This is a genomic window from Herbaspirillum frisingense GSF30, assembly GCF_000300975.2.
Taxonomy (GTDB): Bacteria; Pseudomonadota; Gammaproteobacteria; order Burkholderiales; family Burkholderiaceae_D; genus Herbaspirillum; species Herbaspirillum frisingense.
In genome coordinates this window covers 57,672-115,342 of the sequence record NZ_AEEC02000009.1, presented here as the reverse complement: position 1 = coordinate 115,342, position 57,671 = coordinate 57,672, and the positions used below count along the sequence as shown (strand labels likewise).

Genomic DNA, 57,671 nt, shown 5'->3' with positions numbered 1-57,671 from the left:
GGACGGCGAGCGCTATTTCGCCCTGGTCAAGGTCGACAAGGTCAACGGCGAACCGCCGGAAGCCTCCAAGCACCGCATCCTGTTTGAAAACCTCACCCCGCTGCACCCCAACAAGCTGCTGCAGCTTGAGCGCGAGATGCGCGGCGAGGAAAACATCACCGGCCGCATCATCGACCTGATCGCCCCGGTCGGTCGCGGCCAGCGCGGCCTGCTGGTGGCCTCGCCCAAATCGGGCAAGTCGGTGATGCTGCAACACATCGCCCACGCCATCACCACCAATCATCCGGACACCGTGATGATCGTGCTGCTGATCGACGAACGCCCGGAAGAAGTGACCGAAATGCAGCGCTCGGTGCGCGGCGAAGTGGTCGCCTCCACCTTCGACGAACCGGCCACGCGTCACGTGCAGGTCGCCGAAATGGTGCTGGAAAAGGCCAAGCGCCTGGTCGAAATGAAGAAGGACGTGGTCATCCTGCTGGACTCGATCACCCGCCTGGCACGCGCCTACAACACCGTCATCCCGGCCTCCGGCAAGGTGCTCACCGGCGGTGTGGACGCCAACGCCCTGCAGCGCCCGAAGCGTTTCTTTGGCGCGGCGCGCAATGTGGAAGAAGGCGGCTCGCTGACCATCATCGCCACCGCCCTGATCGAAACCGGCTCGCGCATGGATGACGTGATCTTTGAAGAATTCAAGGGTACCGGCAACATGGAAGTCCACCTGGAGCGTCGCCTGGCCGAGAAGCGCGTCTACCCGGCCATCAACCTCTCCAAGTCCGGCACCCGCCGTGAAGAGCTGCTGATCAAGCCCGACCAGTTGCAGAAGATCTGGGTGCTGCGCAAGCTGATGTACGACATGGACGAGATCGAAGCGATGGAATTCATCCTCGACAAGATGAAGTCCACCAAGAACAACGCCGAGTTCTTCGACATGATGCGTCGCGGCAACTAAACGCATCACTGCATCATCCGGTCACCCACCGGCGAAACGGCATGCCTGCTTGCAGACATGCCGTTTTTCATTGCATCAGGAGCAATACAATCGCAATACCATCCGCGTCCATGAACCCGAAAAACCACGTCCGGACCGGCCAGGGCACTGCGCACCTTGCCCCAAGCTCCTGATTTGATTGTATAATTTCGGACTTTTCCAAACCGGCAAGTGATCATCAATCGGGTCAAGAAGCAGGGCGACCGACGAAGTGGCGATTGGCTACCAAACTACTCTTGAGGCAATCATGAAAGAAGGCATCCACCCGGATTACCGCGAAGTCCTGTTCCACGACGTGTCGAACGACTTCAAGTTCATCACCCGCTCCACCATCGGCACCCGCGAAACCGCTGAGTTCGAAGGCAAGCAATATCCCCTGGTGAAGATCGAAGTTTCGGCTGAATCGCACCCGTTCTACACCGGCAAGCACAAGATCGTCGACACCGCTGGCCGCGTCGAGAAGTTCCGCCAGAAGTTCGGTTCCGTCGGTTCGAAGACTGCTGTCTCGAAGGCGTAATCAGTACTTCCCTCAGAAAAGGCAGCTCCGGCTGCCTTTTTTGTTTTGCGTGGTCGTGGTGCCGGCACGATGCAATGGGCGAATACCACGCCACAGCACCACAGCAACAGAGCAACACCGCATGCACCAGGATGTAGCAGTCAGAAACAACTATTTACTGTGATTTCCTGCACAATAGGGCCTGCAAAAAATATCCGCCGCCCCATGCAGCGGCGAGCGCACAGCCAAGGCCTGTGCCCCACCCCAATATCGCAATACAGAACAAGAGCAACAACATCTTGATGAAGCCCGTCCGTCTTCCAGCAGCAGCCACCCATGCGCTTCCGCGCATGGCACTGCTTGCGCTCGCCCTCCTGTATATCCTGCCCGGCCTGATCGGCCGCGACCCCTGGAAGAACGAGGATGCCACCAGCTTCGGCATCATGTGGACCATGGCGCACGGTGTGCTGGCCGACTGGCTCACGCCCAATGTGGCCGGCCTGCCGCTACCGGCGGAAAGTCCACTGGCCTACTGGTTCGGGGCGATCTGCATCAAGCTGTTCGGCTGGCTGCTCGGTGACCCGCTGGCGGCGCGCATTTCCACCATCGGCTGCTTTCTGGTCGGCTCGCTCTCGATCTGGTACACCACCTACCTGCTGGGCCGTCGGCCCGAGGCACAACCGCTGAAGCTGGCCTTCGGTGGCCAGCCCGAACCCAAGGACTTCGGCCGCACGCTGGCCGATGGCGCCTTCCTGATCTATCTGGGTTTCCTCGGCCTGCTGTTGCATAGCCACGAAACCAGCCCCAAGACCCTGCAGATCGCGCTGGTGGCCTACGCCATGTACGGCGCAGCCCGCGTGTTCGATGCCGGCAAGCTGCGCCACGCCTTCTGGCTGGGCCTGGCGCTGGGCATGCTGGTGCTGACCTATGGCTGGCTGCTGCCGGCCGGCGTGCTGGTCGCGCTGCTGGTGCTGGCGCTGGTCCGCAAGGATGGCCGCGCACTGCGCCTGGCAGCACTGGTATCGCTGCCGCTGGCCCTGCTCATGAGCGCTGCCTGGGTATTGGCGCTGCGCCGGCTCATCGGCGACGACGCTGCCGGCCAGTTCGATCTCTGGATGAGCTGGAACATCTACCAGTTGAATCGCCCCACCCTGGCCACCCTCGCCTTCCTGGGCAAGTACGGTGTCTGGTTTGCCTGGCCGGCCTGGCCCTTCGCCGGCTGGGCGCTGTATGCCTGGCGCCGCCAGCCGGGTTCGCTGCACATCGCGCTGCCGCTGGCCTTCCTGATTCCGATCACGCTGCTGGTGCTGATGAACGTGCATCACGAAGAAGGCATGTTGCTGCCGCTGCTGCCAGCGCTGGCCATCCTGGCCGCCTTCGGCCTGCCGACCATGAAGCGTGGCGCCATCAATGCGGTGGACTGGTTCTCAGTGATGACGCTGACCACCTCGGCCGCCTTCATCTGGATCGGCTGGATCGCCAAGGAAACCGGCTGGCCGGCGCAGATCGCGCGCAATGCCTACAAGCTGGCACCTGGCTTCAAACCCGGCTTCGCCTGGATCTCGCTGGCCATCGCCATCGCCGCCACCATCGCCTGGATCGTGGTGGTGCACTGGCGCATCTCGCGCCGCCCCTCGGTACTGTGGCGTGCCGTCGTGCTGTCTTCGGGCGGGGTGATCCTGTGCTGGGTGCTGCTGATGACGCTGTGGCTGCCCTGGGTCAACTATGGCAAGAGCTATGCGGGCGTGGCCGAGCAGATCGAATCCAGGCTGGGCTCGGTCAAGCAATGCGTGCAGACCAATGTCGGCCCGGCGCAGCGCGCCTCCTTCGCCTACTTCGGCAACGTGCGCTTCGCCGACGAACGTGACCAGAGCTGTGATTACCTGCTGCTGCAGGATGACATCAGCAATCAGGATGCCTCACTCATGCTGCGCCAGTACCCCGGGTCCTGGCGCATGGTGTGGGAAGGTCGTCGCCCGTCGGACCGCGATGAACGCTTCCGTCTCTATCGTCGTGCCGGTCGCTGAAGACGGGCCTGCTACTGCTGATATCGCTGATATTGCTGAGACTGCACACCTTGCACATCTGCCCCTAGCCCCCGCGTGACCACCGAACTGCCCGCTCTCTCCTCCCGCCACCACGTCGGCCGCATCGCGCGGCTGGCCTGGCCACTGCTGGTCGGCCAACTGGCACTGATCGCCAATGGCGTGATCGATACCGTGATGGTGTCGCGCTTCTCGGCGCTGGATCTGGGTGCGCTGGCACTGGGGGTATCGATCTATGTGAGCGTGTTCGTGGGTCTGTCGGGCGTGCTGCAGGCCCTGCAACCGACCATCGGCCAACTGTTCGGCGCCGGCCGGCTGGACGAGATCGGCAACGAGGTCAAGCAGGGCATGTGGCTGGCGGTACTGCTGTCCATCGTGGGGTCGCTGGTGCTGATGTTCTCGCCGGTATTCCTGGCCTTCGCCAAGGCCTCGCCGGAACTGGTGGAAAAGGCCACCCTGTACCTGCGCATCGAGGCGCTGGCGCTGCCGGCGGCGCTGTTCTTCCGCGTCTATTCGGCGCTCAACACTGCGCTGGCGCGACCCAAGATGGTCATGGCCATCCAGCTCTGCGGCCTGTTGCTCAAGCTGCCGCTAAACGCCCTGCTGATCTTCGGCGGCCTGGGCCTGCCCGCCTTCGGCGGCCCCGGCTGCGCCATCGCCACTACCCTGATCGCCTGGCTGATGATGATCGCCGCCTGGTTGCTGGTGGCGCGACTGCCCTACTATCGGCCACTCAAGCTGTTCGGCAGCGGCTTCGTCGCCCCCTCCTGGAAGGCCCAGGGCAAGCTGCTGCGCCTGGGTGTTCCGATCGGCATGTCCTACTTCATCGAAGTCACCGCCTTCACGCTGATGGCGGTCTTCATCGCGCGCCTGGGCGCCGTGCCGGTGGCCGGCCACCAGATCGTAGGCAACGTCGGGACCGTGCTCTACATGCTGCCGCTGTCCATCGCCAGCGCCACCAGCACCCTGGTAGCCCAGGCCATCGGCGGCAACAACATGCAGGAGGCGAAGAAAATCGGACGCGCCGGCATCCGCCTGGCGGTCTCGCTGTCGGTGGTGATCGGGATGGTCGTCTGGTTCCTGCGTGAGCACATCATCCACGCCTACACGCCCGATCCGGTGATCATCGGCGCGGCGCTGCCGCTGTTCCTCTACATCGCTTTCTACCAGTTCTTCGATGCGATGCAGGTAACCACCGCCTTCGTACTGCGCGCCTACAAGGTCGCCGTGGTCCCCACCGTGATCTATGCGCTGACCTTGTGGGGCGTAGGCCTGGGCGGAGGCTACCTGCTGGGTCTCGACCCGCTGGGCTGAACCCCGGCCGCGCTGCGCGGACCGGCCGGCTTCTGGGCTGCCAACAGCCTCAGCCTGGGTCTCGTGGCGGTGGGCCTGCTGGCCTACCTGCGCGTGATCCAGCGACGCGCTGCCAGGGGCGAACTCAGGATCTGAACGCGCCGCCGGCAAACAGATCGTCGTTGCTGGCGTTGACCAGCCCTGGCACCGTGGGAGCCTCCGCCGGCCGTCCCAGCAGGAAGCCCTGCACCTGGTCGCAATGCAGCAACTGCAGCTCGCGCAATTGCCCTTCCGTCTCCACCCCTTCGGCAACCACCTCCATCTGCAGTGCATGTGCCAGCGCGATGATGGCAGCGACGATGGCGCGCCCGGAGTGATCTTCCAGGTCCAGGCGCGAAGTAAAGAAGCGATCGATCTTGACCTGGCGACAGTGGAACTGCGCCAGGTAGGCCAGGCTGGAATAACCGGTGCCGAAGTCATCGATGGCGATGTCAAAGCCCAGCGATTGCAGCTCGCGCACCACTTGTGTGGTGCGTTCCACATCCTTCATGGCGGCGGTCTCGGTGATCTCGAACATCAGCCGTTGCGGTGCGATGCCGGCCGCGCCGACCATGGCGATGATGCGCTCCACCAGATCGGCTCGCATCTGCAGCGGCGACAGGTTCAGTGCCACCTTGACCGGCTTCATGCCCGCCCCGTCCCAGCGCGCGATCTGGCAACACACCGCCTGCAGCACCCAGTCGCCGATGGCGATGATCTGGCCCGAGCGCTCGGCGATGGGGATGAATTCCGCGGGCGCCATCTCGCCCAGCCCCGGGTGCTGCCAGCGCAGCAGCGCTTCCAACCCGGTCAACTCCTTGCTGGCACCGCGATACTTGGGCTGGAAGTGCAGGCGGAACTGCTGCTGTTCGATGGCCTGCTGCAAGGCCTGGCGCACCTGCAGGTGACGCATCGCGCTGGCATGCATGGCCGGTTCGAAGAAGCGATAGGTATTGCGCCCGCTCTGCTTGGCCTCGTACATGGCGGCATCGGCATTCTTCATCAGGGCATCGGCCGATTCGCCGCTATTGGGATAGACGGCGATGCCGATGCTGGAGGTCACGCGCAGGGTCGCTTCCTCGATCTGGAAATCCAGGCGCAGCGCGGCCAGGATGTTTTCCGACAGCTGCTCCACCACCTCCGGCGAGGCCAGATTGCTCATCACCACCACAAACTCGTCACCACCGATGCGCGCCACCATGTCCTCGCCGCGGATGCAGGCGCGGATACGCTGGGCCACCGCCACCAACAGACCATCGCCCACCGCATGGCCGAGTGAATCATTGATGGCCTTGAAACCATCCAGGTCCATGAACAGCACCGCAAAGGGCCGGCCATTGCGCCGCGCCACCTCTACCGCGTGCTGGATGCGATCGGCCAGCAGGGCGCGATTGGGCAGGCCGGTCAACACGTCGTGGGTGGCGAAATGCAGCAGCTTGTCATTGGTACGGCCGACGATCTTCTTCAGGACCTGATTGCGCTGCACGCCGCTGACCACCAAGGCCATGGCCATGGCCAGGAAGGCCAGGAACACCAGGCCATTGACCAGGTGCTCGCGGGTAATACCCTCCAGCATCTGGCTCTGTGCCTGCGGGCCGATCATCACCGCGCGCAACCCGGCCGCAGCCGAGGACACCAGTCCGGCCCCGACCAGCAGTGCAGCCAATACCCGCCGCGTCTGCTGCGAATTGAGCGAGCCGGTCATGGGCTTGCGACCATTGCTGGCCGAAAACAGGGTCACGATGAACACCGCCACCACCTCGGTCACCACCAGCGCCACGACCAGCAGGATCGTGTGATACAGCAGCGGCGGCTGCAGCGTCATGGCCTTGAGCGCGATATGGAAGGCCGCATTGAAGGCCGCACCCATGGCGAGACCGCCGATGACCAGGCGGGTCGGGTGCGGACGCCGCAGCCCCGTCAGGTGCATCAGATAGAAGGCGCTACCCATGCACAGCAGCAAGGACAGCGCCACCAGCCGGGCGTCGAAGTTGACCGCGATGCTGATCTGCAGCGACGCCACCGTGAGCAGCATGGCGCCCCAGACGCCCACGCCGAACACGGCCGCCCCGACCGACAGCCACAGCCGCCGGTGCTGCGCCTCCTGCAGCACGATGCGCTCGGAAACCTCCAGCGCGGCATAGGCAGAAAGACTGGCGACCAGCAAGGCAAAGGCCAGCAGCAGGAAATGAAAGGAACCTGACATCGTCGAACCTGGGCTAGGTTGCGCATATTCCATGCGGGCGATCGCTGGGAGCCCGCAAGCATCTGCGCCTGCACGGTATCGCGGCCATTCCGCCCGCCACTGCAGCCGCCGGTGCAAAGCGCACGGCGGGCGGCGGAGCGTCAGTCGATCCACCGTTGCATGCCAACGGGTCGCCGCGGTCCTTTCCGGAGCAGTGCCTGAGCTTGCCTGGAGGCGCCGCAAGGGCGCCGGCAAGGCGGCAGGAACCGATCCGGGAAACCTCAAAAAGTTACGTAACCAGAACGTACCACAGGGATGCTGCTGACTTCTTTGATTTATTCGTCTTGTTTCAACCAGCGTGCTGCTTGTCTGCCCGGCGCTATCGGGTCCATGCCACGCCCCATGGGAAGGAGCGTATTTTCAACCCGTTTCCCCATCCCCACCAGGTGGGAAGTTAATCGGTTATTCACCACCGCATTGAATTTGTTTTTCGGTGAGGCGCTATTCTAGCGCGCTTCTGCGCCGATGTGCCGCGCTGCGGCATGCATGGCGCCTCGGATGTGCTGTCTCGCGGCGGATACATCCCCTGAAAAAATCTGGCTGAGCGGCTCACATGCGATGCATCTGGACTGACAATAAGCGCCGTAGATCACCGACGCGCAGCATGGTTGACCAGGGCGCCATTGCGGTGACATGCACCGCGAGAGCGTCCGGAAGACAGTCCCAGGCACGTACCTGAAGTGGCCTGATGACCTGACATCCACATGCCCGCAGCGCGCCGTGATCGACGAAACGGTTGTCCCACCATCGCATCGGAGACCTGCGCATGGCCCCCTTCCCGTTCGGCGCAAAGCCGCGACCGATCTGCCTTTCCGGCATCCCGCGAGGATCTCGCGCAGGGCGATGGCGAGGCTTTCCTGACCAGTGAGCATAAATCACGTTTGCTGCGTAACTCACCCCAAATGCAAACGTACCCCGGAAAGCGCTACGTCAAAGTACCTTCGAAACCATGGAAACCGCCAATCAAAAATTCGCAAAGCGCTTGCGCACCGCGATGGAAAAAGCAGGATACGAACCCAAGCCCGCCGTTCTGGAACGGGAATTCAATCTGCGGTACTGGGGCAAGCCGATGACCCTGCACGGCGTACGACGCTGGTTGCTGGGCGAGTCGATGCCCAAGCAGGACAAGCTGGAGACGCTGGCCGAATGGCTCATCGTCACTCCCCAGCACCTGCGCTTCGGCGAAGAGATCGGCAAGCGCATCGACAAGCGCCGCGCCCGCTGGGAAGAAGCCATCGGCTACCGCGAGCGCGAAGCCTTCGAGGCCTTCATCAATCTGCCGGCGCCCCAGCGCAAGATCGTCAAGGAAGTGATCTTCGCCTTCGCCCAGATTGCCGCCCACGCACCGGAAAAGCTCGTGGCAGCCGCCAAGACCACCGCCCGCCGCCGTCCGCGCACCTGAGCCCAGCACTCCCAAGTCCCTCCGAATCACGATCCCGACTCCCCAGGGATCTTCATCCGGGTCTTTTCCAGCCTGCCCTCATGGCCGCATTGCCGGCAATTCTTCCCGATTTTTTCCTGACCATTGCTGACCGCCACGCCTTGTTTGCGCCCTGGCGACGGGCTGCCAATTCGTCAGCTTCCCGCCCCACAGGAGCCGCTGTGGCGAAACGCCCACGCCGCAGACGATGTCAGGAAATATTTTTGCGCACCCGTGCGGCCACGTCGACACAGTGATCGACCTGCTCGGCGATGGCCTGCGGTACAGGACGGCGGCCATCAAGCACCTCGTTGATCCAGCGCGCCGTGGCCAGTGCATCGCTACCTTCGGGCAACTCCGGCACATCCTCGGCCACGCTCTGCTTTTCTACCAGCACGGTGCGCGTGCCACGGCTGAACCAGTCGATGCGCTGGGCGCGCCGGGCATTGGCCACGGTCTCGCCCTCGGTACCGCGCATCAGGAAAGCATCGCCGCGATCATGCGGTGCAGCGTTGCCAAAATAGTCGCTCAACATCTCCAGATACTCGGGATGGGTGTACGACGTCAGACGCAAGGCCGGCTGCGCAAACGGTTGCATGATCTTCACCAGGGTATGCGTGGAGTTGCGCACCCCCAGGATACGGCGCATCTCCAGCAGTCGCGCGATGGACGGAGCCAGTGCGGCAATCGGGATGAAGGCCGGTTGTCCGGCGGTCATCAGCGCTTCAGCCTGGGCGCCGGAGGCCGCGTGGGCAATGCCCAGTGCACTGAATATCTCGGCGCTGGTCAGGCGCTGTGGGTCGCGGGTCACGCCGTGCATGAGCACCGGCACGCCCCGGCGCACCAGCAGCATGCACAGCAGCGGCGTAAGGTTGGCCATCTTGCGCGACCCGTTGTAGCTGGGCAGGACCACAGGTGCGTAATCGCCAGCAGGCGCGCGCAATGGCGTGAAGGACGCTTCGGCGGCCGCCAGGAAACCGGCGATCTCCTGGACCGATTCGCCCTTGATGCGCATGGCCAAGAGGATCGCGCCCAGCTCCAGGTCGCTGACGCGGCCCTCGAGCATGGCCTGGTACATGGCCTGGGCATCGTCACGGGAGAGGCTGCGCGCGCCATCCTTGCCGCGGCCGATCTCCTTGATGAAGGGCGCAGCAACGAAGGGGGTGGCGACCACCGGGGCGGCCAGCGCGGCGGCAATACCCGGGGCAGCGCTGGCAGGCTCGACGGCCGCAGCCGGAGCAGGAATGTGGGCATCGTTTTGCATGGCCGAAGGGTACACCAAAAGCGGTGCCTGCCGCAGCCGGCAGGGCCAGCGGCCGGGCTTTCCATTACAATAGCGCCTTTGCCGCGCACCCCACCCGTCGGGGACCGGCCGCTTCATTGAGTCCATCCCCATGCTAGTCCTCGGCGTCGAATCCTCCTGTGATGAAACCGGCCTCGCTCTGTACGACACCGAGCGCGGCCTGCTGGCGCATGCCCTGCATTCGCAGATCGCCATGCACCAGGAGTACGGTGGTGTCGTCCCCGAGCTGGCCTCGCGCGACCACATCCGGCGCGCCATTCCCCTGCTGCGGCAAACCCTGGCGGACGCCCATGTGCAAGCGCAGGAGATCGACGCCATCGCCTACACCCAGGGACCGGGACTGGCCGGCGCGCTGCTGGTCGGCGCGTCCGTGGCGTGCGGACTGGGCCTGGCACTGGACAAGCCGGTACTGGGCATCCATCACCTGGAAGGGCACCTGCTCTCGCCGCTGCTGGCCAGCAAGCCGCCGCGCTTTCCTTTCATCGCCCTGCTAGTCTCGGGCGGCCATACGCAATTGATGCGGGTCGATGGCGTGGGGCGCTATGAACTGCTGGGCGAAACCCTGGACGACGCTGCCGGCGAAGCCTTCGACAAGTCGGCCAAGCTGCTGGGCCTGGGCTATCCGGGTGGACCGGCCATCTCGCGCCTGGCCGAGTTCGGTGACCCGGCCGCATACCAGCTGCCGCGCCCCATGCTGCATTCCAAGAATCTGGACTTCAGCTTCTCCGGCCTGAAGACCGCGGTGCTGACCGTGGTCAAGCAGCACGGCAGCAGCAGCGCCAATATCTGCGAGCAGGACAAGGCCAACATCGCACGCGGCTTCGTGGACGCCATCGTCGACGTGCTGGTGGCCAAGTGCATGACCGCGTTGAAGCAGACCAACCTGAAGCGCCTGGTGATTGCCGGCGGCGTGGGTGCCAATGCCCAGTTGCGTGCTGCCCTCAATGCCGCTGCAGCCAAGCGCCGCTACGAAGTGTTCTATCCAGAACTGCAGTTCTGCACCGACAACGGCGCCATGATCGCCTTTGCCGGCGCCATGCGCCTGCGCGAGCAACCCGATGCGGCGCGCAAGGAATATGGTTTTGGCGTACGGCCGCGCTGGCCGCTGGATGAGCTGCGACCGCCACAAGGCTGAGCCCTGCGCGGCCACATCGGCGGCCATATACCCTGCGATGTGCGTGACGTGATGCCGGTCGCTCAGGCCTCGACAGCGAGCGGCGTGATGGATCTGGCGATGGCCTTCCCCGCCGAAATTTCAGCCATCCGAAGGTCATAGGCAGACTGAAGGTTCAACCAGCCCTGCGCCTCGCTTCCAAAATAGCGCTCCAGACGCAGGGCCGTGTCGGCGCTGACCCCGCGCTGCCCCTTGAGAATTTCACTCAGGCGCGAATAGGGCACATGCAGTGCCATCGCCACCGCGCGCACGCTCACGCCCAAAGGCTTGATGTAGTCTTCAAGCAAGACCTCGCCAGGGTGGACGGGTCGCATGCCATTCTTGAACATGATGCACTCCAATACGTTAGCTCAGAACCCGATGATCGCGCTCAATGCGGATCTTCGATCAGGACGTCATAAGGCCCATGCGGGCCCCATCGGAAGGTAAGGCGCCACTGTTCGTTGATCCGCACATGCCAGGCGCCGCGGTACTCCTTCAAGTCGTTTCCGGGCGGTGCTTTCATGAAGTTCACCGACGGCGCCGCATCCAGTTGCGCCAGCTTGCGTTCGGCCACGGTCTTGATGTTGGCGAAGCGACGACTCTTGCCCGTGATGAACAGGGCCTCCGTATCAGGGCAAGAGAAGGATTGGATCGACATCCGAAAATGTTATCTGTTAACCGGATAACAGTCAAATCCTGCCGGGATTGGCAGGCGTCTTCGAGCACGACCGGCTGGCACCGATGAAGCGCAACAGAGCCTGGCATCGCAAAAACAGGAAGGGCCGCAATCTCCATTGCGGCCCTTCCTGTTTTCGGGGAGTGGCAAGCGGCATTTGCAGCCTGACTTGTCCGCCCTACTTGCCCAACCTATTTGCCGGCCTTCTTCTTGCTCCCGATCTTGCTTTCCTTGCCGGCCAGCAGGTTGCCGATGTTCTTGCGATGGCGATAGATCAGCAGTGCCGCCATCGCGACCACGGCCAGCAGGATGCCGTCGGTGGTGCCGAACAGCAGGCCGTAGTAGAACGGTGCGAACAGGGCCGCTACCAGCGCTGCCAGTGAGGAGTAGCGGAAAGCGAAGGCCACCACCAGCCAGGTCGCCAGCGTGGCCAGGCCCAGCCAGGGGTCCAGCGCCAGCAGGATGCCCAGCGCGGTAGCCACGCCCTTGCCGCCCACGAAGCGGAAGAACACCGGCCACAGGTGACCCAGGAAGACGGCCAGCGTGACCAGGGCAATGCCGGTGTCATCCACGCCATACTGCGGCCCGAACTTCTGCGCCAGCCAGACCGCCAGCCACCCCTTGAAGCCATCGCCCAGCAGGGTCAGTGCCGCCGCCTTCTTGTTGCCGCTGCGCAGCACATTGGTGGCACCGGGATTCTTGGAACCGTAGGTGCGGGGATCGGCCAGTCCGAAGACCTTGGACACCACCACCGCAAAGGACAGCGAGCCGATCAGGTAGGCCGCGATGGCGAAAAGGATGTTGTACATGAATGCGTTCTTTCTCTTGTCTCTGGGTTCTTGTCAGGGCGCATCAGCCAGGGCGCACTGCACCGCCTTGGCCGGCAACACCTTCAGGAGGACGGCGGGGTCGATGCCCACCAGGAAGCCGCGCCGGCCGCCATTGATGTAGATCTTGTCGAGTTCCAGGATGCTGGCTTCCACGTAGACCGGCATGCTCTTGCGGGTGCCGAAGGGCGAGGTCCCACCGATCAGGAAGCCCGAGTGGCGATTGGCCACCTCCGGTTTGCAGGGCTCGACCGACTTGCAGCCGATCTGGCGTGCCAGGTTCTTGGTGGAGACCTTGCAGTCGCCATGCATGAGCACCAGCATCGGCTTGGCCGCCTCATCCTGCATCACCAGGGTCTTGATGACGGCATGCTCGTCCACGCCCAGCTCGCGCGAGGACACCGAGGTGCCGCCATGCTCCTCGTAATCGTAGGGATGCTCGGTGAAGGTCACGCCCTGCTTGCGCAGGAATTGCGTGGCGGGGGTTTCGGAGATGTGTTCTTTCTTGGCGCTCATCGGTGTTCTTCCTGACGGCTGCCTGACCGGCCCAGCAGGCCGGCCGGGCCGTCATGGGCGCACATTATGCCGCAAGATCAGCCGCGGGGGTGATGTGCGGCATGCAGTTGCTTGAGCCTCTCGCGCGCCACGTGGGTGTAGATCTGGGTGGTGGAGATGTCGGCATGGCCCAGCAGCAGCTGTACCACGCGCAGGTCGGCGCCATGGTTGAGCAGGTGAGTGGCAAAGGCGTGGCGCAGCGTGTGCGGTGACAGGCGCACCGTGATGCCGGCCTGCAGCGCATGCTTCTTGATCAGGGTCCAGAACATCTGGCGCGTCATCGGCCCGCCGCGTGCGGTGACGAACAGGGCATCGTCGACCTGGCCCTGCAGGATCTGCGGCCGCCCCTCGGCCAGGTAGCGGGCAATCCAGGCGCCGGCCTCCTCGCCGAATGGCACCAGCCGGGTCTTGTCGCCCTTGCCGGTCACCCGCAGCACGGCCTCGTTCATACCGACTTCGATGCTCTTCAACAGCACCAGCTCCGACACCCGCAAGCCGCTGGCATACATCAGCTCGATCATGGCGCGGTCGCGCAGCCCGAGGGGCGTGGACACATCGGGTGCGGCCAGCAGGGCCTCGACCTGGCCTTCCGACAGGGTCTTGGGAAAACGCTGCGGCTGGCGCGCCGAGCGCATCTTCAGGCAGGGATCGGCGGCCACCCGGTTCTGGCGCAGCGCCAGCTGGAAAAACCGCTTCAACACCGCCAGCCGGCGATTGGAAGAACTGGGCTTGGTCTGGTCGTGACGGGCCGCGAAATAGGCATGCAGGTCATCGGCCTGGGTCTCATAGAGCGACTTGGCGTGCTCATGATGCAGCCAGTGGGCGTACAGGGTCATGTCGCGCCGGTAAGCCTCCAGCGTATTCTTGGACAGGCCGTCTTCCAGCCACAGGCTGTCGCAGAATTCGTCGATGGCCTCGCGGCTGGCGGCGGGCGCTTCTATCTTCGGTGTGGTGCGTCCCATGCGAGTCCGTCAGTATCCGTGCACGCCTTCGTGGCGCAGCAACCAGCGCTTGACCTCCAGGTGGAAGCCGTCGACGTCGTCATGATGCGAAAACCCGCCCAGGCCGCCGGCTGCGGTGACCCGATGACAAGGAATCACCAGCGGATACCAGTTGGCGCCGCAGGCCTGCCCGACCGCACGCGGGGCGGACTGGATGTGCTTGGCAACCTGGCCATAGGTCTGGACCTGGCCGCAGGGAATGGCGGCGATGGCCTGCCAGACGCGTTGCTGGAAGGCGCTGCCCACCGGAGCCAGCGGCAGCTTGAAGCGAAAGCCCGGATCGGCCAGGTAACGCCGGATCTGCTGCACGGCCTTGGCCGCCACCGGATCGGCGGCATCCTTCTCGGCGTAATGCGCCGGCAGGTAGACCATCTCGACCAGCGCCCCGGCCTGGGTACGGATGCCCATGCCGCCAAAGGGCGTATGCACCACGGCGGAAAACAGCGCGGTCAGGGGCGATTCGGTCTGGAGCTGGGTCATGGGCAAATGGGCCAAATGCGATGGAGGCCTATTTTAAGCAATTCAGGCCCCGGCTTGATACCATCGGGCAAAACAGAGGACAACACTTCAGGAGACCGCATGACACAGGCGTCGCCCCACACCGAACCGGACCACCTGGTGGTCACCGCCCCCAGCCTTGAAGCCGGCATGGCCTGGCTACAGCAGCAACTGGGCGTCTCGATGGCGCCGCGCATCGGCGGACAACATGAGCGACTGGGCACGCACAATGCCCTGCTGTCGTTGGGTGCGGGCTTCTACCTGGAGGTGATCGCCATCGATCCCGCCGGCAGCACTCCTGCTCGCCCGCGCTGGTTCGGCATGGACGAGCTTGTCGCGGATGCGCCGCCGCGCCTGGCCCACTGGGTGGCCCGCACCGACGACATCGAAGCGGCGGTGGCCGCCAGTCCCATTGCCGTCGGCGAGATCACGCCCATGAGCCGCGGCACCCTGGCCTGGCTGATCACCATCGCCGCCGACGGCCGCCTGCCCTGCGCAGGGCAGATGCCTTCCCTGATCCAGTGGCACAGCCAGCCGCATCCGGCCAGCGCCCTGCCCGACCTCGGCTGCCGCCTGCAACGACTGGTGCTGAGCCATCCGGCGCCGACCGAACTGGGCGCTGCCCTGGCGGCCGTGGGGATGGAGGATGCACGCATCGTGCTGCAGGAAGGAAGGCAGACCGCCATCGAGGCCGTGATATCCACGCCATACGGGGAACGGGTGCTGCCGGGCTGAGAGAGCCCCTGAAGAGAGCTCCTGGAAGGGATGTGGAAAAAATATAAACCGTATAAACCGTATAAACCGTACAAACCGTATGAACTATCTGCTTACGGTTGGCACAAAGAAAAAAGGCGCATCCTCGGATGCGCCTTCAAAATACTCCTGATGCATTCCCGGCCGTTTGAACGGCTTCAATCGAATGCACGTCTCCTCAGTTTCCCGGTATCGATACCGTTTGTTATGCACCACCCGCTTTGTATTCGGTGCTGCCCGCCTGCGCCCGCGCCGATGTGTCGGTAGGGTCGCCGGTGAGGCGCGTACATCAACAACTCACTAGAAAAACATCACTGCAAAACTCGATTGCCAGGACGGCAAATGCACGGTGCCGATTCAGCAAAGCCCGCACTTTAGCAGCACTCTGCGCGGTTTCAAAGCACTTTTTCAGGGCAAAACCAACATACTTTCGAGCAACTTAACAGACATCCGACAAAATCGGCACCATCGTAGTGCGTGGTGCCGATTATCAGTGACGTCAGTTGTAGATCAGGTTAGGCAGCCACAGCGACAGTGCCGGCCAGTAGGTCACCAGCATCAGGAAGCCGAGCATGGTCAGCAGCCACGGCATTACCGCGATGGTCAGCTCGGTAATGCCCATCTTGGTGATGCCCGAGGCCACGTACAGGTTCAGACCGACCGGCGGATGGCACATGCCCACTTCCATGTTGACCACGATGAGAATGCCGAAGTGCACCGGATCGATGCCCAGCTTCATGGCCACGGGGAACAGGATAGGCGCCAGGATCAGCACGATCGAAGACGGCTCCATCACGTTACCGGCCAGCAGCAGCAGGACATTGACCACCAGCAGGAAGGTGATCGGACCCAGGCCGGAGTCGGTGATCCATGCCGCCATCGCCTGCGGGATGTTTTCGCTGGTCACGAGGAACGAAAACAGCACCGCGTTGGTGATGATGTAGAGCAGCATGGCCGACATCGAGGCCGAGTCCAGCAAGACCTTGGGCACCTGGCTCAGGCGCAGGTCCTTGTAGACGAACACCGAGATGAAGAAGGCATACACCGCGGCCATGGCAGCCGCTTCCGTGGGCGTGAACACGCCGCTGTAGATGCCGCCCATGACGATGACGATCAGGAACAGGCCCCAGCCACTCTTGCGGAAGGCCGCGAACCGCTCGGCCCAGGTGGCCTTCCTCAGGCGCGGGTAATTGTTCTTGCGCGCCAGGTACCAGGTGGTCACCCCCAGCAGGAAGGCCAGCAGCAGACCCGGCACCACACCGGCCATGAACAGCTTGCCCACCGACGTATTGGTCGAGACCGAATACATCACCATCACGATGGAAGGCGGGATCAGGATGCCCAGCGCACCTGAAGTGGTGATCACGCCCGCGCCGAAGCGGTTGGGGAAGCCCTGCTTGACCATCGCCGGCAGGATGATGGAGCCGATCGCCACCACGGTGGCCGGCGAGGAACCGGAGACCGCCGCGAACAGCGCGCAGGCCAGCACGCCGGCCAGCGCCAGGCCACCATGCCAGTGCCCCACCATGGAGGTGGCGAAGTTGATCATGCGCCGCGCCACGCCGCCATGGGTGAGGAAGTTGCCGGCCAGGATGAAGAAGGGGATCGCCATGATCTCGAACTTCTCGATGCCGGTGAACAACTTCAGCGCCACCGACTGGATCGGCACGTCGGTCATGGTGAAGAGGAAGGTCAGTACCGTCAGGCCCAGCGAGATCGAGATCGGCATCCCGGTCAGCATCAGCCCGAACAGCAGGACGAAAATGATCAATGCATTCATGCTTTACCTCCGCTGGTTTCTTCGTCCAGACCTTCCACGTGGGAATGGTCATGCTTGGGCAATTCGCCGGTCCGGTGGAAATTCCACGCGACCTGGAGGAAACGGAAGCACATCAGATAGGAACCCAGCGGCACGGCCAGGTAGACGATCCACATCGGCACTTCCAGCACTTCGGAGGTACTGTCGTGCTGGGCGATGTCATAGACGAACTCGGCGCCGAAGGTGCCGACGATGCCGGTGAAGAGGGCGCCAGCGAACAGGCCGAAGAGCACGAACTTGTTGCGCCACGGGGTGTTGAGGCGATTGATGAGCACATCGACGCCGACGTGGATGCCGGTACGCACGCCATAGGCGGCGCCGAACTTGGCCATCCACACGAACATGAAGATGCACAGCTCCTGCGCCCAGCTCATGTTGATCTGGATGAGCTGGTCCTGTAACCAGGGAATGTCGAGGCCGGAGGCGTAACGATGCACCACGGCCACGAAGATGATGAAGGTGGCCGCGGCCATGAGGAACGCGATCAGCCACTCTTCCAGATGGTCGAGTAACTTCATGGAATCTCCTTGCGCCGGCAGGCCGCTCCCATGCTGGTAGCGGCCGCTGGCTTAGCTTGTTCTGATTGTTTTAGAGGGTGGCGCGGCGCACGCCGGACGGGCGCGCCGCGCACAGGTACCGAGCCCGATTACTTCTGGCCCAGCGCTGCCGATTCCTTGTTGACGGCGTCGATCAGCTCCTTGCCGATACGGCTGGCCATCTGCTGCTGCACCGGCAGCAAGGCCTTGCGCCATTCGGCCTTCTCGGCATCGGTGAGACGGTAGACGGTGGTCTTGCCGGTCTTTTCCACGGCTGCCAGGGCGGCATCGTTTTCCTGCTGGGCGATGGCATTGGCGTACTTGGTCGCGTCCTTCATGGCGCCTTCAAGCTGGGTACGAACGTCGGCCGGCAGGCCATCCCAGAACTTCTTGTTGACGATCACGGCATAGCCCAGATAGCCGTGGTTGGACACGGTCACGTGCTTCTGCACTTCGTGCATCTTCTGGGTATAGAGGTTCGAAGGCGGGTTCTCGGTGCCATCCACCACGCCGGTCTGCAGCGCCTGGTAGACCTCGGAGAAGGCCAGCACCTGCGGGTTGGCGCCCAGTGCGCGCATCTGCGCGTCCAGCACCTTGGAGGACTGGATGCGCATCTTCAGGCCGCGGAAGTCGGCCGGATGATGCAGCGGCTTGTTGGCCGACATCACCTTGAAACCGTTATCCCAGTAGGCCAGGCCGGTAATGCCCTTGGGCTCCAGCTTCTTGAAGAGATCCTTGCCGATGGGGCCTTCGGTCACGCGGTAGAGCACGTCCTTGCTGGGGAAGATGTAAGGCAGGTCGAACACCTCGAACTCCTTCACGCCCAGCGGGCCGAACTTGGCCAGCGACGGGGCCAGCATCTGCACGGCGCCCAGTTGCAGGGCTTCCAGTTCTTCCTTGTCCTTGTACAGGGTGCTGTTGGGATAGACCTCGACCTTGACGCGGCCCTTGGTGGCCTTCTCGGCCAGCTCCTTGAAGCGCTCGGCGGCCTTGCCCTTGGGTGTGTCGTTGGCCACCACGTGGCTGAACTTGATGATGATGGGCTGCTGTGCGAAGGCGCTCGCAGTCAGGCCGGCGTTGACGATGGCAGCGGCCGACATGGCCAGCAGGATGGACTTCAGTTTCATGCGTGTCTCCCCAGTGAGGTATGAATCGTTTTGGTGGTGTACTTGTTTTTGTAGTGGCTCTGCTTGGCGCGGGCCAGATTATGCCCGCGCATTTTGCTCGGTGTCACCAAAATGGGGCAAGTGTGGATAACCACAATGCTCCCCGAACCACACTTCCCTGCATTTTCCCGCCGCCCGGGATGCTGGCGCTCGCCCCGGGCGGCAGCTACACTGGCGGCGACATGAAAACCATCCCGCCTCCGCCGATCTCGCCCCAGCCCAACGCCGCCTCGCAATTGCAGGCCTCGGGGCGCAAGACCACCATGCGCTGGCTGATTCCTTTCCTGCTGCTGTGCCTGTTCCTGGCCACCCTGATCTGGTTGCCGCGCCAGGCCCAGCAGATGGAGGCCAGCGAACGGCTGGAGCAGTTGATCGCCGATTCGCTGTGGGTGGAACAGGCGATCCGTTTCCAGCTGAGCCGCGACGACGAAAGCATGCGCATCATCGGACGCGAGATCATCACCGGCCGCCTGAACCAGGACCACTTCCGCAGCCGCCTCAATGCGCTGCTGCGCAACAACCGCGAGTTCTATCGCGTCACCTGGTTCAATGCCGAAGGGCGGCCGGTGGCCTCCACCGACGACTTCCCCATCAGTCGCAACGATCTCTCGCAGTCCTCGCTGATGACCGGTGACCGCGCGCGCCAGATGCACCGCCCGCTCTACAGCCCGCCTGCCGTGCCACCGGGGATCGCCGAACCGATGCTGATGGACTATCACGTGCCCCTGTTCCGCGACAATCATTACGTCGGCAGCCTGGTGGCCAGCTACGCGGTGGCGCGCATCCTCAATGAAATGGTGCCGTGGTGGTTCGCCCAGGACAACGAGATTTCGCTCACCGACACCGACGACAACGTGGTGGCACGCCGCACCTCGGGCGGCCCCGGCCTGAATGTCTACACCCACCGCCGCGAACTGGAACTGCCGGGCCTGACCCTGGTGCTGCACACCAACAGCACCAAGAGCGCGCCCAAGCTCTTGCCCAACCTGCTGGTGGGGTCCGTGATCGTGCTCTCGCTGGGCCTGCTGTGGAGCCTGTGGGCGCTGTGGCGGGATATCACCCGTCGTACCAAGGCCGAGAAGGCCCTGCTGAACGAGGCGGTGTTTCGCGCCGCGATGGAAAACTCGCTGGTCACCGGCATGCGCGCACGCGACCTGGAGGGACGCATCACCTATGTCAATCCGGCCTTCTGCAAGATGGTCGGCTTCGCCGCCGAAGAACTGGTGGGCAAGATCCCGCCCATGCCCTACTGGGCGCCGGAAGCCATGGACGAATACCAGGAGCGTTTTTCCAACGTCCTGGCCGGACGCGCCACACCGCAGTTCGAGACCATTTTCCAGCGCCGCGACGGGGAGCGCTTCCCGGTGCTGATCTTCGAGTCTCCGCTGGTCGACCAGGACGGCAAGCAGACCGGCTGGATGGGCTCCATCCTCGACATCTCCGAACGCAAGCGCGCCGAAGACCTGAACCGCACCCAGGAAGAGAAACTGCAGGCCAGCGCCCGCCTGGCCAGCATGGGCGAGATTGCCTCCACCCTGGCGCATGAACTGAACCAGCCGCTGGCGGCCATTTCCAGCTTCACCACCGGGGCGCTGAACATGATGCAGCAGGGCCAGGCCGACCCCAAGGCGCTGCAGCCGGCGCTGGAAAAGATCCACGCCCAGGCGCAGCGCGCCGGCCACGTGATCCGCAGCGTGCACCAGTTCGTCAAGAAGCGCGAACCGGCGCGGCAGCGCCTGCAGGTGAGGCAGCTGATCGACAACGTGACACCGCTGATCGAACTGCAGGCCCAGCAGTTCTTCGTGGTGTTGCAGTTGCAGGTGCCCCGTTCCCTGCCGCCTATCCTGGGGGACCAGGTACTGCTGGAACAGGTGATCCTGAACCTGACCCGCAATGGCATCCAGTCCATGGCTGCCGTGCCCTCAGCACGCCGTATCCTGCGCGTGACGGCCGAGCTCACCCGCAACGACGATGGTGTGGAATCGGTCACCGTCTCGGTAATCGACCAGGGCCACGGCATTGCCGAAGACGTGGCTGCGCGCCTGTTCTCGCCCTTCTTCTCGACCAAGGCCGAGGGCATGGGCATGGGCCTGAACATCTGTCGCACCACCATCGAATTCCACGGCGGCACGCTGACTTACACCGATAACCCGGCAGGCGGTACAATCTTCCGGTTTTCGCTGCCCGCCCAGAGCGGCCAGCCACAATAAAGAGACCGCCGCCCCACGGCCCCACTGATCTGGCCCCCCCCGCACACCAATGCTGCACATAGTCGACGACGAAGAAATCATCCGCGATTCGCTGACCTGGCTGGCGCGTTCCCGCAACATCGCCGCCACCGCCTATGAAGGTGGTGCTGCGGTCCTGACCGCCCTGGGAGCGGCCGGCGGTATCGATGCCGAAGGGGAATGCCTGCTGCTGGACGTGCGCATGCCCGGCACCAGCGGTGTGGCGCTGTTCAATGAACTCAAGACCAAGGGCCTGCTGCACCGGCGCCCGGTGATCTTCCTCACCGGCCATGGCGACGTCCCCATGGCGGTGGACATGCTCAAGAACGGTGCCTTCGATTTCTTCGAGAAGCCCTTCAACGACAACCAGTTGATGGACCGCGTGCTGGAAGCGTTGGCCAGCTCGCGTGCCGGCGGCGCCGAGGATGCCGTCCAGGGCCGCCTGGCGGCGCTTTCTGCACGCGAACGCGAGGTGCTGGAGCTGATCCTGGCCGGCAAGATGAACAAGGTCATCGCCGATGAACTGGGCATCAGCATGCGCACCGTCGAGGTCCACCGCGCCCACATCTTCGACAAGATGAATGTCAAGACCGCCGTCGAACTGGCGCGGCTGCTCAAGTAAGGTGGAAATCCTCAATCTCCTGCTGCCGGACTTCAGCCTGATCGTGCTGGGGGTACTGGTCTATCGCATCTCCAACTGGGGTGACGAATTCTGGGCCGGCATGGAAAAGCTGGTGTACTTCCTGCTCTTCCCGGCGCTGCTGTTCTATTCCACCGCGCGCCTGAAGGTCGACCTGGGGGTCACCGGTGGCCTGGTGCAGACCGGGGTGCTGTCGCTATTGGCCGGCATCGTACTGACCTGGCTGGGCAAACCCCTGCTGCGGGCCACGCCGATGACCTACGAATCGGGCATGCAGTGCGCCTATCGCTTCAACTCCTACATCGCACTGGCGCTGGCCACCCGCATGGCCGGCGAGGAAGGGGCCGGCCTGATGGCGATCCTGTTGGGCTTTGGCGTCCCGCTATGCAATATCGCGGCGGTCCATGCGCTGGCCCCGAAGAACAGCAACCTCTTGCGCGAACTGGCCAAGAATCCACTGCTGGTGGCCACTGCCGGCGGACTGACGTTTTCAGCACTGGGGCTGCACCTGCCGGAGGCGGCATCGGTGGTGCTCTCGCGCCTGGGCGCGGCCTCCATCGCGCTGGGCCTGCTGATGGTGGGTGCCGGCCTGCGCCTGTCGGGGCTCAAGGAAAGCAAGCTGGTGGTGGGTTGGTTCATCCTGATCAAGCTCTTCGCCGTGCCGCTGGTGGCCTACCTGATCGGTCGCCATCTGCAACTGCCCCCGCTGCAGTTGCGCATCGTGGTGCTGTTCTGCAGCCTGCCCACCGCCTCCAGCGCCTACATCCTGGCCGCGCGCATGGGCGGCAATGGTCCCTTCACGGCTTTCCTGATTTCCTTCGGCACGCTGCTCTCGGCGCTGACCATTCCGTTCTGGCTGGCGCTGGTGCATTGATCCTGCCGCACCAGGCCAGCCCTGCGGCTTATCGCAGCGGCCGCACGATGATGCGGTGCGCGGTCACTTTCTCGATAGCCCCGCGTGAATACAGCAGCGGGAAGCAGCGCGCCGTGCAGGTGGACTACTGCGCCGGGACCACGATCACGACCCGGCGATTTTCCGCCCGGCCGGCCGCGGTGCGGTTGTCGGCGATCGGCTTGCTCTTGCCCAGGCCACGGGTGGCAATGTGATCCCGGGCGATCCCGATGCTGGCCAGCGCATCGGCGACGGCGTCGGCCCGCTGCTGGGACAGGCGATTGTTGTAGGCATCGGCGCCGGTATTGTCGGTATGACCGTCCACCCGTAACTCGGTAATGTCCACCGAAAGCAGCGCGCGCCCGATCTTCCCCACCGCCGTGCGGCTCTGTTCGGTCAAGGCGTAATCATCGACCGCAAAGAGCAGCTTGTCGGCAAAACTGAGCTCCCAGCCCTCGTCGGTGAGATGGAAACCCTGCTGCTGCAACAGGGCGACCTGGGACTGCGTGAGGCCGGCCTGGGGCGCGGCGGGAGGCGGCGTCTGGCATCCGCTCAGGAGCAGGGTGCTCCCCAGCAGCATGGCCGCCAGCAGGCGTGAGAAGAGAGAAGAGGTAGCGAGCGTCATGATTGGTTTTCCTTGTTCATCTGATCTTGGAGCGCGAGCTGATACGTGCCACGCTGTGTGTTCTTGGCCCGGTACATCGCCTCGTCGGCCACTGCCAACACCGTTTGCGCGGTGCTGCCGTGCTCCGGGAAGATGGCGATGCCGATGCTCAACGACGTGGCGATCACCTCGCCGCCCGGCAGGACGATGGGCAAGCGCATCTCGGCCAGGATCTTGGCGGCGATCTGCAGCGCATCGTCGCGCTGCCGCAATTGTCGCAACAGCACGGCGAATTCATCGCCGCCCAGGCGCGCGACCAGGTCGTCTTCGCGCAACTGGCTCTTGATGCGGGTGGCGATGGTCACCAGCACATGGTCGCCGGCGGCATGGCCGTAGGTATCGTTGATCTGCTTGAAGCGGTCGCTATCGATGAAATACACCGCCGCCAGGTTGCCGGTCAGCCGCGCCAGCTGCACTGCGCGCTCCAGCTGCTCCTCCAGGAAGGCGCGATTGCACAGGCCCGTGAGACTGTCGTGACTGGCCTGGTAGGACAGGCTGGCATGCTCCTGCTGGACGTGGATCTGCCAGGCTTCCAGTTCATCGAGCAGGGCATTGAAGTCTTCATTGAGATCGTGGATCTCGGCGATCGCCGCCGGCCCGGCGCGCAGGGCGAAACTGCGTTCACGCCGCACGCCGTGGGCGATGCGCGCCAGCTCGTGCAACGGTCCGCTGATGCGGTGCTGCATGCGGCGCGCCAGGCGCAGCGCGATCACGGTACTGATGACCAGGCTCAACAGCACGCACAGCAGGCCGGTGCTGATGAACCGCAAGGGACCGCTTCCGCGCGGCACCAGGTGGATCTGGCCTATCCTGGCCTGCTCCCGGATGATGGGGTAATCCAGTGCCGGCGGCAGGATCCAGCCCGCCAGCATCTGCTCCAGCAGTGGCACCGTGCCGCCCGCATGACGCGTCCAGTGCGCCAGCGGCTGGTCGTTGCGACCGGTGAGCAGGACTTCGTCGATGTCCTCGTTGCGGCCGATCAGGGCGATGGCCTCCCCGGCCGCCGCGGCATCCCCGAACACCACGGCCGCCTCCACCGTGTAGCTCATGGAACGGGCGATGAGGCGCAGGTTCTGCTCGGAATAGAAGCGCAGCGCGAACAAGCCGGCCACCGTAATGGTGAGCCCGACCATGAGTGCCGTCACCAGGGCCACGATCAGGTGGGCCTTGCTCAGGACGCTGTCCAGGGCAGGACGTGCCATCGGAATGGGCTCGGAATTCATGGCGACGGTTTGCGGCGGGCGAGTTGGAGAACGCTGGGATGAACACGCAGCCCGCTACGCGCGATGGCATCCAGGTTTGCATCGAAGGCGATCTGCTTGTCCCGTGACTTGAGGCAGAACATGGAACCGGTGTCGCACGACACGTCCGCCTCGGTAAAGCTCAGTACCGGATGATCCACGACCTGCGGCAGCAGCTTGCGATAGTCGGCTTCGGACAACTTGCCGATGTAGACCAGCCGGCAGCCCTCCAGTGCGGCGGCGGTGAGGTCGGTCACCAGGCGCGGCGTGATGCGCTGACCGGGCGTGGACAGACGCTCCTCGGTGAGCTCCTGGGCATACCGCGTGAGACCGACCAGGCATAGTTGCAGCTGCGGCTGTGGCTGCGGCCAGCGCACGTAGCTGATGATGCCGGCCACCACCCGGGCAGTATCGGCCGCACGACCTGCGTCATCGGGATCGCCCTGGGCGTAAGACGGCAAGGCGCCTGCCACCATCAGCCACGACAATACGGCCAGCAAACACCGCCTCACCCGGAGCAGACCCGGCTGCACGGCATCGGCCGTGCGGAGAAAGGGGGCAAGCCTGTTTGCGGGCGCTGTCATCGGCATCATGGTGTGGGTCGGGATGATGAGGGGGCAGAGGCGCATGGATGGACTGATCAGTCACGCAGAATGCTTGATTTCCGATAAAGATAGGTATTGTCAATTCAATAATTAAATTGGACCTCATCAGGACAAGCTCGTCAATGACTAATTAGCGTGACGCCTCGCTGCCGGGGGATTGACTGAAGGAAAGACAGGCAGCAGAAAGCCCTTCCAGCCCGCCACGAAGGCCCGTCATGCATGGATGGGCCTGAACGCAACAGCCTTGCAGACGGGCAGTGGCGGGCAAAATCGGGAATCGACCGGATTCCCTCGGCGTGGAAATCCGGTGACGTTCAGGCCGCTCCATGCCGGGCCAGCGCCCACGCCACATGCTCAACCACTAACGCCGAAGGATGAGACAAGCGCGTCCGCAAGGCCGCCACGATGGCCGCATCGCCCCGGTGCGAGGGCGAATCGGCGGCATTGCCCAGGCCCACGGCCAGGTTGCGCAGCCAGCGTTCATGGCCGATGCGGCGGATCGCGCTGCCCTCGGTGTTCTTCAGGAACTGCTCTTCGCTCCAACCGAACAGGTCGACCAGGCTGGCGCTGTCCAGGCCATGGCGCGGGTCGAAGTCGGGCAGGCTGGCGCGCTGGGCGAACTTGTTCCAGGGGCAGTAGAGCTGGCAGTCGTCGCAGCCGTAGATGCGGTTGCCGATCAGCGGCCGCAGGTCGGACGGGATACTGCCCTTCAATTCGATGGTGAGGTAGGAGATGCAGCGCCGCGCATCCAGCTCATACGGGGCGACGATGGCCCCGGTCGGGCAAGCCGTGATGCAGGCGCTGCACTGGCCGCAGTGCGGGGTGACCGGGTCATCGACCGGCAGCGGCAGATCGGTCAGCATCTCGCCCAGGAAGAACATGGAACCGGCCTCCCGGTGCAGCAACAGGGTGTGCTTGCCGCGCCAGCCCAGCCCGGCCTTTTCGGCCAGGGCCACTTCCATGACCGGTGCCGAATCGGTGAAGACGCGGTAACCGAAGCTACCAATGCGCTCCTCGATGCGGGTGGCCAGTTGCTGCAGACGGGCGCGCAAGACCTTGTGGTAGTCGCGCCCGCGTGCATAGATCGAGACCTGGGCCGCCGACGGGTCGCCGCTGCGGGCCTCTTCCCGGGCGCGCCAGTCGGCCTGGCCGGGGTCGGTAGCGGCCGGCAGATAGGGCATGCGCACGCTGACCACGCGCACCGTCCCCGGCACCAGTTCGGCCGGCCGCGCCCGTTTCAGGCCGTGGCTTGCCATATAATCCATCTCGCCGTGGTAACCCTTGTCCAGCCAGGCCTGGAAGCCCGCCTCCCGGTGCGACAGGTCGACATCGGCGATGCGCACCTCGGCAAAGCCCAGTGCACGGCCCCAGTCCTTGATGGCAGCGGCCAGGGCAGCCAGGCTGGCGGAGTCGGCAAGATCGACAGGGGTGGCGTGAGCAGGCATGAAGCGATTGAACCAGTAAACAAGTCATCTCGGATGACGTAACAAACCAGGATGTATATGCAGCGACTCCACCTCCACCTGCCCGACGAAACCGCCACCGCGCGCCTGGGTGCCGACCTGGCGCAGGTGCTGGCACCGGGCCTGGCGATCTACCTGCACGGCGACCTGGGCGCCGGCAAGACCGCGCTGACGCGTGCCTTGCTGCATGCAGCGGGCTATTCGGGGCGGGTCAAGAGCCCGACCTACACCCTGGCCGAACCCTATGAAGTGACACTCGCAGGGCGCATGGTAACAGTCATCCACTTCGATCTGTACCGCATGGCCAGCCCGGAGGAATTCCTCGATGCCGGTTTCCGTGAACATTTCAACGAAAACTCCGTCTGTATCGTCGAATGGCCCGAAAAAGGCGATCCGGTGTTGCCGCCGCCGGACATCCACGTCAACCTGTCTCTTGCAGGGAACGGTCGTGATGTAGAATTGCGTGCGTTGTCCGACAAGGGTCATCAATGCCTCGCTCGACTGAAATTCGCCCCCAACCTGTGAAGTCCAAAAGCCGCCGCACCATCCTCAAAGCCGGCGGTGCGCTGTTCGTCTCCGTCGTCACTCCCCTGCCCGCCCTGGCCTCCCAGATCCTGGCCGTGCGTGTCTGGCCGTCCGACGACTACACCCGCGTCACGCTGGAAAACGACAGCGACCTGAAGGTCACCCACTTCGTGGTCAAAAACCCGGAGCGCCTGGTAGTGGACATCGAGGGCATCGACCTCAATTCCACCCTGAAGGACCTGGTCGCCAAGATCCAGCCCAACGATCCCTATATCAAGCAGGTACGCGTGGGCCAGAACCGGCCCAGCGTGGTGCGCCTGGTGTTCGACCTGAAGGATGAAATCAAGCCGCAGGTGTTCACCCTGGCCCCGGTGGGCGAATACAAGTATCGCTTCGTGATCGACCTGTATCCGTCCAACCCGCCGGACCCGATCGCCGCCCTGATCCAGAAGGGCGACTGGAACAAGGAAGCCCCGGCCACCCCGCCGCTGGCGCAGGCACCGGCGCCCAAGCCGGACCCGGTACCGCTGGCAGAAATCAAGCCACAACCGGACGACAAGAGCGATCGCAATCCGCGGGTGGTCCCGGAAGAGCCGCGCATGCAGCTCACCCGCATGATCACCATCGCGCTGGACCCCGGCCACGGTGGCGAAGACCCCGGCGCCACCGGCGCGCGGGGCAACCGCGAGAAGGACGTGGTGCTGTCCATCGCCAAGCGCCTGAAGCGCAAGATCGAGCAATACCCCAATATGCGCGTCATGCTGACCCGCGACGCCGACTTCTTCGTGCCGCTGGGCCAGCGCGTGGTCAAGGCGCGCAAGGTGCAGGCCGACCTGTTCGTGTCGATCCACGCCGATGCCTTCGTACAGCCCACCGCACGTGGTTCGTCGGTGTTCGCCCTGTCGGAGAAGGGTGCCAGCTCGACGGCGGCACGCTGGCTGGCCAACAAGGAAAACTCGGCCGACCTGATCGGTGGCGTCAACATCAAGACCCATGACCGCCAGCTGGCCAGCGTGCTGCTGGACCTGTCGACCACCGCCCAGATCAACGACAGCCTGCGCGTGGGCAATGCGGTCTTGAAGGAAATCGGCGGCATCAACAAGTTACACAAGGGCGCGGTGGAACAGGCCGGCTTTGCCGTGCTCAAGGCTCCGGACATCCCCAGCATCCTGATCGAGACCGCCTTCATCTCCAACCCGGAAGAAGAAGCCAAGCTCACCGACGAGCGCTATCAGGACCAGATGGCCGACGCCATCCTGACCGGCATCCGCAACTACTTCGCCAAGAACCCGCCGCTGGCCAAGAACAAGCTGACCTGAACCCGGCGCCCGCCGCTGATGCCGTTCAGTCAGGTACTGAACGGCATTTTTATTTCATATTTGTCATTGGTAGCGGTCAACCGTACCTGCAGCCCCGCTGACCGCAACACACCTGCCTTTCGAGGCAGCGTCGGCGTCCGCCTTGGATCACCACCGGATGGGGGATAATAGCGCCCTCTCCCGTTTCTTGTTTCTCGTTTCAGCCGCTTTTCGGCTCTTTATCGGAATTCCGCCATGGAAATCAAAGTCAACTTCCTCGACAAGCTGCGTCTTGAAGCCAAGTTCGACGACTTTACCGTCATCGCCGACCAGCCCATCCGCTACAAGGGGGATGGCTCGGCGCCGGGTCCCTTCGATTACTTCCTGGCGTCCTCGGCCCTGTGCGCGGCGTACTTCGTGAAGCTGTACTGCAATACGCGCAATATTTCCACCGAGAATATCCGCCTCTCCCAGAACAACATCGTCGATCCGGAAAACCGCTACCAGCAGACCTTCAAGATCCAGGTCGAGCTGCCGGCCGACATCAGCGAGGCCGACCGCCGCGGCATCCTGCGCTCGATCGAGCGCTGTACCGTCAAGAAAGTGGTACAGGAGGGGCCAGAATTCATCATCGAGGAAGTCGAGAACCTGGACGCCGATGCCCAATCCCTGCTGACCCTCCAGCCCGAAGCCGGCGCCAGCACCCGCATCCTGGGCAAGGATTTGCCGCTGGAGCAGACCATCGCCAACATGTCGGGCCTGCTGGCCGAGCTGGGCATCAAGATCGAGATCGCCTCCTGGCGCAACATCATTCCCAATGTGTGGTCGCTGCATATCCGCGACGCGCATTCGCCGATGTGCTTCACCAACGGCAAGGGCGCCACCAAGGAAAGCGCGCTGGCCTCGGCTCTGGGCGAATACCTCGAACGCATCAGCAACAACCACTTCTATGCAGGTTCCTACTGGGGCGAGGACATTGCCAATGCCGAGTTCGTGCACTATCCCGACGAACGCTGGTTCAAGCCCGGACGCGGCAACAAGCTGCCCAAGGACATCCTCGACGCCTACTGCCTGGACATCTACAACCCCGACGGCGAGCTGCGCGCTTCGCATCTGGTCGATACCAATTCCGGCAACGCCGAACGCGGCATCTGCTCGCTGCCGTTTGTACGGCAGTCGGATGGCGAGGTAGTGTATTTCCCTTCCAACCTGGTCGAAAACCTCTTCGTCAGCAATGGCATGAGTGCCGGCAATACCTTGCCCGAAGCCCAGGTGCAGTGCCTGTCGGAGATCTTCGAGCGCGCAGTCAAGCGTGAAATCCTGGAAGGCGAGATCTGCTTGCCCGACGTGCCCCAGGAAGTGCTGGCGAAGTATCCCGGCATCCTGGCGGGCATCCAGGGCCTGGAAGAACAAGGCTTCCCTGTGCTGGTCAAGGATGCCTCGCTGGGCGGCGTCTATCCGGTGATGTGCGTGACCCTGATGAACCCGCGCACGGGCGGGGTCTTTGCCTCCTTCGGTGCTCACCCCAGCTTCGAGGTGGCGCTGGAGCGCAGCCTGACCGAATTGCTGCAGGGACGCAGCTTCGAAGGCCTCAACGACCTGCCCCAGCCGACCTTCGAGAGCAATGCCGTCACCGAGCCCAACAACTTCGTCGAGCACTTCATCGATTCGTCGGGCATCGTCTCGTGGCGCTTCTTCAGTGCCAGGTCGGACTACGAATTTGTGGAATGGGATTTCTCCGGCCAGGGCGAAAACTCCAACGCCGAGGAAGCCGCCGCCCTGTTCGGCATCCTGGAAGAGATGGGCAAGCAAGCCTACGTCGCCGCATACGACCAGTTGGGCGCCACGGCCTGTCGCATCCTGGTGCCGGGCTATTCCGAGGTGTATCCGGTGGAGGACCTGATCTGGGACAACACCAACAAGGCGCTCCTGTTCCGCGCCGACATCCTGAACCTGCATCGCCTGGACGACGATGCGCTGGCCGCCCTGCTCGACCGTCTCGAAAACAACGAGCTGGATGACTACTCGGACATCGCCACCCTGATCGGCATCGACTTCGATGAAAACACCGAGTGGGGCCAGTTGACCGTGCTCGAACTGAAGCTGCTGATCCATCTGGCCCTGCAGCAATTCGAAGAGGCCCATGACCTGGTCGGCGCCTTCCTGCAATACAACGACAACTCGGTCGAACGCGGTCTGTTCTACCAGGCCCTGAACGTCGTGCTGGAAGTGGAACTGGACGATGCGCTGGCGCTGGAGGACTACGAAACCAACTTCCGTCGCATGTTCGGCAATGAGCGCATGGATGCGGCCATCGGATCGGTGAAGGGGGATGTGCGCTTCCACGGCCTGACGCCCACCAGCATGAAGCTCGAAGGCCTGGACCGCCATCAGCGCCTGCTCGACAGCTATCGCAAGCTGCACAAGGCACGCGCCAGGTTCGCGCAGGCTGCCGCTGCGGCCTGAGGCGATTGGCCGGCATCATGAAAAATGCCGTTCAGTCTTCACTGAACGGCATTCACGAGGCTGCCAACGCTTGTTCTTTTCTGCCCTGACGCCGGCGGTCTCAGGCGCTGCGCACCTTGCGCTTGCCACGTACCTTGCGCCACAGCTGCCACAAGGCGCCCAGCACGATGGGAATGATGGCCGCCACGATCCCGATCAGGACCAGGGTATTGAGGTTCTGCTGCACCACCGGGATATTGCCGAACAGGTAGCCCAGCACCACCAGCCCCACCACCCACAGCAAGGCGCCCAGCACATTGAAGAGCTGGAAGCGCGCAAAGCTCATGCCCGACACGCCCGCGATGAACGGTGCGAAGGTGCGCACGATGGGCGTGAAGCGGGCGATGACGATGGTCTTGCCGCCGTGTTTCTCGTAGAAGGAATGGGTCTTTTGCAGGGCTTCGGGATTGAGCCAGCGGTAATTGTGGGTATAGACGCGGTGACCGACCCAGCCGCCTATCCAGTAGTTGAGGGTATTGCCCGCCACCGCTGCGATCACCAGCAGGGTCATCAGCAGCCAGATATCCATGGCGCCCATGGCACAGAAGGTGCCGGCGATGAACAACAGGGAATCTCCCGGCAGGAACGGCAACACCACCAGCCCGGTCTCGCAGAACACGATCAGGAACAACACCGCGTAGATGAGCGTGCCGTACTGCTCGATGAGGACGCCCAGATATTTGTCCACGTGCACCAGCACGTCCAGCAACTGCAGATAATCCATAAAACCCAATCGTTGGTGATTCATCGATGCCGCGGCGCCCCATCGCCAGGCGGCGGGATATTTCCCCTATGCAACATCGGGAGATATCCGGAAGGCGGGGTGATCCCTCCCACCTGCGAAGGCATCATACAACACTCACCCGGGGCGGACTCAAGAACCCCGAACGGATGTCGATAAAAAGAGCCGGGCTTGTACTTGTGCAACAGGACAATCCTCGCAGAACCTCATGACGCTGTTGCGCTCCTCTGGCGCCAGCCGAGAGCGACCGCACAAGGCTGGCGATTTGGCATATGATCAAGACAGATTGCTTCAGTTTTCGACAGAGCGGGGTGTACGGCGAGGCATGGTCGGCACAGACAGGAAAACTGAAAAATCGTAACTCCGGACTGCATGGGGCAAGACGCGCGGCAGGCGTCATTACCGGGCCACAGGGGGGCTGTATGGAGAGCCAGGAGTCGTTCACCGGCGAGTTTGATCATCAACGTGATCCGCCAGGTGAGGTGCCGCAGGATGATCAGAATCTGTGTGGCCAGGAGCGCGATGCGCTGCTGGGTGCGTTGTGGCGTTCGATGGCCATTCTCGAATTCGCTGCCGATGGCACGATACTGCAGGCCAATGACAATTTCCTGGGCATGCTGGGCTACCGTCGCGAAGAGCTGATCGGCCAGCATCACAGCATGCTGTGCGAACCGCTGTACGTCCAGTCTGCGGACTATCAACAATTCTGGCAGCACCTGCGCCAGGGCGAGATCATCACCGGCACCCTGCAGCGCTGCCGCATCGACGGCACCATCGTCTGGCTGGAGGCATTGTGCAGCCCGATTCTGGACGAGCGCGGCGAACTCAGCAAGGTCATCTCGGCGGCCGCCGACATCAGCTCCCACATCGACGACTCGCATCACAGCAACAGTGTGCTGAGCGCGCTCAATCGCTCGCTGGGGGTGGTCGAGCTCTCGCCGGACGGCCTCATCCTTGCCGCCAACCGCAACTACCTCAAGACCATGGAATACCTGGCCGAGGACCTGGTAGGCAAGTCGCACTCCCTGCTATGCGACCCCGAGTATGCCAATGGTGAGGAATATGCCGCCTTCTGGCGCGATGTCTGCAATGGCCGCTTCTTCTCCGGCCGCTTCCCGCGGCGCACCCGCAGCGGCCGCACGATCTGGTGGGAAGCCACCTATTCGCCCCTGCTGGACCCGCACGGCAAGGCCGAGCGCGTGATCTGCATCGGCAACGACGTCACCTACCGCGTGACCCGCGAAAAGAGCGATCGTGAACACCTGCACCTGCTCTCGCTGGGGATCAACGAAACCGACAATGCGGTGCTCATCACCGATGCCCAGAACCGCATCGTCTTCCACAACACCGGCTTTACCCGCATGCTCGGTTTCCAGAGCCAGCAGGTCATCGGCAAGCAGCCACGCGAACTGTTCGCCCATCATCCGACCTTCGTGAAGTCGATCGAACGCTGCCACGGCGAGCTGCTGCAGGGCCACAGCTTCCATACCGAGGAGCTGATCCACGACTTCCACGAACAGCCGGTCTGGATTTCGGCGGTGGTCAACCCGATCCTGGACGCCGATGGCCGTCTCATCAATGCCGTCTGCGTGATGACCGACATCACCAATACCAAGGTGCATGAGGTGCTGCAGTACCGCGTCCTCAATGCCATGGCGCGCGACTCTTCGCTGTCCGAGCAGATGAACCTGCTGTGCGAGGAAGTCGAACGCGTCGCGCCGGAGGTGATCGCCTCCATCCTGCGGGTGGACGAACAGGGACGCCTGCACACCCTGGCCGGCCCCAGCCTGCCCGAGGCCTACAGCCGCGCCATCGATGGCCTGTCCATCGGCCCGCTGGTGGGCTCCTGCGGCAGCGCCGCCTTCACCGGCCAGGCGATCATCTCGGAAGACATCGCCAGCGATCCGCACTGGGCCGACTACAAGGAACTGGCGCTGACCCACGGCTTGCGTGCCTGCTGGTCGACGCCGATCAAATCGGCCGATGGCAAGGTGATCGGCACCTTCGGCTTCTACTTCCGCCAGCCCCGCCAGCCCAGCGGCTTTCATCACCTGCTGGTCGATGCCGGCCTGCACCTGTGCGCATTGGCCATCGAACGTGAAGCCTCGCGCGCGCGCATCCACCAGCTGGCCTTCTATGATTCGCTGACCGGCCTGCCCAACCGCAGCCTGCTGCTGGTCCAGGCCGGCCAGGCCATCGCCGCCGCCGAGCGCAACCACAGCACGGTGGCGGTGATGTTCATCGACCTCGATCGTTTCAAGCAGGTCAACGACTCGCTGGGTCACCAGGCCGGCGACGAGCTGCTGCGCACGGTCGCCACCCGGCTGCAATCGCAGGCACGACGCTCCGATATCGTGGGACGACTCTCCGGGGACGAGTTCGTGGTGGTCCTGACCCAGTACGACACCCTGCACCTGACCGAAGTGGTCAAGCGCATCCAGGAACGGCTGGCCATGCCCTGCCACATCAACGGCACCCCGCTCAATCCCTCGGCCAGCATCGGCGTGGCGATCTTCCCGGACAACGGCAACGACATCGAAACCCTCCTGCACCGGGCCGATATCGCCATGTACCAGGCCAAAGCCGTCAATCGCGGCCGCTTCAGTTTCTTCAGCGAAGAAATGAACAGCATGGCCCAGGAGCGCCTGGCCCTGGAAGGCGCCCTGCGCGACGCCCTGCGGGGTGGCCTTTTCGAATTGCATTACCAGCCGCAGATCAGGCTGCGCGAGCATACCCTGCATGGCGTGGAAGCCCTGGCGCGCTGGCACGACGCACAGCTGGGACAGATCTCGCCGGGCCGCTTCATCCCCATTGCCGAGGAATGCGGCCTGATCGGCGAACTCGGCAAATGGGCGCTGGAAGAAGCCTGTTTCCAGCTGGCCGACTGGCGCCGGCGCGGCATCCAGGTGCCTTGCATCTCGGTGAACCTGTCCGCGACCAACTTCCACGACCTGGACCTGCCGCAGTTCGTCACCGGGCTGCTGCGCCGCTACAGCCTGGTACCCACCGACCTGACGCTGGAAATCACCGAAACCGTGTTGATGGACACCAACCCCAGCACCAACCAGACCATCGCCGCCGTGCATGCGCTGGGCATCCCGCTGGCCATGGACGACTTCGGCACCGGCTATTCCAGCCTGGGCTACCTGCGCAAGCTCCCGGTTTCCGAACTGAAGCTGGACCAGAGTTTCGTACGCGACATGGCCAAGGATGACGCCGTCAGCGCCTTGACCAATGCCGTCATCCGCATCGGCGAAAGCCTGAAACTGACGGTCGTAGCCGAAGGGGTGGAAGATGCCGACCAGTACCAGCTGCTGCTCAGCCAGGGCTGCGACGTGGCGCAGGGCTACTACTTCTCGCGCCCGATGGCGGCCGATGAACTGGAACGCTGGGTCAGGGATTTTCGTGCAAACCTGAACCAAGAAGCCGGCCAGGCGACTTAGCACTACAGTGGCCAGGATGGAGACAATCAGGAACAAGTGAGGCAAATTCGTCATGCCAAAAAAGCACTTTCCGGATAGAAAAACAACAGCACAGTTGCATGTGGGCGCAAACATCCGAAGTATTTTGATCGAGCTCAAATGCTGACGATATACTGACGGCCTCCCCCAGCGAGTACCGTAATGGCAGCGTCAGCAACAACACTGGCGCTGCGCGATGTCAACGTGTTCGAAGCCGCGCACCATTGCCGATTCGGCAATGTCGCCCACGTGCTGCCTGACCGGCACGCAGGCCGTGCCGCGCGAACGCAGCGTTGCAGGCTTTCCGCATGACGGAGAACAAGGAGGGACCAGCGGTCACAGCGTAATGCGCGCCTGCCGGCGCGGCCGACCTCCCGGGCAGTTTTCCGTTCGGTATTTGCATTTCCACACGACGTTTTTTCAAAAACAAGAACAGCCATGGCTAACGATATGTCTGGTGCGCGCCGCGCATCCCTTTTCCACCGCTCGGTAGGTGCAAAACTGACTGCCATGACGGTCGCCCTGGTGGGTGTCGTCTTCGTGATCGCATTGATGCTGATCACCTATTCCGCCTCGCGCATGATGGAGCATCGCTCCATCGAGCAGATGGGCAACGATGCCCGTGGCGTAGCCCACATGGTCGGCATCTTCGACCGCTCGGTGAACAGCCAGGTCGACCGTTTCTCCAAGATGTTCGACAATGAATTCGGCAAGCTCACCCTGGATGAGAGCCGCACCGTACAGATCGCCGACCGCGCCACCCCGGTGCTGCAGAACGACGGACACGACCTGAACCTGGACTTTTCCATCCCGGACCGCTTTACCGGCCGTACCGGCGTGACCGCGACCATCTTCGCCAAGACCGGCGAAGACTTCGTGCGCGTCTCGACCTCGGTGAAGAAGGAAAACGGCGAGCGTGCCGTGGGCACCCTGCTCGACCGCACCCACCCCGGCTATGCTGCCCTGAAATCCGACAAACCCTATAGTGGCCTGGCCACGCTGTTCGGCAAGCAGTACATCACCAAGTACGTACCCATCAAGAACGATGCCGGCCAGATCATCGCCGCCCTGTATGTGGGGATCGACATCTCCGCCGACGTCAAGGCCTTGAAGGAGCAGATCAAGGCACTGAAGATCGGCCAGACCGGCAATTTCTATGCCCTCAACGGTCGTGAAGGCAAGGACCTGGGCGTGATGATCGCCGGCGCACCGCGCGAGGGCAAGGAAGAAGGCGCCAGCCTGCTGGAACTCAAGGATGCCGCCGGCGAGAGCTACATCAGGACCGTGCTGCAGCAAAAGGAAGGCGCGCTGCACTACACCGCCATCGATGGTCGCAAGAAGATCGTGGTCTTCACCCACTACTCCCCCTGGAACTGGGTCATCGCCGGCGAGGCAGCGGTTGACGAAATCACCAGCGAAGTCACTTCCATGCGCAATCTCTACATCGGCCTGGGCCTGCTGTTCCTGGCGGTACTGGGGGCGATCCTGACGGTGATGATCAACCGCATGGTCACCCGCCCGCTGGATGCGGTGTGCAAGGCCGCCGACCAGATCGCTGGCGGCGACCTGACCACCCGCCTGCACGTGCACAGCCGCGACGAGATCGGTCGCCTGATGGGCGCCTTCAATGGCATCAGCGCGGGCCTGTCGGAAGTGGTCTCCAGCGTGCGCGCCGGTACCGAGGAAATCAATACCGCCGCCAGCGAGATCGCTGCCGGCAACCTCCATCTGTCATCCCGCACCGAACAACAGGCCGGCGCCCTCGAAGAAACCGCCTCGGCCATGGAAGAACTGACCTCCACCGTCAAGCAGAACGCTGCCAATGCGGTACAGGCCGACGAACTGTCGAGCTCGGCCTCGGACGTGGCCAGCCATGGTGGTGAAGTGGTGGGCAAGGTGGTGCAGACCATGGACGCCATCAACAGCTCTTCGCAACGCATCGTGGACATCATCAGCGTGATCGACGGCATTGCCTTCCAGACCAACATCCTGGCCCTGAACGCCGCGGTGGAAGCCGCCCGCGCCGGCGAACAGGGACGCGGCTTTGCGGTGGTGGCCACCGAGGTGCGCACCCTGGCCCAGCGCAGCGCCTCGGCCGCCAAGGAAATCAAGGAACTGATCGATGCCTCGGTGCAGACCGTCTCCAGCGGCGGCCAGCTGGTGGCCCAGGCCGGCAACACCATGAACGACGTGGTCTCCAGCGTGCAGCGCGTCTCCACCGTCATCAGCGAAATCACCACCGCCAGCCGCGAACAGAGCGAGGGCATCGACCAGATCAACCGCGCCATCGCGCAGATGGACGAGAGCACCCAGCAGAACGCCGCCTTGGTGGAACAGGCTGCCGCCGCAGCGCAATCGCTGCAGCAACAGGCCGAACGCCTGGCAGCGGCGGTCAGTACCTTCCGCGTGTAAGACGGGTCTCTGGAGTGGGGCGCCGGAGGCCAGCAGCCCCTTTTGTCAGCCATGGGGCGCCGGTTTTTGCCGGATGGAAAACCTGTTTTTCTCCACCGCCAACGAAGCCGCCCACGGGCGGCTTCTTCACATTGCCGCCATTGCGTCGGCGGTATAATCGCCGGATGAACGCACCGCATGCCTCCCCTGTTTCCGATTCCGCCGCCACGCCCCATCGCCCCATCCAGGCCCTGCCCGATCAGTTGATCTCGCAGATCGCCGCAGGCGAGGTGATCGAACGCCCCTCGGCAGTCGTCAAGGAATTGCTGGAAAACGCACTCGACGCCGGCTCCACCCAGATCACCGTGCGGCTGGAGCAAGGCGGCGTCAAGCGCATCGCCATCACCGACAACGGGCGCGGCATCCCGCCCGAGCAATTGCCATTGGCCCTGGCACGGCACGCCACCTCCAAGATCGCCTCGCTGACCGACCTGGAGAATGTCTCCACATTGGGCTTTCGTGGCGAGGCCCTGGCCTCGATCGCCTCGGTAGCGCAACTGACGGTGACCAGCCGCACCGCCGACGCCCCCCACGCCTGGGAAATCACCGGCTCCCAGTTCGGCACGGTCGCCCCCGCCTCAGGCGCACAAGGCACCACCATCGACGTCCAGGACCTGTACTTCAATACCCCGGCGCGCCGCAAGTTCCTCAAGTCCGAACAGACCGAATATGGCCACTGCGCCGAGGTCGTGCGCCGCATCGCGCTGGCGCGGCCGGACGTGAGCTTCTCGTTGTCGCACAACGGCAAGACCGTCGATCACTGGAACGTCGGCGAATTCGCCAAGCGCAGTGCCCATATCCTCGGCGATGAATTCGCCAACGCCCGCCTGCCGCTCGACGAGAGCGCCGGCCCGCTGCGCCTGCATGGCTTCGTCGGCCTGCCCACGGCCTCCAAGGCGCGCGCCGATGGCCAGTATTTCTACGTCAATGGCCGCTTCGTGCGTGACAAGCTGCTCACCCATGCGGTGCGCGCAGCGTATCAGGACGTGCTGCACGGCGACCGTTATCCGGCTTACGCCCTGTCGCTGATGCTGGACCCCGCACTGGTGGATGTGAACGTGCACCCGTCCAAGATCGAAGTGCGCTTCCGCGACAGCCGCGCCGTGCACCAGTTCGTATTCCACGCCGTCTCGCGCGCGCTGGCGCAGACCTCGGCGGTCTCCTTCGGCAATCTGCCGCAACAGGCGGGTGAAGGCGATAACCAGCCCCCCGCGCCGGCCGCGACCGGCAACACCGGCGGCCCCCTGCCCTGGATCCGCGAACAGCAGCAGCAGACCTTCTCGGCCCAGTTCGCGGAACCGCCACGCCCCTACTCCTTCGGCGGCAACAGCGGCTTTGGCGTGCGCCAGAACACCGAGGCCTACGGCAGCATGTTCCGCAGCGATTCTGCCGCGGGTGGAAGTACACCAGGCGCATCAAGTACACCCAGCGGACCTGCTGCCGGCTATCCCGGCAGCGCCGCCGCGCCCACCCCGGCGCCGCTGCCGGAAGGCGACTTCCCGCTCGGCTTCGCGCTGGCGCAGTTGCATGGCATCTACGTGCTGGCACAGAACCAGGCCGGCCTGGTTGTGGTGGACATGCATGCCGCCCACGAACGCATCCTCTACGAACAACTGAAGACGGCGCTGGACGGCAATGAGATCTTCCTGCAGCCCCTGCTGATCCCGGTGACCTTCTACGCCGATCCGGTAGAGGTGGGCACGGTGGAAGAACACCAGGAAACCCTCTCGGCGCTGGGCTTCGACATTGCCGTGATGTCGCCCACCACGCTGGCCGTGCGGGCGGTCCCGGCCCTGCTCAAGAACGCCGATGCCCAGACCCTGGCCCGCGACGTCCTGCGCGATGTGCGCGAATACGGCGGCTCGCGCGTGCTGCTGGAGCGCCGCAACGAACTGCTGGGCACCCTGGCCTGCCACACCGCCGTGCGCGCCAACCGCAGCCTGACCCTGCCCGAGATGAATGCGCTGCTACGCCAGATGGAGGCCACCGAGCGCTCCGACCAATGCAACCATGGCCGCCCGACCTGGACCCAGATGGGGCTCTCGGACCTGGACAAGCTCTTCCTGCGCGGGCAATGACGATGGAGAAGCACCCGCCCCTGGCGGTGGCCATCATGGGCCCCACCGCCTCCGGCAAGACCGCCGCCGCCCTGGAAATCGCACGCCGTATCCCGAGTGAAATCATTTCGGTGGACTCGGCTCTGGTCTATCGCGAGATGGACATCGGCACCGCCAAGCCCACTGCGGCCGAGCTGGCCGAAGTCCCGCACCACCTGATCGACATCATCGATCCCACCGAAGCCTATTCGGCCATGCAGTTCCGCCAGGATGCACTGCGCCTGACCCAGGACATCGCCGCGCGCGGCAAGCTGCCGCTGCTGGTGGGCGGCACCATGCTGTACTTCAAGGTGCTGCGCGATGGCCTGGACGAACTGCCGCAAGCCGACCCGGTCCTGCGCGCACAACTGGACGAAGAAGCGGCGCAGGTCGGCATGCCGGCCATGCACGCCAAACTGGCGACGCTGGACCCGGTCACCGCCGCCCGCCTCAAGCCAAACGACAGCCAGCGCATCCAGCGCGCTCTGGAGATCACTTTGTTGACCGGGCAGCCGATGTCGTCGCTGCTGTCGCAAAAACCCGCCGAACCATTGCCCTTCACCCTGTTGCCGCTGGCGCTGGAGCCGAGCGAGCGCGCCGTGCTGCACGAGCGCATCGCCGTGCGCTTCGACCTGATGTTGCAGGGTGGCGCCCTGGAGCGCGAAGTGGCCGCCCTGCGCGCACGCGGCGACCTGCACCTGGGCCTGCCCTCGATGCGTTGCGTCGGTTACCGCCAGATGTGGGAATACCTGGACGGCAGCATCGATGCCGCCGCCCTGCGCGAAAAAGGCATCGCCGCCACCCGTCAGCTGGCCAAGCGCCAGCTGACCTGGCTGCGCTCCATGCCGGAGCGCATCAGCATCGACTGCAACCGCCCGGACGCCACCGCCGAGGTGCTGGCGAGGGTGCAAGAGGCTGTGGATAAGTAAATTCGAGGAAAATCCGAAAAGCTATTGACAGAAGCCGCGCCGATGCTTATAGTCTCGGGCTTGCCTCCTGGTGATATAGCTCAGCTGGTTAGAGCACAGCACTCATAATGCTGGGGTCGGTGGTTCAAGTCCACCTATCACCACCAGATACCCGTCGCTGCATGTGCAATCATGCGTATGCGGCGCCGTCCGAAAAACCCGCCTCTTCGAAAGAAGGGCGGGTTTTTTGTTTTGGCGCTGGCTTCACCCCTGTCATAAGAACCAAGCCTCGCTGCCCTCCCCCCGGTCCACCATGCGGCTCTTCTTGATATCAGCTTGACACTATCGGCCTCCACACCGAATCCAGCAGATATAACAAAAAATAGATCCATACCCTCTCAATTGGCCCATACCACACCGCTTTGCCCGATGGGCCAGGGAATCACACAACATTACCTGCAGCTCGCCCAAATACTGATTTAATGAGCATAACAGAGCGACTGATATCGTTTTCGCCAGTTGCACCTGGCTTAATCTAGATCGACTATGGGTTTATAGATATATTCATCAAATTTAAGTCTTTATCCAACATAAAATCAACAAATAGTACAAATTCATCGTATTGATACTCGCCACATGGCCATGAACCGATTACAATCTTGTCGCTCTCAAGAGTTAGCCGCCGACTGGATAAGAGCGTCAACAATAAGGGTCAAGACTGGAGGTTCGATTCCAGACCCCATTCCCGACAAATCGCCTTCAGGTAGCGCATCGGATAGCACTCTCTTCAAGGAATTTCTCATGACTATGCAGGCCGGCAGGCAATATCTGAGCGATGGCGCTGCCATGGCAGCATTCGGCGGCCCTGGGGAAGGTCAGCAACAGGGTGCCAGGTCATGCCGCTAAGACTGAACTCCCGTGGCATTCCCACCTGGCGTGGCACGGAGCTGGACTTACCGCCGAAAGAGCGGGCAGTGCTCACGCAGCTGATCCAGAATTCCCCCGACCCCGTCAGCAAGGACGCGATCATCCAGCATGCATGGATGGGCGATCGTTCCGTCTCCGACGATAGCCTGGTGCGCTGTATCAGCCAGCTAAGAAAGGCCCTACCCGACGCCAAGATCGAATCCGTCTATGGCTACGGTTACAGGCTGCTGCTCGCCCGCGATTCCACCGGGTTCCGGCCGGTACCATCGACCAACGCATCGATGGCTCACGAGCAGTGTCTGCATGCATCAATGCTGGCGCAACAACATAGTGCCAAGCCCCTCAAGCAGGCCATCAGCGTTTTCCGCTCCGTCACCCTCACCGCACCGAATTTTGCCCCGGCCAAGATCGGCCTGGCCAAAACCATCACCACGGCCATGGCCATCGGCCTGGATACCCATGTCGGGGTATCCCAAGCGGAAGCGATCGAACATCTTGAGGCAGCCGCAGTATTGGCGCCCGATTCACCCGACCTGCTATCGGCCCAGGCCTGGCTGCGGGATAGCCAATGGCGCTTCCGGGAAGCCCGTACCATGCATATCGAAGCACTTCGCATGGCGCCGGACAACGCCGATGCATTGCTCTTTTACGGTCTGCACCTCTCCGGCACGGGCAGACCGGAAGAAGCCATCGGACCACTGCGCCGGCTCTTGATGCTGCGCCCCTACAGTATTCAGATCCGTGCCATCCTCGCGCGTACCTTGGGCATGCTCAACCGCTATACCGAGGCCATGGAGGAGATTGCCATTGCAGAGGACCACGACTATGCCGGTAGCAGCCCGGCATTGAAGGGCGTCAAGATCATGGTCAGCGCCGCGTTCGAGCCAACGCAGAGACTGGCGCAAATTGCCGAAAAGCTTTCCAGCTCGACCAACATCCCCCCTTACGCGCGAATCAACCTGCCCTATGTGCTGGCGCAGTGCGGCCTGCTGTGCAAGGCCCGCAATCTGGTACAAGAGCGGCTGCAGAGCTGCCTCCCCAATAGCCCCGAAGGTATCCTGATGGTGAAAGATCTGGTAGCCATCGGCGAGATGGAGCAGGCAGCTGAACGCCTGCTGGGCGCATTCACCTCACGCTTTAGCTACCTGCCCTTGTTCCTGCAGTCACCGGAACTGGCGCCTTTGCTGACGCATCCGGCTGTTGAGAAGGCGTATCGGGAAATGTATCAGGAGGTCTGGCAGGAGCGAGGCGCGCCTTCAGTCATCAGAAATCCTTGAAATTGCATAGGGAAAGCAGCTCCCTGCAAAGCGCGAATTTGCGCAAACCGAATGCACTGACGATGCTCAGGATCAGTTCCGGCCTTTGTTCCTCCGACGGGCGCGCTCTGTCGAATAGCGTGACAGTGCGGGAATAATCTCCCTTGCGTATCCACTCGATATGAGGCGACAGTGCCGCCACCTTCTCGATCACCGTCGGCGAGGGGACGGCAGGCCAAGCACGATTCCTCGCGGCCTTCGCCAACCCAAGATGGTCGAGTGCAATGGACTGCGCCTGGCGCTCAGCGGTTTCGTTTCTGCGGAACAGCAATCCCGAGACGCCATTCACAGCGCTGACGGCCTCCTCCTCCGCAAGCGGGGCTGCGGTGAATTCATGACCAGCAGCGTTGAACAAGGAAATCAGCGAGTGCACGGATACGCATACTTCAGCGGTCTTGCGTTCTTCGAATCCAGCCCAGTATTCCATTGAACTGATCACCACATTGATCCGTCGTCTGGCCAGATCATAATTCTCTAGCTCAAGTGCCCTCAGCATGCCTTTCAGGTAGAAGGTGATATCTTGGTATCCGACATAGTGGAAACCATCGGGTGCTGACACCTGATTGAGCTTGTCCAGATAAGTCGGCAGGTCGAAGTAGTTCAGCGCCCGATTGCAGAGCGTGAGATCGACATTGCTCACCACGGCGGTGTCGAATCCCGTATTCAGTACGCTTACATTCGTCCGGTTCGACGAGCGCAGCTTTTCTTCTGCAACGCTGGCGAGATCGCTATCGGGTTCAATGGCGAAAAAGCGCGAATCCGGACTTTTCCCTGACAGCAGGTAAATCCAGTCACCTGCACCAGCACCGAAGTCGGCCACTGTTCTCAATGCCTGCCAGCTCTGACCGGTTGCATGGCAGATCTTCTCCAGCAGCGCGTCTGTCTTGGTCAGCGCATCGGCTGCATAGCGGCTGCTGAACCACGACTGGCCACTGACTTTGTCGGCGCCGCGCGCCTGTAGCTTGTCATTCTCGGGCTGCGTGCAGGCAACGAAGTCCTTCACGCTCATGAAATCGGCGCCCAGACGCCTGAGGTACGTCAGGATCTCGGCAAACTGCTCAAAACCCTCATCGGACCAACGGTTCGGGTGCACTTGCAACACCATGGGGCTCTTCTCCCGTACAGATCGCGAGTGTTTTTTCCTAAAGAATTCAAACGATGGATTGAAGCCCTGTTCGCGTAACTCGAATGAGAGATGATATCGGTGCGATACATAGGCCAAACCGCTAAGTTCGGCTGCTGGCACGATATCGGGGTAGTAAATGAACTGTCCCTGGCGGTGTTGAGCAAAATATCTCAGGAAATAGCCTCCCATCGAATTGAAAGGCGCTCCAAAGCCATCCAGTGTGCAACCAAAGATCTTTTGATGGCTCTTTTGCGTGTGGAGAAACACTGCGTCGTAATACTCCTGCGATTCCGACCGAAACTCATCCAAGGTATGAGTAATTCCATGATCGAAGAAACTAAAAGCGTCTCGGTTAATACCGCTGAGCCAGCTCGCAAAGATGTCGACAGCGTCTTCATCCCGGGGCGGACTGGAGATGAATCCGATATCCGCACACGCTTTGTTCCGCTTCACGATGTGCATGAAGCGAGACCATTTCCTAAGATTTGCCATCAGGGACAAGTCATCTGCCTTGATCAATATGGGCCACATAATTACCTCTCGCTATAAGCTGCTTCTGGCGGACGCCCTTGCGCATGCTCTGTCGCTGCATGCAACCAAGGCGGCATCCTGATATATCGATGATGGGGGAAATTTATTCCTTCGATTGAAACCGGAAGGAAAACGCGACCTTCTCGACGGTAGCCGGTCCGAAGACAATCACCTGGGAGTCCTCCAGCTGATTGACTGTCACGCTTGTAACGCTGGGAAACCTACCGGCAAACCCACGCTGGACTTCGCAGTTCAGACGCTCACTGGAGCTGATGACCAGGCTCATCTGCTTGCCCACGACGCGACATGTATTCGCACCAATCGATATCTTCTTGTCCAGCGGCACATGGAATAGCCAGTAGCAGGAGCTGTCCTTGGACGACAGGATCTTATCCACCAAACGGAAATTGTTTTCATCCTTGATCAACAGCTGGCGCACCATCCGCATGCCGGCATACATCCTGGTCATGCCCTGCACAGCATAAGGAAAATCATCCCGAGAAAGCGGCTCAAGGGTAGCGAAATCTGCGTCCGGGGTGGACCGGTTCACCTTGGCACCTGGGACAAACGGGACATTGTGGGCCCGCGCAGAACGCATGTATATGCGTACCGGATCGTCATGATTGTGGTTGTACAGTCCGGAATCGATCAGCCAGTCCTCCCCATGGGCGTGTACCAGGACATTGAGGTCATCGTCCTGCCGATGATAACGGCTCAGGAAGCCGCACTTCATCATGATGTGGGTATGTCGCTCCCAGGGACTCCACCTTGACCGATAAATCGCATAACCCGATTCCTGGTACACAATGAAAGACTCCGAAGGAGCACTGCCCTCGCGCCCCGCCGTCGCGACATATCGTACCTGCGCAAAACCCGGCAGATCAGCAAGCTCCGCCGGGACATTCGGACGATAACTGACACTATCGCCGAGATAACAAACAAAGCGGTCCGGTCGTGTGACCCAGGCCAGAAAACGCAAAGCCTGGTCAAACAGCTTATCGAATCCAAGCAGCACGGCCTGGTCACCGACGGCATGTAGCAAGCGCCGCGCCCGGTTCAGATTACTGATCATCCCCATATGATAGGCAGGGCTGTTTTCGACGTGCACGCCTTCGCTGGTAAAGGCAAAGCGGATTTCGTCGTCCAAACGCGCAACACCGATCTGCTGCCATCGTCGACTTTCGGGGTGATGCGGGAAAGCCAGCGAAGCCAGCATCAGGGAAAGCGCCTGATCGAACCCGTGATTGGTATGCCTGGAGTAAAAGCTCTCTTCAAGCAGCAAGGTCGCGTGTCGCGCAGCCAGGGGCATGAGCTGCTCGGTGGGCATCTGCAGGGCGATCCGGGAAAGTCGATCCAGGCGCAAAGCAGTCGCATGATCATGCCAGGGAAAATCGGCCTCTACCGGCGCATTCCCGAAGCGGGAGCTCCACTCAGCGATGTGCGACAAGACCACGTCCCAGTCTCCGACGGCGATCAGCGGGTCCAGGGGCAGGAATGCATGCAAGGTCCAGCGCCAGGTCCTGTTATCCAATGGCCCACAGCTCCACAGATCTCCATCGGTAGGAATTTGGCCATGGAATTTGGTCTGGATTACCCCTTCCGTTTTCAATTTCTCGGCCAGCGTTCTATCCATGTCAGACGGACCAGGAAATAGTTTTCCGACGGCATTGATTGATACCATCTGGTCTCTCGAAACAGTGTCTTTACTGGACTGCATAGCGTTTGAAAAGCTCAATCGTCTCTCCCACACCATGATTCTTCCCGTGCTGCTCCAAAGGCCGGACCTCCAGATAGAAGCGCTGCCTGAACGAGTGCAAATGTCCAATGAATGGCAAGCCTTGCTCAGCGAAATAGGCTCCCGGCTCCAGTTGATTGAAGCAGAGAAAATACTGCGTCCGGCTGCGGGATTTGAAGAACGTTTTCAGATCGTTGTACTCCGCATTCAGGTTGCTGCCGAAAATCGGCTCAAAATATTTACGCATGCCGTTGTTAGAGTAGGTAGACCCGAGCAACCAAGTTTGCGGAGTATTGGCGTATACCGCCGTCGCGCCGTTGAGCGCACCATGCAGCAAAGCAGCATAGCCGCCCATGGACGAACCCCAGAAATAGAGTCGTCCCGTACCCACTCGCGCCCGCACTTCCGCGATGAGCCTGCGCATCGCATCGAGCCAGAAAAAGTCGCCATCCTCGCCCAGGTACCAGGAGCCCAGCTGCTGCTCCCCGAAATTATCCATGGGACAAAGAACGTTCCAGTTGGGGCTCTTGAACTGCGACGGTGCGGCCGCAAAACCGTGTCCGTGGAAAATGACCAAGATAGGTCGGTTTTTCTCGACTGCCTCAGAAAGGTAATATCGGATGGCTCTTGTACCATGTCGCATTTCACAGGCATGTCTTACCGGAGGCGTATCGGCCGGTGTAGCCGGCCGCAGTAGTTCTTGATTATTCATCGTTGTTGCCAGTATTCGTAGGTATCGCTAAATCAGACTTCATCCGATCTCTGACCGGAGAAAAGTTAGAGGAGCACGATAAGGCAGTCCTTAGTAAACGCGCTGAGACATCTTGATCAACCGCAATTTGCAAACGACGGCATGGTGAAAAATTTCTAATCAGCACCAAGTCCGCGGTAAAACAGGCTACCAATGGATGTGTCTCGGCAAAGTTTAAAATATCCCGCGATACGCAGCTGCCGATGATGGAAACGCGCGTCACCATGGCGCCGTAATTGCATTAAGCATGTCGATTCCTTCTCTCCCTCAAAAACGCCAAGGCATGGGCGCAAAAAAATTGCTGAACAATGAACCTGTTCCAGGCGTTCAGGATTGCCTGACGAGCTCGGCCAGATCCAGGTTCACCGTGCGATCCGTCTTGATCTTTCCTCTCGCGCACAGATCAAGAAATTCAGATGAAGTAATCACGTCATAGTCCTTGGTCAGCTTCCTGAGCAACTTCCGGTAACCCTCCAGGCGCTGGTCATCGCGATAGCTGCCAAGTCCATTCTCATCCCAGTACAGCAATGACCATGAATGCAGAAGAAAGACCGCGAACTCGGGCGTGCCGCTGATCATGTTGAGCAGCAAGCGTCCCCACCACGGATCGAACTGAAAATACGCCGACTCCGGATAGGTCAGGCGTACCCAGCGTTCCTTCTTGCCGACCTTGGGCAGAATCCGCTTCTCCGTCATCGGAACCTCGATGACACCATTGGACCACTGGAACGGGTGGTTGGTTGGAACGCTATAGATGCATTGCCCGGTATGGACTGAGCAGACGGTGTTATTGAACGAGAGCGGAATATCGACCGCCTTGAGCGCACGAATGGTCGACGCATTCCAGCGAAACGAGCCGGCACGATGCGACAGCACCGGTTTTCCGGTTTCCTTCGATATCAGGTCCGCGAAGTGGCGGATCACGAATTGCGCCCGGTCATCATCTTCGTACTGATTCATGTACTGCGGCCGATCCGACAGGCCATGCTGATCCCAGAAACTCTTGGGCAGGTATTCGGGGTGCGTGTGCAGCTGCACATCCTGTCCAGCCGCATCCAGCCACCGTACTACCTCACGTAGTTCATCGAGGTAAGCATAGGCACCGCACATGTCCATGAAGAAAATGTGCTTGGCGTTGAATTCGTCCCCGATTTCCGCCATCTCGCGGATACCGGCCGTTCCGTTGGCATGGCGTCCCCAGATCAGGCGGTTGACGTGGTCACCGCTGGCGCGCTTGGGAAGCGCCTCTGTATCGACGGTAAGCATTGCATAACGATTAGCCATTGCTAGTCTGACCTTCCTTTAGAAGCCTGAAGATGAATTGACCGACACCGTCACCGGCGGCGTACTGACAAGGTCGGCCCGCTCCAGCGGGACCACCTGTTTGGTCTTGATCTTTCGCCGGCCCACCAGGTCCAGAAAATCGGTGGTGGTGATGACGTCATAGTCCTTGACGATCGAGGCGACCAGGCGCCGATATTCCTCCTGACGCTGGTCGCCAAGGTAAGTGGCATGCTGATTGTCGTCCCAATGCAGAAGCGACCAGGAATGCAGCAGGAACACCTGCAGATCCACCGGCTCCGGCAGCCAACGACGCCACCACGGCGAGTGCGGCGGCGCGTACTGGAAATAGGAGGACTGGGGGAACTTGAGGCTGAGCCATTTCTCCGGCTTGCCACGCTGTGGCTCCGCCGGGTAATAGCGTTCCGTCACAGGCACCTCGATCACCCCGTTGGACCAGGCATAGGGACTGTTGGTCGGTTCGGCATGCGGGCTGCGGCCAAGTAGGTGGGCCCGCATCGAATTATTGAACGACAGGGGAATGCCTGCCTGCCCCAATGCGCGGATGATGTCGCCATTCCAGCGGAATGATCCTGCGCGGTAGGCCTGAACCGGCTTGCCCGTGAGCTCCTTGAGCCGTTCCGAAAAAAAACGGATGACGAACTCGGCGCGCGCAATATCTTGATACTCATTCATGTAGCGAGGCCGCGGTGTCAGGCCATGCTGTTGCCAGAACTGGAGGGGCAGGATCTCCGGATGCAGGTGTAGTTGTACATCCTGCCCATCACGGTCCAGCCAGGACACCACCTCTGCCATCTCCCCTGGATAGAGCTCGTCGCCGCACATATCCACAAAGAACACATGAGGCGCACCGAATTCCCTGCCGATGGCACACATCTCGCGTACACCGGCCTGGCCTGCGGCATGCTTGCCCCACACCAGATGGCGAACGTGGTCACTGGCCGCACGGGCGGGCAGTGCCTCGGTATCGACGGTGAGAATGGCGTATCGGTTTGGCATAAGCGCTTTCTTCCTTACGGTGCAAGGCAGCCTTCAGACGGCTTGCCGCAGCACCTCGTATTCGGTTACGGCGAAACTCCAGAGGCAGGAGTTCCAGCCGTTCCAGTTCGCGAACAGATCCTTCTCATCCAGAACGATCCCATAGCGCCTGCGAAACCGGCTGGTCTCGTAGGCCACCAGCATGGTTCGCCTGCGCGCCGGTGACACATTGAAACGATAGGCCGCCTTCTGTACCGGGATATCGATCAGACCAAGCCGGGCCACCAGATCGGAGCGCACCTTGTCGCGTCCGATCCGGGGATCGGGAAGATTTTTCCACTGGGCCGGCATGGCCATGGTCAGGGCCAACATCGGATAGCTGAGGAAGGGAAACAACACATCCTCAAATACCGTGGCCAGGCGATGGATGCTCTCCCCCCTGGTATTGAAAAAACTGCGTGCATGCAACCATTTCTCGTACGGCACCGAATACGTTTCCTGGGCCCCGGACAGCAGCACATGGCGGGATGGATCATGCGTCCCCCAGAAGTCGATCTGGTAGGTATAGGGGTTCCAGCCTTCACAGGGGAGATCGGTCCTGCCGACGTTATAGACGTCCGGCCCGCTATCATCCAGCACCGAGATATTGGTCCAGCCGTTGGCGGCCATGATCTTGCGGAACGAATCGGCCTCATGGGTACACCAGCAATGGAACAGGACGTTATCGAAAGACATCTTTCCCTGGCGGCGCAGGCGTGCCATGGTCCCGGACAGGATGCGGCTGTCCGATCCCGAGGAATGTGCCATCAGATATTGCCGCCCGGGATGCATGCGTAACAGGACCTGTTCCAGCGTCGACTCCAGCTGGTCAAGATAAGCCTCATAAGACCCCGAAAACACCGACATCCTTGGTCGCGGCCATCTGTGGCAATACGCATGCGGCGGAGCACGCCGGATTTCCCTGAACGGCGTCTCGGTCGCACTGACGAACTGTGGATCGAGAAAACGCTCGTCGAAGGTCAGCGTCCTTTGCAACAGAGCCAGCTGGTGAAAGCTGTCCGCGTAACGGTCGTATCTGTCCACGAAAACGCAGCGATTAAAGAATCTGCCGATGTCAAGATCAGATCGAGAAACATAATCCATTGGCTTCGCCTCAAAGCGCTCCCTCAGGCTTCGTCTCCGGCAACGACCAGAACCACGGGGCAGGGTTGAGCGCCGACAGCAGCTTGTGGAAGGACTCTTGCTCATCTCACGAAGTCCTGATGCCCTGATCCGGCAGCGCAGCGAGGCACCCCACAGGCTGGCAGATCAATGCCAGTTCCGCCCTGCTCATCGCCTCGGCACTGCGCGAACCGCGCACCGAACTGGCTGCCTGGGCGGAAAGCCGGGCAAACAAGGTCTCATCCTCATACAGCGTCAGGACTGCTCTGGCCATCGCCTCCACGTCTTCCGGGGCGCACAGCATGCCGTTGAAGCGGGAAACGAAATCACCCACCGCACCGACCTCGTTAGTCACCGGCACCAGGCCCGAGGACATGGCCTCGTCCCGCGATACACCTTGCGTATCCATGCGCGTGGGAACGAGGAAGATCCCGTATTGCTTATGCAAATCTGCAATCTCGTCCTGGGTCAGGAAGCGTCGCTCCAGCCGCACATTGTCAAATGCGCGTAGCGGTGCCACAGTCTGCTCGAACAGCTCCCCGTCGCCAATCAGATGGAATTCCATCTTCGCGAAATCTGGATGGACGGACAAGGCCTGGATCACCTTCACCGTCAGATCGTTGGCGTACGCCAGCGCCGAGTAAGGCCGGATGGACAAGACCTTGCGGCGCTGATCCGGCTGCTTGGGTATATAGGAAAACTTCCCGGTATCGATGGGATTGTGGATGATCGAATATTTCTCCGATGGCAGCTGCGTGCCGAGATCCGCAAAGACCTCGTTGGCAAAGGACTGCGAGACGAAGACCAGGTGCAGATTCTCCGGCATGTCCGAGAAGATGCCGCGCCAGAACTGGGTACGCTGATCGCCCAGTTTCTTCTTGTGTTCGATCTGCTGGGCATCGAACAGGGCAAACTCGAACTGGCGGCGCTGCCACGCCTGGATCTCCGCGCCATGCACCCAGACCGTGACGCGAATACGGTCGATATACTTTTGCAGCACTTGCCACATCTGCCGGTCCAGCATATGCACCAACACGTGTTTCACCTGGCCGGTGGCCAGGGTGGCGTCCAGCAGTTCGGCATCTCCGGTGGCCACATCCACGCCTTCGAACTCGCGGTAACCGGGCGGCTGTGGACTGATACGGAAGACCTCGGTCAGTACGCCGGCAGCACGGTAGGCACGAATGCGCGTATGCAGGAAGCCATACCGATACAGATCATCGTAGGCGGGATATTGCTTGCTCAACACCAGCAGCGGCGAACGGCAGACGAAGCTGGCCGGACGTTCGGAATGGCTGCCCAGCACCAGTTTGTCGATACGGAACTCGCCCTCGCCTTCGATGCGCAGCCCAAAGCGGACTTTCTCGCACTCGGAGGGAATGGCCAACGAATGCTTGTCACCGACCTTGTTGATCTGGTGCGAGAGCTTCTTGCCATCCTTGTCCTGGAACTCGAAGATGGTACGCACATCCAGTTCGCCGGAGGCGCAGAGCCTGAACTGGCTGTTCAGGACCAGATTGAGTTCCTCCCGGGAAAAAGTCTTGCCAGCGTAGAGATATTCATGGCTGCCCATCCCCAACCGGGAATGGATCAGCAGCTTGCCCCCTGCCAGCTTGATCTGGATAAGTTTCTTCGGGACCAGCAGTTGCGATAACTTCCCGGCCTCCAGGCAAGGCAGGCCGCTGGTATCTTCGTCCTGACGGTAGGAGGATGGCGAAAGACGGGCCGTGACCGCCTTCATCGTGCGCGGAAAATCGATGCCCTGGTCGACCAGTTGGAGATCGTCGACCTCATGCTGCTGCGCGGGGGATAGCAGACCGCCCCCTTCGATATAGTTGAATTCATCGATGGCCACCATCTTTTCCAGTGCCAGGGTGGCCTCTTCCGGTGCGGCCAGCAGTTGCTCCAGCACGGCCGGTGTCATCGCCGCAGACCTGAACAGCGCACGGCGCGCAGCCAGCATCCCGACGCTGCGGTAGGCGACGTCGCCCCCCTCCAGCGCCAGGCTGCCTGCAGCGGCGCGATATCTGAGCGCCTTGCCCCAGGCATCGGCATGGCTGTAGTGGGTGGCCAGGGCCAGATCGGTCAGGTAGTTGGGACCGTAATAGTCCTCTGGGCAAAGCACGCCCAGCAGGGTCCCGGCAGCCAGCGCCTCGATGCGCTCCCGACAACGTGCTTCGTCCACCCAGACCACCAGCCCCTGCGCCTCTGTGACCGGCACGGGTTCGCCGATGAGCAGCAGCGTCCTGTTGACATAGGTCTGGCGTGAGAATGCCGCCACCACACACTGTACCTCGCCCTCGTTGCGCACCCTGGCCAGCAGGACCACCGGTGCCGATGGCGAAGCTGGATCGGTCCTGGCGATGCTGGCGCAGATGGCGGACATGCGGTGGGCATAGGTGTGCTCGGACATGACCTTGCGCAGGCCCAGTAGCCGGAACTTGCGGTAATTGACATCACTGGTCACGATCTGTCGCACGCGCGCCTGGAGCTCCTTGGGGCTATCCGAGCACACGACCAGTTCACCGAAGAGCAAGCGCACACCACGCGAGAAATTGCTGACCACGACCGTATTGGAGGCCAGCAATTCAAACACCCGGCGCGCAAACATCGACTGCGACTGTTTGATGGTGTTCATGTTGATGCCGTAGCGATAGCCCTTGTAGGCGCGATCGATCTCCGAAAACGGCAGCTTGCCCAGAATCATCGGTTTGTACTGATCCGGGAAGGTGTAATTGGGATGCGGCTTGTCGAAGTTGCGATCATAGATCTCGACCGGCCGAAAATCCTTGACCGTGTCGATCAGCGAAGAGAAGTCACGCTGACGTTCCGGGTAGCGCAGATAGTAGGAACCGGCAAAGTTGAAGGCATCCTTGCGCTCGTAGATCTCGAGCGGGTTGTGCACCTTGGGCTGGGCCGCAAAACACAGCAGGAAGACCCGATCGTGTTCCAGCAGCGCCTTGTAGCGGGGGATACAGTCGATGTCGGTGGTAAAGACATAATCAACCTGCCTGGCCATGTCGATGAACGTGCCGAAGTGCACCGGATCTTCCTTGTTCCAGAACATCGACGGAATACCCTGTCTGCGGCACCAGTCGATGCAGGCATTGATCTCCGGACCATTGGTGCTGATCTTGAGTTTCCATTTCTGTTCGAAACCCTGCCAGGCCGATTCGATGAACAGCAGGTCCGGCTGGAATTGCTCCAGCTGCTCCAGATAGCAGTCCGGATCCAGTTGCAGCAGCGTACATTCGGGATCGTAGGAGTGGAAGGTAAATTCATCCATCACCGCCGCCACGCGCAGCTTGCCGGGAGCAATCGTCGCCAGCGCCTTGTGCCGCGGAGAATTGAGAAGCCTGCGGCGACACAGGGCGAGATTGGCCGCAACGTACTGCGCTCCCAGTTTCTCGCCCAGGGCCTGATAGCTGAACAATGCCGCACCAAAGTCACCCCGCTCGAATTCTTCCATTGCCTTGCGGGTCAGCGACGGCGTTTGCAATTCCACGTCCTTGTCGGTTTTCATACTCTTTCCTTGCTGTATCGCCTCAATGGGCCGCGATGAGCGTCGGCCGGATCTCGATGAGGCAGGCATCCTTGTGCAATTTCTTTTCGATCATTTGCGCACGCTGACCGCTGGCACCGATATCGGCCAGCCACATCTGCGCTACCTCCTTTTCGTCGGCACGCACGTAGTCGTCCATCAGGACATCGATGGCGCGCTCGGCAAAATGGGCCAATATCAATGGCAGCGCCGGATAGCGGGCGTGCTGGCCGGTTGCGGCTGGCGGCCCATCGACGATGACCAGGATGCGGGCTGTCGCGGGTGTCTCGCGTGCCAGTGCGGACAAGACCTCCTCACAGGCATAGAACGGATAGTGCTTGCCATCGCGGGATTGCCAATCGGACAGGGGCGCCAGGCAGACCTGGGCATGATGTTCCAGTCCCAGCTGGCGTAAATGGCCCACGGTTTTCTGGAAATAGGGTTCCAGATGATCGAAGGAGACAAACCTGGCCGGCGCGTGTTGGGGCGCACGGGCCTGGATCAGTTGCAGCGCCTTGGCTACCACCGTCGTGGAAATGCCCGAGCCAAACTCGATCACCAGATCGTAGGCATTGCATTCGATCAGCTCGACCAGGTAATGGGCCAGGTCCATATCGATGGCCCAGGAATGATGTTCACTGTTGAGCATAGGTAACTCGCCGGAGGCGAAGTAGCTCTGTACACCCAGGAAAGCCTGAACCTGTCGGGTCACATTGAGCGCTTCGTTCTTTACCACATTGTCCAGATGACGCCGGACCTTCAGCAGTTCTTCGGACTGCTTCCTGAAGGCGTCCGCCATGAGACTGCCGGCAGCGGCGTTGGCATGCTGGATTTCCTGCACGGACGAACCGAATTTCTGCAACTGGTCCTGTTGCGACAGCAGTGTCTGCATCTGCGCAGTCAGGGCCTGGTTGTGTCCCAGAGCGGTCGCCACCTGCTGCTGGAGCACCCGCAGCTGCTCGGCGAGCCTGTCCCTTTCGCCTACCACGGCGGCGCGTTCCTCTTGCAGCCTGCCTTGCTCGACCTGCAAGGCAGCATTCTCCTGTTGCGCCCGCCGGTACTCACTGCGCAGCCAGGCCTGCTCCTGCTCCAACGTGGTTTTGCGCGCCTCCAGCGTCGCCACCCGCTGCTGCAGCTCGGAAGTCTTCTCCAACGCCTCGCCGGCCTGCTTCCTGAGCGCGGCCTGGCGTTCGCTGAAATTGGTCAATTGCATGGCCTTGCCGTGCCAGAACCGTTGCGTCTGCTGGCGCAGCTTTTCCACCTGGCGCAGTTCCGACTCGCTGAACGGCACATCCTCCGGCAAGCAATCCAGGTTGGCCTGGGCCTGCTCCATCACACCTGCCTCGTACTGGCGCAGTGCCAGCCATTTGAGACGGAACGGCCGCGGCTCAAGATCGTAGGCCTTGCGCGCAAGGTCGGCAGCCGCCTGCGCGTCTTCCTTCTGCAGGCTGCGCGCGAGGACGGTGAGCGCCTTGGCCCGCAGTTCCGGCGGTGTCATGCACTGGTCGAACAGGACGTCAACGGCACGTGCCCCGCCACTGGCATAAGCGGCGATGACCTTGGCAAAGCTCTTGCCACCCAACCGGTCGGCACCAGGCATGTGCTGCCACAGGCGCCGCCACCATGACAGCCGACCGTTGGCGGCCGCATAGCGACGCTCGGCGGCCAGGTTACGTTTCCATGCGGCGATCAAGGCCGCGTTGGCGAGATTGTCGGCGTGCGCCTGCACAACGTGGTCGTCGATCAGATCAATCCGAACTGTGGCTGCCGGCGGCAACGCCTGCAGACGTTCCAGCCCCTCCTGCAACACCACGGACTGCCTGAGCAACAGCTGGTTCTCCTGCTGCAGCTCCTGATTCACCTCCAGCAGCTCGGCTGGCGGGAGGGTCCGACTGTTATCGATCTCGTTATGCATGGGCGCGATTCCCCTGGACTAGGCGCTTGGGATGGAAAAATAGGTATGGTGATCTGGACAGCGTGCTACTCAGGTGCCGTATCTGGCCTGCCCAGTCTCATGCGACTGCTCGGTGACCATGATTCGGGACACCTCCTCCACGCGGGTATTCCGGACCTCGCCACGACCAGCCTCGACATTGCTCCAGAGGATGTATTCCACAGTGCCGTCGGGTGCGCCGAAATGCTGGTAGACCTCCGGCATGATAGGGACGTGATCGCCATACCAGCACAGCCTGGCCGGGAATTTCTGGCGCTCCAGGAAAGCCCGCAACCTGGCCAGCATACGGTCCGCATTGCGCAGGTGACGCAGATAGACGGTCAGATCGTCACAACCCGACGGCGGCGGCTCGGTGTACAGATCATCAATATCCGACTGGCTGATCGATTCCAGGTGCAGCGGGCCATGGTTTTCCATGGTGACCACGAAAATGAATACCGGTCCGGTGGCAAACTTGAGAATCGATTCAATCTTGTCAGCCACGGCATCGTCACTGGTGTAGGGGCCGAAGCGCGAATGCTCGTCGAACTGCTCGATATCGATGAATTCGTCAAAGCCTAGCCGTGGAAATACCCGATCGCGCCGATAGAAACTCTTGGGATAAGGATGGATGCAGACGGTGCGGTAACCCTGGCGCTTGAGATGAAGCGCCACGGAACCAGGCTTCCAGCCAGCAGCTACAGCGCGGTAGGGGTTGAAGCGATGTACGCCCAGTGAACGATTGGATATCCCCGACAAGAAGGCGAACTCAGTGCGTACCGTATTGGCCCCCCAGGCCGGCACCTTCATGGTGCCGCGCACGAGCGCGTCGCGCTTGAGCTGGTCGAAGTGATGCAGCACGTCCTTCTTCACACCTGGATACAGCGCACGGGCGTCGAAAAACGACTCGCTCTGGATCGTCACCAGATGCGGCAATTGCGCCGTCTGCGTGGTCGCAGGCGGGAGCGTGGCGAACGGCGAAGCAGCGCGGGGGAACTGGCTTTCCTCCTGCCCATAGCGGATGAAGCTTGCCCAGAAGCCCAGTCGCGGCAGATCCAGCGTCGGATCAAGACTGATGGGCAGCGCCTGGCGCAGACCCGCCCGCAGCAACAGCAGCCCGATGACCAACAACACCAGCATGGCACCGCCCTGCCCCCGCACCGCCAGGCGCATTTCCGGCAGTGACTCTCCCAGCAGGCCGATGGCGACGGCCAGCACGAATCCAGCCACCGCACCGATGAACTTGAGCCAACCGAGGAAGGGAATGTACAGACGCGGATGCCGGATCGCATCGGTGAAGTATTCGTAATCCTGGAACACGAAGGGCTCGCGCAAGGCCTTTTGCTTGGCATTGTTGACCAGGATGAAGGTCAGCATGACCGCCGACACGATGGCCATCGAAAACCAGGGCCGGCCCAACACCAGCAGGAAAGCATCGAACGTCAGTGTCCAGAGCGCCACGTGCAGCGCCCAGGCGCCCCACGGGCGGTGCAGCGAAGGACGTGGCGTCATCAGGGCTTCGATGCATACCGACAGCAGCAGTCCTGCCACCCAGGCACTCAGTGCGACGACAAGAGTCACATTAATGTCCATAGCCCATCCAGCGAACGATTCGGGTCGACAGTCCGGCCGGCAGCACCGCCAGGAACCAGGTACCCAGGTTGAGAGGGAACGGGAAGCTGATGCGTGCCCGGTTGGCCTGCAGACCGCTCCTGATGGCGGCCGCCGCCCGCTGCGGCGTCCACAGGAAAGGCTTGGGACCGGGCATGTCGTCGCACATGGCGGACTTGACATAGCCGGGCATGACCACGCTGACCTTGATGCCATAGGGCATG

43 protein-coding genes, 1 tRNA gene and 1 pseudogene (2 of these 45 cut by a window edge) are annotated in these 57,671 nt (G+C 62.0%); 19 read left to right on the top strand and 26 right to left on the bottom strand.

Going from position 1 to position 57,671, the window contains the following annotated elements:
• From rho to HFRIS_RS08755, 4 genes and pseudogenes are all read left to right on the top strand, one after another.
• Positions 1-949, top strand: the 3' portion of a protein-coding gene (rho, locus tag HFRIS_RS08770; protein ID WP_006462942.1) for a transcription termination factor Rho. The gene continues 314 nt to the left of window position 1, outside the view; 949 of the gene's 1,263 nt are visible here — the last part of the coding sequence; its start codon lies beyond the left edge, outside the window; its stop codon occupies positions 947-949.
• A gap of 286 nt (positions 950-1,235) precedes the next feature.
• Positions 1,236-1,505 (top strand): type B 50S ribosomal protein L31, encoded by a 270-nt coding sequence (locus tag HFRIS_RS08765; RefSeq protein WP_006462941.1) that lies wholly within the window; start codon positions 1,236-1,238, stop codon positions 1,503-1,505.
• A 281-nt stretch (positions 1,506-1,786) separates the two neighbouring features.
• Positions 1,787-3,511, top strand: coding sequence for an ArnT family glycosyltransferase (locus HFRIS_RS08760; RefSeq protein ID WP_039875034.1), 1,725 nt, complete (start codon positions 1,787-1,789; stop codon positions 3,509-3,511).
• 75 nt (positions 3,512-3,586) lie between these two features.
• Positions 3,587-4,978 (top strand): annotated as a pseudogene (locus tag HFRIS_RS08755) (MATE family efflux transporter).
• Here HFRIS_RS08755 and HFRIS_RS08750 read toward each other — a convergent pair.
• Positions 4,968-7,067, bottom strand: coding sequence for a putative bifunctional diguanylate cyclase/phosphodiesterase (locus HFRIS_RS08750; protein ID WP_006462938.1), 2,100 nt, complete (start codon positions 7,065-7,067; stop codon positions 4,968-4,970). The pseudogene HFRIS_RS08755 and the gene HFRIS_RS08750 sit on opposite strands and share 11 nt — an antisense overlap.
• Before the next feature lie 988 nt (positions 7,068-8,055).
• On the opposite strand from HFRIS_RS08750, the gene HFRIS_RS08740 reads away from it, so the two are divergent.
• Positions 8,056-8,508, top strand: coding sequence for a hypothetical protein (locus HFRIS_RS08740; RefSeq protein ID WP_006462937.1), 453 nt, complete (start codon positions 8,056-8,058; stop codon positions 8,506-8,508).
• A gap of 229 nt (positions 8,509-8,737) precedes the next feature.
• Here HFRIS_RS08740 and ybiB read toward each other — a convergent pair whose 3' ends face one another.
• On the bottom strand, positions 8,738-9,790 hold the full coding sequence (gene ybiB, locus HFRIS_RS08735) for a DNA-binding protein YbiB (protein ID WP_039875073.1): 1,053 nt from the start codon (positions 9,788-9,790) through the stop codon (positions 8,738-8,740).
• A gap of 130 nt (positions 9,791-9,920) precedes the next feature.
• Between ybiB and tsaD the strand changes: the two genes are divergently transcribed.
• Positions 9,921-10,964: a tRNA (adenosine(37)-N6)-threonylcarbamoyltransferase complex transferase subunit TsaD gene (gene tsaD, locus HFRIS_RS08730; RefSeq protein WP_006462935.1), complete on the top strand. Its 1,044-nt coding sequence runs from the start codon at positions 9,921-9,923 to the stop codon at positions 10,962-10,964.
• Positions 10,965-11,026: 62 nt separating this feature from the next.
• Here the strand turns inward: tsaD and HFRIS_RS08725 are convergent, their stop codons facing one another.
• From HFRIS_RS08725 to HFRIS_RS08700, 6 genes are all read right to left on the bottom strand, one after another.
• Positions 11,027-11,332, bottom strand: a complete 306-nt coding sequence (locus tag HFRIS_RS08725; RefSeq protein WP_006462934.1) for a HigA family addiction module antitoxin — start codon at positions 11,330-11,332, stop codon at positions 11,027-11,029.
• A gap of 41 nt (positions 11,333-11,373) precedes the next feature.
• The gene (locus tag HFRIS_RS08720) at positions 11,374-11,643 is read right to left on the bottom strand and encodes a type II toxin-antitoxin system RelE/ParE family toxin (RefSeq protein ID WP_006462933.1); all 270 of its coding nucleotides are present in this window, start codon (positions 11,641-11,643) and stop codon (positions 11,374-11,376) included.
• 209 nt (positions 11,644-11,852) lie between these two features.
• The gene (plsY, locus tag HFRIS_RS08715; RefSeq protein ID WP_006462932.1) at positions 11,853-12,470 is read right to left on the bottom strand and encodes a glycerol-3-phosphate 1-O-acyltransferase PlsY; all 618 of its coding nucleotides are present in this window, start codon (positions 12,468-12,470) and stop codon (positions 11,853-11,855) included.
• Between the two features lie 33 nt (positions 12,471-12,503).
• Positions 12,504-13,004 (bottom strand): Cys-tRNA(Pro) deacylase, encoded by a 501-nt coding sequence (ybaK, locus tag HFRIS_RS08710; protein ID WP_006462931.1) that lies wholly within the window; start codon positions 13,002-13,004, stop codon positions 12,504-12,506.
• 77 nt (positions 13,005-13,081) lie between these two features.
• Positions 13,082-14,005, bottom strand: a complete 924-nt coding sequence (gene xerD / locus HFRIS_RS08705) for a site-specific tyrosine recombinase XerD (RefSeq protein WP_006462930.1) — start codon at positions 14,003-14,005, stop codon at positions 13,082-13,084.
• A gap of 9 nt (positions 14,006-14,014) precedes the next feature.
• A complete protein-coding gene (locus HFRIS_RS08700) occupies positions 14,015-14,524 on the bottom strand; it encodes a methylated-DNA--[protein]-cysteine S-methyltransferase (RefSeq protein WP_006462929.1) in 510 nt (169 codons plus the stop codon).
• Positions 14,525-14,623: 99 nt separating this feature from the next.
• Between HFRIS_RS08700 and HFRIS_RS08695 the strand changes: the two genes are divergently transcribed.
• The gene (locus HFRIS_RS08695) at positions 14,624-15,277 is read left to right on the top strand and encodes a VOC family protein (protein ID WP_006462928.1); all 654 of its coding nucleotides are present in this window, start codon (positions 14,624-14,626) and stop codon (positions 15,275-15,277) included.
• A gap of 517 nt (positions 15,278-15,794) precedes the next feature.
• Here HFRIS_RS08695 and HFRIS_RS08690 read toward each other — a convergent pair.
• From HFRIS_RS08690 to HFRIS_RS08680, 3 genes are all read right to left on the bottom strand, one after another.
• A complete protein-coding gene (locus tag HFRIS_RS08690; protein WP_006462927.1) occupies positions 15,795-17,075 on the bottom strand; it encodes a TRAP transporter large permease in 1,281 nt (426 codons plus the stop codon).
• Positions 17,072-17,632 (bottom strand): TRAP transporter small permease, encoded by a 561-nt coding sequence (locus HFRIS_RS08685; protein WP_006462926.1) that lies wholly within the window; start codon positions 17,630-17,632, stop codon positions 17,072-17,074. The genes HFRIS_RS08690 and HFRIS_RS08685 overlap by 4 nt, the downstream gene beginning before the upstream one ends.
• Before the next feature lie 128 nt (positions 17,633-17,760).
• Complete coding sequence (locus HFRIS_RS08680; protein WP_006462925.1) at positions 17,761-18,777, bottom strand: TRAP transporter substrate-binding protein; 1,017 nt, start codon at positions 18,775-18,777, stop codon at positions 17,761-17,763.
• 221 nt (positions 18,778-18,998) lie between these two features.
• Here HFRIS_RS08680 and HFRIS_RS08675 point away from each other — a divergent pair, with 221 nt between their 5' ends.
• From HFRIS_RS08675 to HFRIS_RS08665, 3 genes are read left to right on the top strand one after another with little or no spacing between them, the layout of a single operon-like run.
• A complete protein-coding gene (locus HFRIS_RS08675) occupies positions 18,999-21,026 on the top strand; it encodes a two-component system sensor histidine kinase NtrB (RefSeq protein ID WP_039875071.1) in 2,028 nt (675 codons plus the stop codon).
• A 49-nt stretch (positions 21,027-21,075) separates the two neighbouring features.
• Entirely contained in the window at positions 21,076-21,666 is a 591-nt protein-coding gene (locus tag HFRIS_RS08670; RefSeq protein ID WP_006462923.1) for a response regulator transcription factor, read from the top strand.
• A gap of 1 nt (position 21,667) precedes the next feature.
• Positions 21,668-22,558 (top strand): AEC family transporter, encoded by an 891-nt coding sequence (locus tag HFRIS_RS08665; protein ID WP_006462922.1) that lies wholly within the window; start codon positions 21,668-21,670, stop codon positions 22,556-22,558.
• 124 nt (positions 22,559-22,682) lie between these two features.
• Here HFRIS_RS08665 and yfiB read toward each other — a convergent pair whose 3' ends face one another.
• The 4 genes from yfiB to queG all read right to left on the bottom strand — a co-directional run bounded on the left by yfiB (position 22,683) and on the right by queG (position 26,531).
• Positions 22,683-23,201 (bottom strand): outer membrane lipoprotein YfiB, encoded by a 519-nt coding sequence (gene yfiB, locus HFRIS_RS08660; RefSeq protein ID WP_006462921.1) that lies wholly within the window; start codon positions 23,199-23,201, stop codon positions 22,683-22,685.
• On the bottom strand, positions 23,198-24,463 hold the full coding sequence (gene dgcN / locus HFRIS_RS08655; RefSeq protein ID WP_039875029.1) for a diguanylate cyclase DgcN/YfiN: 1,266 nt from the start codon (positions 24,461-24,463) through the stop codon (positions 23,198-23,200). Before dgcN ends, yfiB begins: the two co-directional genes overlap by 4 nt.
• Entirely contained in the window at positions 24,460-24,981 is a 522-nt protein-coding gene (yfiR, locus tag HFRIS_RS08650) for a regulatory sequestration protein YfiR (RefSeq protein ID WP_006462919.1), read from the bottom strand. The genes dgcN and yfiR overlap by 4 nt, the downstream gene beginning before the upstream one ends.
• A gap of 419 nt (positions 24,982-25,400) precedes the next feature.
• Positions 25,401-26,531, bottom strand: coding sequence for a tRNA epoxyqueuosine(34) reductase QueG (gene queG / locus HFRIS_RS08645; RefSeq protein WP_006462918.1), 1,131 nt, complete (start codon positions 26,529-26,531; stop codon positions 25,401-25,403).
• Positions 26,532-26,588: 57 nt separating this feature from the next.
• Between queG and tsaE the strand changes: the two genes are divergently transcribed.
• The 3 genes from tsaE to HFRIS_RS08630 all read left to right on the top strand — a co-directional run bounded on the left by tsaE (position 26,589) and on the right by HFRIS_RS08630 (position 30,838).
• A complete protein-coding gene (tsaE, locus tag HFRIS_RS08640) occupies positions 26,589-27,074 on the top strand; it encodes a tRNA (adenosine(37)-N6)-threonylcarbamoyltransferase complex ATPase subunit type 1 TsaE (protein WP_006462917.1) in 486 nt (161 codons plus the stop codon).
• Positions 27,038-28,393, top strand: coding sequence for an N-acetylmuramoyl-L-alanine amidase (locus HFRIS_RS08635; protein WP_039875026.1), 1,356 nt, complete (start codon positions 27,038-27,040; stop codon positions 28,391-28,393). The genes tsaE and HFRIS_RS08635 overlap by 37 nt, the downstream gene beginning before the upstream one ends.
• A 234-nt stretch (positions 28,394-28,627) precedes the next feature.
• The gene (locus tag HFRIS_RS08630; RefSeq protein ID WP_006462915.1) at positions 28,628-30,838 is read left to right on the top strand and encodes an OsmC domain/YcaO domain-containing protein; all 2,211 of its coding nucleotides are present in this window, start codon (positions 28,628-28,630) and stop codon (positions 30,836-30,838) included.
• Positions 30,839-30,938: 100 nt separating this feature from the next.
• Here the strand turns inward: HFRIS_RS08630 and HFRIS_RS08625 are convergent, their stop codons facing one another.
• The gene (locus HFRIS_RS08625; protein WP_006462914.1) at positions 30,939-31,601 is read right to left on the bottom strand and encodes a VTT domain-containing protein; all 663 of its coding nucleotides are present in this window, start codon (positions 31,599-31,601) and stop codon (positions 30,939-30,941) included.
• Between the two features lie 440 nt (positions 31,602-32,041).
• On the opposite strand from HFRIS_RS08625, the gene HFRIS_RS08620 reads away from it, so the two are divergent.
• The 6 genes from HFRIS_RS08620 to HFRIS_RS08595 all read left to right on the top strand — a co-directional run bounded on the left by HFRIS_RS08620 (position 32,042) and on the right by HFRIS_RS08595 (position 42,739).
• Positions 32,042-35,062, top strand: a complete 3,021-nt coding sequence (locus HFRIS_RS08620; RefSeq protein WP_006462913.1) for a sensor domain-containing protein — start codon at positions 32,042-32,044, stop codon at positions 35,060-35,062.
• A gap of 456 nt (positions 35,063-35,518) precedes the next feature.
• Positions 35,519-37,492, top strand: coding sequence for a methyl-accepting chemotaxis protein (locus tag HFRIS_RS08615; RefSeq protein ID WP_039875023.1), 1,974 nt, complete (start codon positions 35,519-35,521; stop codon positions 37,490-37,492).
• Positions 37,493-37,656: 164 nt separating this feature from the next.
• Complete coding sequence (gene mutL / locus HFRIS_RS08610) at positions 37,657-39,609, top strand: DNA mismatch repair endonuclease MutL (protein ID WP_006462911.1); 1,953 nt, start codon at positions 37,657-37,659, stop codon at positions 39,607-39,609.
• A 2-nt stretch (positions 39,610-39,611) separates the two neighbouring features.
• Entirely contained in the window at positions 39,612-40,556 is a 945-nt protein-coding gene (miaA, locus tag HFRIS_RS08605) for a tRNA (adenosine(37)-N6)-dimethylallyltransferase MiaA (protein ID WP_006462910.1), read from the top strand.
• 69 nt (positions 40,557-40,625) lie between these two features.
• Positions 40,626-40,702: transfer RNA gene (locus HFRIS_RS08600), tRNA-Met, on the top strand.
• 729 nt (positions 40,703-41,431) lie between these two features.
• Positions 41,432-42,739 carry a winged helix-turn-helix domain-containing protein gene (locus HFRIS_RS08595; protein WP_081626835.1) on the top strand — a complete coding sequence of 436 codons (1,308 nt, stop codon included), beginning with the start codon at positions 41,432-41,434 and terminating at the stop codon, positions 42,737-42,739.
• Here the strand turns inward: HFRIS_RS08595 and HFRIS_RS08590 are convergent.
• From HFRIS_RS08590 to HFRIS_RS08545, 10 genes are all read right to left on the bottom strand, one after another.
• Positions 42,726-44,366, bottom strand: coding sequence for a hypothetical protein (locus HFRIS_RS08590; protein WP_152486663.1), 1,641 nt, complete (start codon positions 44,364-44,366; stop codon positions 42,726-42,728). The genes HFRIS_RS08595 and HFRIS_RS08590 overlap by 14 nt on opposite strands.
• A 172-nt stretch (positions 44,367-44,538) precedes the next feature.
• Positions 44,539-46,116: a heparinase II/III family protein gene (locus tag HFRIS_RS08585; RefSeq protein WP_161625968.1), complete on the bottom strand. Its 1,578-nt coding sequence runs from the start codon at positions 46,114-46,116 to the stop codon at positions 44,539-44,541.
• Between the two features lie 22 nt (positions 46,117-46,138).
• On the bottom strand, positions 46,139-46,882 hold the full coding sequence (locus HFRIS_RS08580) for an alpha/beta hydrolase family protein (protein WP_161625967.1): 744 nt from the start codon (positions 46,880-46,882) through the stop codon (positions 46,139-46,141).
• A 366-nt stretch (positions 46,883-47,248) separates the two neighbouring features.
• Entirely contained in the window at positions 47,249-48,205 is a 957-nt protein-coding gene (locus HFRIS_RS08575; RefSeq protein WP_006462905.1) for a polysaccharide deacetylase family protein, read from the bottom strand.
• Between the two features lie 18 nt (positions 48,206-48,223).
• Positions 48,224-49,222, bottom strand: coding sequence for a polysaccharide deacetylase family protein (locus tag HFRIS_RS08570; RefSeq protein ID WP_006462904.1), 999 nt, complete (start codon positions 49,220-49,222; stop codon positions 48,224-48,226).
• Positions 49,223-49,255: 33 nt separating this feature from the next.
• Positions 49,256-50,344 (bottom strand): hypothetical protein, encoded by a 1,089-nt coding sequence (locus HFRIS_RS08565; RefSeq protein ID WP_039875017.1) that lies wholly within the window; start codon positions 50,342-50,344, stop codon positions 49,256-49,258.
• A gap of 106 nt (positions 50,345-50,450) precedes the next feature.
• Positions 50,451-53,885, bottom strand: coding sequence for a glycosyltransferase family protein (locus tag HFRIS_RS08560; RefSeq protein WP_006462902.1), 3,435 nt, complete (start codon positions 53,883-53,885; stop codon positions 50,451-50,453).
• A gap of 22 nt (positions 53,886-53,907) precedes the next feature.
• On the bottom strand, positions 53,908-55,818 hold the full coding sequence (locus HFRIS_RS24515) for a coiled-coil domain-containing protein (RefSeq protein WP_006462901.1): 1,911 nt from the start codon (positions 55,816-55,818) through the stop codon (positions 53,908-53,910).
• Positions 55,819-55,887: 69 nt separating this feature from the next.
• On the bottom strand, positions 55,888-57,417 hold the full coding sequence (locus tag HFRIS_RS08550) for an LTA synthase family protein (protein WP_244436276.1): 1,530 nt from the start codon (positions 57,415-57,417) through the stop codon (positions 55,888-55,890).
• Position 57,418: 1 nt separating this feature from the next.
• Positions 57,419-57,671: the 3' portion of an SDR family NAD(P)-dependent oxidoreductase gene (locus HFRIS_RS08545; RefSeq protein ID WP_006462899.1), read on the bottom strand. The gene runs 512 nt beyond the window's last position; the window shows 253 of its 765 coding nt (coding positions 513-765); its start codon lies off the right edge, out of view; the stop codon is at positions 57,419-57,421.

Bases quoted from the DNA above. Each gene is read 5' to 3' on its own strand.
- HFRIS_RS08700 (WP_006462929.1), bottom strand. From the start codon at position 14,524: ATGACCCAGCTCCAGACCGAATCGCCCCTGACCGCGCTGTTTTCCGCC.
- HFRIS_RS08720 (WP_006462933.1), bottom strand. From the start codon at position 11,643: ATGTCGATCCAATCCTTCTCTTGCCCTGATACGGAGGCCCTGTTCATC.
- plsY (WP_006462932.1), bottom strand. From the start codon at position 12,470: ATGTACAACATCCTTTTCGCCATCGCGGCCTACCTGATCGGCTCGCTG.
- HFRIS_RS08695 (WP_006462928.1), top strand. From the start codon at position 14,624: ATGACACAGGCGTCGCCCCACACCGAACCGGACCACCTGGTGGTCACC.
- tsaD (WP_006462935.1), top strand. From the start codon at position 9,921: ATGCTAGTCCTCGGCGTCGAATCCTCCTGTGATGAAACCGGCCTCGCT.
- HFRIS_RS08670 (WP_006462923.1), top strand. From the start codon at position 21,076: ATGCTGCACATAGTCGACGACGAAGAAATCATCCGCGATTCGCTGACC.
- xerD (WP_006462930.1), bottom strand. From the start codon at position 14,005: ATGGGACGCACCACACCGAAGATAGAAGCGCCCGCCGCCAGCCGCGAG.
- HFRIS_RS08625 (WP_006462914.1), bottom strand. From the start codon at position 31,601: ATGGATTATCTGCAGTTGCTGGACGTGCTGGTGCACGTGGACAAATAT.
- dgcN (WP_039875029.1), bottom strand. From the start codon at position 24,463: ATGAATTCCGAGCCCATTCCGATGGCACGTCCTGCCCTGGACAGCGTC.
- HFRIS_RS08595 (WP_081626835.1), top strand. From the start codon at position 41,432: ATGCCGCTAAGACTGAACTCCCGTGGCATTCCCACCTGGCGTGGCACG.
- miaA (WP_006462910.1), top strand. From the start codon at position 39,612: ATGGAGAAGCACCCGCCCCTGGCGGTGGCCATCATGGGCCCCACCGCC.
- HFRIS_RS08615 (WP_039875023.1), top strand. From the start codon at position 35,519: ATGGCTAACGATATGTCTGGTGCGCGCCGCGCATCCCTTTTCCACCGC.
- HFRIS_RS08590 (WP_152486663.1), bottom strand. From the start codon at position 44,366: ATGCACATCGTGAAGCGGAACAAAGCGTGTGCGGATATCGGATTCATC.
- HFRIS_RS08690 (WP_006462927.1), bottom strand. From the start codon at position 17,075: ATGAATGCATTGATCATTTTCGTCCTGCTGTTCGGGCTGATGCTGACC.
- queG (WP_006462918.1), bottom strand. From the start codon at position 26,531: ATGCCTGCTCACGCCACCCCTGTCGATCTTGCCGACTCCGCCAGCCTG.
- HFRIS_RS08635 (WP_039875026.1), top strand. From the start codon at position 27,038: ATGCCTCGCTCGACTGAAATTCGCCCCCAACCTGTGAAGTCCAAAAGC.
- HFRIS_RS08760 (WP_039875034.1), top strand. From the start codon at position 1,787: ATGAAGCCCGTCCGTCTTCCAGCAGCAGCCACCCATGCGCTTCCGCGC.
- HFRIS_RS08560 (WP_006462902.1), bottom strand. From the start codon at position 53,885: ATGAAAACCGACAAGGACGTGGAATTGCAAACGCCGTCGCTGACCCGC.
- tsaE (WP_006462917.1), top strand. From the start codon at position 26,589: ATGCAGCGACTCCACCTCCACCTGCCCGACGAAACCGCCACCGCGCGC.
- HFRIS_RS08740 (WP_006462937.1), top strand. From the start codon at position 8,056: ATGGAAACCGCCAATCAAAAATTCGCAAAGCGCTTGCGCACCGCGATG.
- HFRIS_RS08580 (WP_161625967.1), bottom strand. From the start codon at position 46,882: ATGAATAATCAAGAACTACTGCGGCCGGCTACACCGGCCGATACGCCT.
- HFRIS_RS08750 (WP_006462938.1), bottom strand. From the start codon at position 7,067: ATGTCAGGTTCCTTTCATTTCCTGCTGCTGGCCTTTGCCTTGCTGGTC.
- HFRIS_RS08675 (WP_039875071.1), top strand. From the start codon at position 18,999: ATGAAAACCATCCCGCCTCCGCCGATCTCGCCCCAGCCCAACGCCGCC.
- HFRIS_RS08570 (WP_006462904.1), bottom strand. From the start codon at position 49,222: ATGCCAAACCGATACGCCATTCTCACCGTCGATACCGAGGCACTGCCC.
- yfiB (WP_006462921.1), bottom strand. From the start codon at position 23,201: ATGACGCTCGCTACCTCTTCTCTCTTCTCACGCCTGCTGGCGGCCATG.
- ybiB (WP_039875073.1), bottom strand. From the start codon at position 9,790: ATGCAAAACGATGCCCACATTCCTGCTCCGGCTGCGGCCGTCGAGCCT.
- HFRIS_RS08725 (WP_006462934.1), bottom strand. From the start codon at position 11,332: ATGTTCAAGAATGGCATGCGACCCGTCCACCCTGGCGAGGTCTTGCTT.
- HFRIS_RS08685 (WP_006462926.1), bottom strand. From the start codon at position 17,632: ATGAAGTTACTCGACCATCTGGAAGAGTGGCTGATCGCGTTCCTCATG.
- mutL (WP_006462911.1), top strand. From the start codon at position 37,657: ATGAACGCACCGCATGCCTCCCCTGTTTCCGATTCCGCCGCCACGCCC.
- HFRIS_RS08630 (WP_006462915.1), top strand. From the start codon at position 28,628: ATGGAAATCAAAGTCAACTTCCTCGACAAGCTGCGTCTTGAAGCCAAG.
- HFRIS_RS08565 (WP_039875017.1), bottom strand. From the start codon at position 50,344: ATGGATTATGTTTCTCGATCTGATCTTGACATCGGCAGATTCTTTAAT.
- HFRIS_RS08575 (WP_006462905.1), bottom strand. From the start codon at position 48,205: ATGGCTAATCGTTATGCAATGCTTACCGTCGATACAGAGGCGCTTCCC.
- HFRIS_RS08620 (WP_006462913.1), top strand. From the start codon at position 32,042: ATGGAGAGCCAGGAGTCGTTCACCGGCGAGTTTGATCATCAACGTGAT.
- HFRIS_RS08765 (WP_006462941.1), top strand. From the start codon at position 1,236: ATGAAAGAAGGCATCCACCCGGATTACCGCGAAGTCCTGTTCCACGAC.
- HFRIS_RS08585 (WP_161625968.1), bottom strand. From the start codon at position 46,116: ATGGTATCAATCAATGCCGTCGGAAAACTATTTCCTGGTCCGTCTGAC.
- HFRIS_RS08680 (WP_006462925.1), bottom strand. From the start codon at position 18,777: ATGAAACTGAAGTCCATCCTGCTGGCCATGTCGGCCGCTGCCATCGTC.
- HFRIS_RS24515 (WP_006462901.1), bottom strand. From the start codon at position 55,818: ATGCATAACGAGATCGATAACAGTCGGACCCTCCCGCCAGCCGAGCTG.
- ybaK (WP_006462931.1), bottom strand. From the start codon at position 13,004: ATGAGCGCCAAGAAAGAACACATCTCCGAAACCCCCGCCACGCAATTC.